The sequence below is a fragment of the Bacillus sp. J41TS8 genome, assembly GCF_018333035.1.
In the GTDB taxonomy this organism is placed as follows: Bacteria; Bacillota; Bacilli; order Bacillales; family Bacillaceae; genus Bacillus; species Bacillus paralicheniformis.
Genome location: NZ_BORF01000003.1, coordinates 230222 through 286534, shown reverse-complemented (window position 1 = coordinate 286534; position 56313 = coordinate 230222). Strand labels below are relative to the sequence as shown.

General features: G+C 46.2%; 59 protein-coding genes, 1 other RNA gene and 2 pseudogenes (2 of these 62 only partly in view). 21 read left to right on the top strand and 41 right to left on the bottom strand.

The window, feature by feature from the left end:
• The 4 genes in view from KI350_RS06695 to KI350_RS06680 are tightly spaced (at most 54 nt apart) and all read right to left on the bottom strand, a layout consistent with a single transcriptional unit that may run on beyond the window.
• Window positions 1–1369, bottom strand: partial view of a rhamnulokinase gene (locus KI350_RS06695; RefSeq protein WP_065644311.1) — the 5' portion only. The gene continues 113 nt to the left of window position 1, outside the view; 1369 of the gene's 1482 nt are visible here — the first part of the coding sequence; the start codon lies at window positions 1367–1369; the stop codon falls past the left edge of the window.
• Window positions 1366–2586, bottom strand: coding sequence for an L-rhamnose isomerase (gene rhaI, locus KI350_RS06690; RefSeq protein ID WP_212930451.1), 1221 nt, complete (start codon window positions 2584–2586; stop codon window positions 1366–1368). Before rhaI ends, KI350_RS06695 begins: the two co-directional genes overlap by 4 nt.
• Window positions 2579–2968 (bottom strand): sensory rhodopsin transducer, encoded by a 390-nt coding sequence (locus KI350_RS06685; RefSeq protein ID WP_065644309.1) that lies wholly within the window; start codon window positions 2966–2968, stop codon window positions 2579–2581. The genes rhaI and KI350_RS06685 overlap by 8 nt, the downstream gene beginning before the upstream one ends.
• A 54-nt stretch (window positions 2969–3022) precedes the next feature.
• Window positions 3023–5092, bottom strand: a complete 2070-nt coding sequence (locus KI350_RS06680; protein WP_065644308.1) for a bifunctional aldolase/short-chain dehydrogenase — start codon at window positions 5090–5092, stop codon at window positions 3023–3025.
• A 349-nt stretch (window positions 5093–5441) separates the two neighbouring features.
• Here KI350_RS06680 and KI350_RS06675 point away from each other — a divergent pair, with 349 nt between their 5' ends.
• A complete protein-coding gene (locus tag KI350_RS06675; RefSeq protein WP_065644307.1) occupies window positions 5442–6641 on the top strand; it encodes an MFS transporter in 1200 nt (399 codons plus the stop codon).
• 19 nt (window positions 6642–6660) lie between these two features.
• On the opposite strand, the gene KI350_RS06670 is transcribed toward KI350_RS06675, so the two are convergent.
• Complete coding sequence (locus KI350_RS06670) at window positions 6661–7887, bottom strand: MFS transporter (RefSeq protein ID WP_065644306.1); 1227 nt, start codon at window positions 7885–7887, stop codon at window positions 6661–6663.
• A gap of 526 nt (window positions 7888–8413) precedes the next feature.
• Here KI350_RS06670 and KI350_RS06665 point away from each other — a divergent pair.
• Window positions 8414–9163 carry a tRNA-dependent cyclodipeptide synthase gene (locus KI350_RS06665; RefSeq protein WP_059231995.1) on the top strand — a complete coding sequence of 250 codons (750 nt, stop codon included), beginning with the start codon at window positions 8414–8416 and terminating at the stop codon, window positions 9161–9163.
• The gene (gene cypX / locus KI350_RS06660; protein ID WP_059231997.1) at window positions 9160–10380 is read left to right on the top strand and encodes a pulcherriminic acid synthase; all 1221 of its coding nucleotides are present in this window, start codon (window positions 9160–9162) and stop codon (window positions 10378–10380) included. Before KI350_RS06665 ends, cypX begins: the two co-directional genes overlap by 4 nt.
• Here the strand turns inward: cypX and KI350_RS06655 are convergent.
• The 3 genes from KI350_RS06655 to KI350_RS06645 all read right to left on the bottom strand — a co-directional run bounded on the left by KI350_RS06655 (window position 10377) and on the right by KI350_RS06645 (window position 12621).
• The gene (locus KI350_RS06655) at window positions 10377–10832 is read right to left on the bottom strand and encodes a radical SAM protein (RefSeq protein WP_059231999.1); all 456 of its coding nucleotides are present in this window, start codon (window positions 10830–10832) and stop codon (window positions 10377–10379) included. The two genes, cypX and KI350_RS06655, sit on opposite strands and share 4 nt — an antisense overlap.
• Window positions 10833–10848: 16 nt before the next feature.
• A complete protein-coding gene (locus KI350_RS06650) occupies window positions 10849–11328 on the bottom strand; it encodes a MarR family transcriptional regulator (RefSeq protein ID WP_154495591.1) in 480 nt (159 codons plus the stop codon).
• 114 nt (window positions 11329–11442) lie between these two features.
• Complete coding sequence (locus tag KI350_RS06645; protein WP_059232001.1) at window positions 11443–12621, bottom strand: amidase; 1179 nt, start codon at window positions 12619–12621, stop codon at window positions 11443–11445.
• A gap of 183 nt (window positions 12622–12804) precedes the next feature.
• Between KI350_RS06645 and KI350_RS06640 the strand changes: the two genes are divergently transcribed.
• Window positions 12805–13854, top strand: a complete 1050-nt coding sequence (locus KI350_RS06640) for an oxidoreductase (protein ID WP_059232003.1) — start codon at window positions 12805–12807, stop codon at window positions 13852–13854.
• 31 nt (window positions 13855–13885) lie between these two features.
• Here the strand turns inward: KI350_RS06640 and KI350_RS06635 are convergent, their stop codons facing one another.
• Together KI350_RS06635 and KI350_RS06630 are read right to left on the bottom strand one after the other, a co-directional pair.
• Entirely contained in the window at window positions 13886–14521 is a 636-nt protein-coding gene (locus KI350_RS06635; protein ID WP_059232005.1) for an FMN-dependent NADH-azoreductase, read from the bottom strand.
• Window positions 14522–14599: 78 nt separating this feature from the next.
• On the bottom strand, window positions 14600–15253 hold the full coding sequence (locus KI350_RS06630) for a helix-turn-helix domain-containing protein (RefSeq protein ID WP_059232007.1): 654 nt from the start codon (window positions 15251–15253) through the stop codon (window positions 14600–14602).
• A gap of 153 nt (window positions 15254–15406) precedes the next feature.
• Here KI350_RS06630 and KI350_RS06625 point away from each other — a divergent pair, with 153 nt between their 5' ends.
• The gene (locus tag KI350_RS06625) at window positions 15407–15994 is read left to right on the top strand and encodes a manganese efflux pump (protein ID WP_059232010.1); all 588 of its coding nucleotides are present in this window, start codon (window positions 15407–15409) and stop codon (window positions 15992–15994) included.
• A gap of 39 nt (window positions 15995–16033) precedes the next feature.
• On the top strand, window positions 16034–16129 hold the full coding sequence (locus KI350_RS22970; protein WP_222426460.1) for a putative holin-like toxin: 96 nt from the start codon (window positions 16034–16036) through the stop codon (window positions 16127–16129).
• 132 nt (window positions 16130–16261) lie between these two features.
• Here KI350_RS22970 and trhO read toward each other — a convergent pair whose 3' ends face one another.
• From trhO to KI350_RS06610, 3 genes are all read right to left on the bottom strand, one after another.
• Window positions 16262–17230, bottom strand: a complete 969-nt coding sequence (gene trhO, locus KI350_RS06620) for an oxygen-dependent tRNA uridine(34) hydroxylase TrhO (RefSeq protein ID WP_059232012.1) — start codon at window positions 17228–17230, stop codon at window positions 16262–16264.
• A 195-nt stretch (window positions 17231–17425) separates the two neighbouring features.
• Entirely contained in the window at window positions 17426–17644 is a 219-nt protein-coding gene (gene rsoA, locus KI350_RS06615) for a sigma-O factor regulator RsoA (RefSeq protein WP_031305046.1), read from the bottom strand.
• Window positions 17607–18200 carry a sigma-70 family RNA polymerase sigma factor gene (locus tag KI350_RS06610; RefSeq protein WP_059232014.1) on the bottom strand — a complete coding sequence of 198 codons (594 nt, stop codon included), beginning with the start codon at window positions 18198–18200 and terminating at the stop codon, window positions 17607–17609. The genes rsoA and KI350_RS06610 overlap by 38 nt, the downstream gene beginning before the upstream one ends.
• 156 nt (window positions 18201–18356) lie before the next feature.
• Between KI350_RS06610 and KI350_RS06605 the strand changes: the two genes are divergently transcribed.
• From KI350_RS06605 to KI350_RS06585, 5 genes are all read left to right on the top strand, one after another.
• Window positions 18357–18506, top strand: coding sequence for a YvrJ family protein (locus KI350_RS06605; protein WP_020452973.1), 150 nt, complete (start codon window positions 18357–18359; stop codon window positions 18504–18506).
• A gap of 93 nt (window positions 18507–18599) precedes the next feature.
• Window positions 18600–19754, top strand: coding sequence for an oxalate decarboxylase family bicupin (locus KI350_RS06600; RefSeq protein ID WP_020452974.1), 1155 nt, complete (start codon window positions 18600–18602; stop codon window positions 19752–19754).
• Window positions 19755–19826: 72 nt separating this feature from the next.
• Window positions 19827–20225, top strand: coding sequence for a YrvL family regulatory protein (locus KI350_RS06595; protein WP_025810753.1), 399 nt, complete (start codon window positions 19827–19829; stop codon window positions 20223–20225).
• Window positions 20226–20289: 64 nt separating this feature from the next.
• On the top strand, window positions 20290–20775 hold the full coding sequence (locus KI350_RS06590) for a DUF6022 family protein (protein WP_039073024.1): 486 nt from the start codon (window positions 20290–20292) through the stop codon (window positions 20773–20775).
• 147 nt (window positions 20776–20922) lie between these two features.
• Entirely contained in the window at window positions 20923–22368 is a 1446-nt protein-coding gene (locus KI350_RS06585) for an alpha/beta fold hydrolase (RefSeq protein WP_026580118.1), read from the top strand.
• A gap of 176 nt (window positions 22369–22544) precedes the next feature.
• On the opposite strand, the gene xynC is transcribed toward KI350_RS06585, so the two are convergent.
• The 3 genes from xynC to KI350_RS06570 form a co-directional block, all read right to left on the bottom strand.
• Complete coding sequence (gene xynC / locus KI350_RS06580; protein ID WP_035400315.1) at window positions 22545–23807, bottom strand: glucuronoarabinoxylan endo-1,4-beta-xylanase XynC; 1263 nt, start codon at window positions 23805–23807, stop codon at window positions 22545–22547.
• Between the two features lie 61 nt (window positions 23808–23868).
• Window positions 23869–25416, bottom strand: coding sequence for a glycoside hydrolase family 43 protein (locus KI350_RS06575; protein WP_020452979.1), 1548 nt, complete (start codon window positions 25414–25416; stop codon window positions 23869–23871).
• A 670-nt stretch (window positions 25417–26086) separates the two neighbouring features.
• Window positions 26087–26248, bottom strand: coding sequence for a hypothetical protein (locus KI350_RS06570; RefSeq protein ID WP_023856310.1), 162 nt, complete (start codon window positions 26246–26248; stop codon window positions 26087–26089).
• Window positions 26249–26450: 202 nt separating this feature from the next.
• On the opposite strand from KI350_RS06570, the gene KI350_RS06565 reads away from it, so the two are divergent.
• From KI350_RS06565 to KI350_RS06550, 4 genes are all read left to right on the top strand, one after another.
• Window positions 26451–26993: a YcxB family protein gene (locus KI350_RS06565; protein WP_020452980.1), complete on the top strand. Its 543-nt coding sequence runs from the start codon at window positions 26451–26453 to the stop codon at window positions 26991–26993.
• Window positions 26994–27165: 172 nt separating this feature from the next.
• Complete coding sequence (locus KI350_RS06560) at window positions 27166–27546, top strand: hypothetical protein (protein ID WP_023856311.1); 381 nt, start codon at window positions 27166–27168, stop codon at window positions 27544–27546.
• A 283-nt stretch (window positions 27547–27829) separates the two neighbouring features.
• Window positions 27830–29548, top strand: coding sequence for a ribonuclease YeeF family protein (locus KI350_RS06555; protein ID WP_020452982.1), 1719 nt, complete (start codon window positions 27830–27832; stop codon window positions 29546–29548).
• Window positions 29549–29553: 5 nt separating this feature from the next.
• Window positions 29554–29838, top strand: coding sequence for a hypothetical protein (locus tag KI350_RS06550; RefSeq protein WP_003185302.1), 285 nt, complete (start codon window positions 29554–29556; stop codon window positions 29836–29838).
• A gap of 28 nt (window positions 29839–29866) precedes the next feature.
• Here the strand turns inward: KI350_RS06550 and KI350_RS06545 are convergent.
• From KI350_RS06545 to KI350_RS06510, 8 genes and pseudogenes are all read right to left on the bottom strand, one after another.
• Window positions 29867–30165: pseudogene (locus KI350_RS06545) on the bottom strand (peptidoglycan-binding domain-containing protein); the annotation flags it as partial.
• 105 nt (window positions 30166–30270) lie between these two features.
• Window positions 30271–30626, bottom strand: a transfer-messenger RNA (tmRNA) gene (gene ssrA, locus KI350_RS06540).
• Between the two features lie 116 nt (window positions 30627–30742).
• A complete protein-coding gene (smpB, locus tag KI350_RS06535; RefSeq protein ID WP_009329604.1) occupies window positions 30743–31216 on the bottom strand; it encodes an SsrA-binding protein SmpB in 474 nt (157 codons plus the stop codon).
• Between the two features lie 115 nt (window positions 31217–31331).
• A complete protein-coding gene (rnr, locus tag KI350_RS06530; protein ID WP_059230941.1) occupies window positions 31332–33635 on the bottom strand; it encodes a ribonuclease R in 2304 nt (767 codons plus the stop codon).
• Window positions 33636–33648: 13 nt separating this feature from the next.
• The gene (locus tag KI350_RS06525; RefSeq protein ID WP_035337713.1) at window positions 33649–34395 is read right to left on the bottom strand and encodes an alpha/beta hydrolase; all 747 of its coding nucleotides are present in this window, start codon (window positions 34393–34395) and stop codon (window positions 33649–33651) included.
• Between the two features lie 140 nt (window positions 34396–34535).
• Window positions 34536–34766, bottom strand: coding sequence for a preprotein translocase subunit SecG (gene secG, locus KI350_RS06520; protein WP_003185418.1), 231 nt, complete (start codon window positions 34764–34766; stop codon window positions 34536–34538).
• Between the two features lie 164 nt (window positions 34767–34930).
• Window positions 34931–35212, bottom strand: coding sequence for an AbrB/MazE/SpoVT family DNA-binding domain-containing protein (locus KI350_RS06515; protein WP_020452985.1), 282 nt, complete (start codon window positions 35210–35212; stop codon window positions 34931–34933).
• Between the two features lie 28 nt (window positions 35213–35240).
• Window positions 35241–35474: a helix-turn-helix domain-containing protein gene (locus KI350_RS06510; RefSeq protein ID WP_164470226.1), complete on the bottom strand. Its 234-nt coding sequence runs from the start codon at window positions 35472–35474 to the stop codon at window positions 35241–35243.
• 152 nt (window positions 35475–35626) lie between these two features.
• Between KI350_RS06510 and KI350_RS06505 the strand changes: the two genes are divergently transcribed.
• Complete coding sequence (locus KI350_RS06505) at window positions 35627–36028, top strand: transcriptional regulator (RefSeq protein WP_026580121.1); 402 nt, start codon at window positions 35627–35629, stop codon at window positions 36026–36028.
• 172 nt (window positions 36029–36200) lie between these two features.
• Complete coding sequence (locus tag KI350_RS06500; RefSeq protein ID WP_023856314.1) at window positions 36201–36599, top strand: helix-turn-helix domain-containing protein; 399 nt, start codon at window positions 36201–36203, stop codon at window positions 36597–36599.
• A 48-nt stretch (window positions 36600–36647) separates the two neighbouring features.
• Here the strand turns inward: KI350_RS06500 and KI350_RS06495 are convergent, their stop codons facing one another.
• Genes KI350_RS06495 through KI350_RS06480 form a run of 4 tightly spaced genes read right to left on the bottom strand, consistent with a single transcriptional unit; the run spans window position 36648 to window position 40087 of the window.
• Window positions 36648–37325, bottom strand: coding sequence for an ABC transporter permease (locus KI350_RS06495; RefSeq protein ID WP_020452989.1), 678 nt, complete (start codon window positions 37323–37325; stop codon window positions 36648–36650).
• A gap of 16 nt (window positions 37326–37341) precedes the next feature.
• Window positions 37342–38259: an osmoprotectant ABC transporter substrate-binding lipoprotein OpuCC gene (gene opuCC / locus KI350_RS06490; protein ID WP_020452990.1), complete on the bottom strand. Its 918-nt coding sequence runs from the start codon at window positions 38257–38259 to the stop codon at window positions 37342–37344.
• Window positions 38260–38272: 13 nt separating this feature from the next.
• Window positions 38273–38926, bottom strand: a complete 654-nt coding sequence (locus KI350_RS06485) for an ABC transporter permease (RefSeq protein ID WP_035337716.1) — start codon at window positions 38924–38926, stop codon at window positions 38273–38275.
• 21 nt (window positions 38927–38947) lie between these two features.
• Window positions 38948–40087 (bottom strand): betaine/proline/choline family ABC transporter ATP-binding protein, encoded by a 1140-nt coding sequence (locus KI350_RS06480; RefSeq protein ID WP_020452992.1) that lies wholly within the window; start codon window positions 40085–40087, stop codon window positions 38948–38950.
• Window positions 40088–40344: 257 nt separating this feature from the next.
• On the opposite strand from KI350_RS06480, the gene KI350_RS06475 reads away from it, so the two are divergent.
• The gene (locus KI350_RS06475) at window positions 40345–40884 is read left to right on the top strand and encodes a GbsR/MarR family transcriptional regulator (RefSeq protein ID WP_020452993.1); all 540 of its coding nucleotides are present in this window, start codon (window positions 40345–40347) and stop codon (window positions 40882–40884) included.
• A 51-nt stretch (window positions 40885–40935) separates the two neighbouring features.
• Here KI350_RS06475 and KI350_RS06470 read toward each other — a convergent pair whose 3' ends face one another.
• Complete coding sequence (locus KI350_RS06470; protein WP_020452994.1) at window positions 40936–41568, bottom strand: NAAT family transporter; 633 nt, start codon at window positions 41566–41568, stop codon at window positions 40936–40938.
• Between the two features lie 160 nt (window positions 41569–41728).
• On the opposite strand from KI350_RS06470, the gene KI350_RS06465 reads away from it, so the two are divergent.
• The gene (locus KI350_RS06465) at window positions 41729–42508 is read left to right on the top strand and encodes a zinc ribbon domain-containing protein (protein WP_026580124.1); all 780 of its coding nucleotides are present in this window, start codon (window positions 41729–41731) and stop codon (window positions 42506–42508) included.
• A 42-nt stretch (window positions 42509–42550) separates the two neighbouring features.
• Here the strand turns inward: KI350_RS06465 and KI350_RS06460 are convergent, their stop codons facing one another.
• The gene (locus KI350_RS06460; RefSeq protein WP_236808609.1) at window positions 42551–44257 is read right to left on the bottom strand and encodes a zinc ribbon domain-containing protein; all 1707 of its coding nucleotides are present in this window, start codon (window positions 44255–44257) and stop codon (window positions 42551–42553) included.
• Between the two features lie 204 nt (window positions 44258–44461).
• On the bottom strand, window positions 44462–45409 hold the full coding sequence (locus KI350_RS06455) for an ABC transporter substrate-binding protein (RefSeq protein ID WP_065644304.1): 948 nt from the start codon (window positions 45407–45409) through the stop codon (window positions 44462–44464).
• A 149-nt stretch (window positions 45410–45558) separates the two neighbouring features.
• Between KI350_RS06455 and KI350_RS06450 the strand changes: the two are divergent.
• Window positions 45559–46011, top strand: a pseudogene (locus tag KI350_RS06450) (methyl-accepting chemotaxis protein); the annotation flags it as partial.
• A 283-nt stretch (window positions 46012–46294) separates the two neighbouring features.
• Here the strand turns inward: KI350_RS06450 and KI350_RS23505 are convergent.
• Entirely contained in the window at window positions 46295–46468 is a 174-nt protein-coding gene (locus KI350_RS23505) for a glycine zipper domain-containing protein (protein ID WP_023856319.1), read from the bottom strand.
• 189 nt (window positions 46469–46657) lie between these two features.
• Between KI350_RS23505 and KI350_RS06445 the strand changes: the two genes are divergently transcribed.
• Window positions 46658–47047, top strand: a complete 390-nt coding sequence (locus tag KI350_RS06445) for a hypothetical protein (protein ID WP_020452999.1) — start codon at window positions 46658–46660, stop codon at window positions 47045–47047.
• 304 nt (window positions 47048–47351) lie between these two features.
• Here KI350_RS06445 and KI350_RS23365 read toward each other — a convergent pair whose 3' ends face one another.
• From KI350_RS23365 to KI350_RS06405, 9 genes are all read right to left on the bottom strand, one after another.
• Window positions 47352–47432, bottom strand: coding sequence for a putative holin-like toxin (locus tag KI350_RS23365; RefSeq protein WP_095292191.1), 81 nt, complete (start codon window positions 47430–47432; stop codon window positions 47352–47354).
• Between the two features lie 197 nt (window positions 47433–47629).
• A complete protein-coding gene (locus KI350_RS06440; RefSeq protein ID WP_020453000.1) occupies window positions 47630–48262 on the bottom strand; it encodes a type 1 glutamine amidotransferase family protein in 633 nt (210 codons plus the stop codon).
• 136 nt (window positions 48263–48398) lie between these two features.
• On the bottom strand, window positions 48399–49691 hold the full coding sequence (gene eno / locus KI350_RS06435) for a phosphopyruvate hydratase (RefSeq protein WP_020453001.1): 1293 nt from the start codon (window positions 49689–49691) through the stop codon (window positions 48399–48401).
• Window positions 49692–49713: 22 nt separating this feature from the next.
• Window positions 49714–51249: a 2,3-bisphosphoglycerate-independent phosphoglycerate mutase gene (gpmI, locus tag KI350_RS06430; protein WP_020453002.1), complete on the bottom strand. Its 1536-nt coding sequence runs from the start codon at window positions 51247–51249 to the stop codon at window positions 49714–49716.
• Window positions 51242–52003: a triose-phosphate isomerase gene (gene tpiA / locus KI350_RS06425; RefSeq protein WP_020453003.1), complete on the bottom strand. Its 762-nt coding sequence runs from the start codon at window positions 52001–52003 to the stop codon at window positions 51242–51244. Before tpiA ends, gpmI begins: the two co-directional genes overlap by 8 nt.
• A gap of 30 nt (window positions 52004–52033) precedes the next feature.
• Window positions 52034–53218, bottom strand: a complete 1185-nt coding sequence (locus KI350_RS06420; protein ID WP_020453004.1) for a phosphoglycerate kinase — start codon at window positions 53216–53218, stop codon at window positions 52034–52036.
• A 174-nt stretch (window positions 53219–53392) separates the two neighbouring features.
• Complete coding sequence (gene gap, locus KI350_RS06415; RefSeq protein ID WP_020453005.1) at window positions 53393–54400, bottom strand: type I glyceraldehyde-3-phosphate dehydrogenase; 1008 nt, start codon at window positions 54398–54400, stop codon at window positions 53393–53395.
• Window positions 54401–54433: 33 nt separating this feature from the next.
• Complete coding sequence (locus tag KI350_RS06410; RefSeq protein ID WP_065644303.1) at window positions 54434–55474, bottom strand: sugar-binding transcriptional regulator; 1041 nt, start codon at window positions 55472–55474, stop codon at window positions 54434–54436.
• 503 nt (window positions 55475–55977) lie between these two features.
• On the bottom strand, window positions 55978–56313 hold the final stretch of the coding sequence (locus KI350_RS06405) for an LLM class flavin-dependent oxidoreductase (protein WP_065644302.1). 672 nt of this gene lie beyond the right edge of the window; 336 of the gene's 1008 nt are visible here — the last part of the coding sequence; its start codon lies beyond the right edge, outside the window; its stop codon occupies window positions 55978–55980.

The following is a 56313-nucleotide window of genomic DNA, read 5'->3' as shown; positions in this document are numbered from 1 at the left end:
TTCGGGCGCTTTGAATATCCCAAAACATGTCGAGCGCGATGGCCTGTACGGCAATGTTGCCGATGGCGCTTGCCTCTGCCGGTCCGGCCCATACATTTCTGGCCAGTACATTCGCCGTGTATTGGCACAGCAGTTCATTTCGAATCCCTCCGCCCGCCATGTGAAGTCCGTCATATTCTTTTCCTGTCAATGTTTCAATCCGTTCAAGCGTGAACCGGTATTTAAATGCAAGACTTTCCAGCACGCAGCGGATCACCTGTCCGGGCGTTTCCGGAACGCGCTGTCCCGTTGCACGGCAGTACTCCCTGATCGCCTCAGGCATATGCACTGGATTAAGAAACATCGGGTCATCCGGGTCAACCGCCGACCTGAATGCTTCCGACTGTCCGGCAAGTTTGACAAGCTCGACGCTCGAATAGCTGATCCCGTCTTTTTCCCAATCCGCCTGACAGCGCTGGAACAGCCACAATCCCATAATGTTTTTTAAAAAGCGGAATGTACCGCCTGCACCGCCCTCATTTGTAAAATTCCAATCGAGCGCCTGTTTTGACATCAGCGGAGTGTCAAGTTCAGTTCCAATCAGCGACCAGGTGCCGCAAATCAAATATGCAAAGTCTTCCGTTTCAGCGGGAACGCCGACAACTGCAGAAGCCGTGTCATGTTCGCCGACGGCAATGACCGGTACGGCAGGCACCGACAATTCGCTGCACACTGATTGTGACAGCCTCCCCGCTTCGCTTCCGGGTTTTGCTATATCCTTTGGAAAAAGATTGGCCGGGAGCCCCAGATGGCTGATGAGCTCCCAATCCCAGTCAGACGTTTTCGGGTTGAACAGCTGAGTTGTCGTCGCATTTGTAAACTCGCTTTTTTTCTCGCCCGTTAAAAAATAGCGCAGCAAATCAGGAATCATTAAAAGCGTTTCCGCGTGTTCCAACAGCGGAGAATTCGCATTTTTCAGCGCCCGGAGCTGAAAGATGGTGTTGAACGGCAAAAACTGAATACCGGTTCTGGAAAACAGCTCTTCTTTTCCGATTTCATTCAGCACCTCCATCATCATTCCGTCCGTATAAGGATCTCGGTAATGATAAGGGTTCCCCAGCAGCTCTCCGTTCCTATCGAGAAAACCGACATCAACCGCCCAGGAATCGATGCCGATGCAGCTGATTCGTCCGCAGCCGTTTTTCGCCTTTAAAATGCCCTGTTTGATTTCATGATACAGCCTGAGAATGTCCCAATAAAGGTGTTTTCCCGCCTGAACGGGCTGATTTGGAAAACGGTGAATTTCCTCCGCTTTGATCAGACCGCCGTCCACATGACCTGCATAAGCTCTGCCGCTCGACGCACCAAGATCAAAAGCGAGAATCGTCACCAGCTTGCACCGCCTTTGCCTCGCGCCAGGAATTTTTCCACATACCCGCTTTCCGCATAAGCCTTGAGCGGATCAGGCGGAACGTTCATTTCCTCCCGCACGGCGTAAAGGAGCGGTTTGACGTCAATTTCAAATGCTTCGCGGATCGCAGCCTCTGCGGCAAGCACGTCATGATCTTCCTGCGCTTTCTTCACATTATCGAAGTTGATCAAAAGCGCTTTTGCAAATTGAGTCTGCACATTCATGACCGAGCGCAGTACAGCCGGGATTTTCGGTTCGAGATTATGGCATTGATCAAGCATATACGAAATATGTTCGGCCGTCTTCCGGACATTCGGGTCGGAATCGCGGCTGGCGTCCAAAATTTGATAAAAAATGAGAAACAGTTCGTACGGGTTGTGCGCGCCCGCGATCAAATCGTCATCAGCGTATTTGCGGCTGTTGAAATGAAAGCCTCCGAGACGTTTTTCGTCAAGCAAATAAGCGACAATGTGCTCGATGTTCGTCCCTTGGGCATGGTGGCCGGTGTCGACGAGCACCTCAGCCTTCGGCCCGAGCTTTTGCGCCAAATTGTAAGCCATCCCCCAATCCGCCAAGTCTGTATGATAAAAAGCCGGCTCAAAAAACTTGTATTCAATCAAGAGCCGCATATCATCGTCAAGCGCTTCGTATACTTCAGCCAGACACTCATACATCCAGTTTTTCCGTTTTCTGATGTCGCCCTGACCGGGATAGTTGGTCCCGTCAGCAAGCCAGAGGCTGATTTCCCTGGAGCCTGTTTGTTTTGCAATATCGACGCATTCGAGCAATTGCTCGGTCGCTTTTTGGCGAATGTCCGCTTTAACGTTTGTGACGCTTCCGAATTTGTAGTCATCGTCCTGGAACAAGTTCGGATTCACGGCGCCGACGGCAAGGCCAAGCTGCTCGACGTGCGCTTTCAGCTTTCCGTAATCATCAACTTGATCCCACGGAATATGGATGGCGACGGAAGGACAGGTTCCGGTTAATTTGTGAACGACTGATGCATCCTCCATTTTTTCAAACGGATCCCTCGGTACGCCCTCTTGCTGAAACACTTTGAAGCGCGTGCCCGAGTCCCCGTATCCCCATGAAGGCGTCTCGATTTTAAGCGCTTTCAATTTTCCCTTTACTTCAGAAAGGCTGATGCCCCTGTCTTTCTGCTGTTCTTCAAATAAAGCGTAAGCCCGGTCATTCATCATGTACACCCATCCCCCTTGTTTTTAACGGATATGCCATGGTTGACATTAACGCAAGTTCCGGCTGGGTTGTGTCCAGCCGGCTGTACTGGACGATCACAGGTACATCGCTTGCGATCTCGATCGCATAAGGAACATTTTCAGGAATGCGTTCTCCTGATCGATGCAAAGAACTTGTGCGAATATGCTTCGTTCTCTTGCCATGAACCGTCTCGGGAATGCCTTCGAGCGGCGGACGGTCTTCGAAGTATACTGTAATCGCAAGGTTTGCGTCTTCTTCATGGCAATTTAAAACACAAATCGCTTCATGGCTCGTCAAGCTTCCGGAACTTTCCGGAGGAATAAAACCGTCCGGTATGATCCAATGGGTCTCGCCCTTCATCTCCCTTTTCCCCCTTTGTTTTCTGAAAGGGCGGCCGAAGCCGCTCCTTTCCAATTACCTTGAAAATGCGGCCGGCACTCCCCCGTCAACCGTCAACATGCATCCCGTCGTTTTTGCCGTTTTTTCTGAAGCGAAATAAGCGATCGCTTCGGCGATGTCGGCGGGATAAATGTTGACGGAAAGAGTCGTACGTTTGCGGTAATGCTCTTCAAGCCGGTCGGGTTCAATCCCGTAGGCGGCGGCTCTTTCTTCGCGCCACTTGGAGTCCCAGATGGCCGAGCCTTGAAGCACCGCATCCGGAAGCACTGAATTCGCGCGGATTCCATACGGTCCGCCTTCTGCGGCGATGCATCTCGCCAAATGAACCTCAAGCGCTTTTGCAGAGCTGTATGCCGAAGCGTTTTTGCCTGCATAAACGGAATTTTTCGAGCCGATAAACACCATGCTGCCGCCTGACTCCTGTCTTTTCATTTGCTTAAAAGCTTCTCTGGCGACGAGAAAATATCCTGTTCCGAGTACATTCATATTCAAATTCCATTCTTCGAGCGTCGTTTCATCAAGCGGGCTGGATGTCGCAAGCCCCGCATTGTTGACGAGGATGTCAATCCCGCCGTATTTCAGAGCGATTTCCTCGAAGGCCGCCTGAACGTCCTCTTCTTTCGTCACATCCATGCGGACGGCGGAAGCTCGTTCAGCCCCGTATTGTTCATTAATCTCTGCGGCTGTTTTTTCTGCGCCTTCCATATTAATATCAGCAACCGCAACATGCGCACCTTCTGAAGCAAGGCGGCGGCAGGTCTCGCTGCCGATTCCGCCCGCTCCCCCCGTCACAAATGCGATCTTGCGGGAAAATTCGGCTTCCGGCGGAGCAAGCGTTAATTTATAAAGCTCAAGCGGCCAATATTCAACATTGTAGGATTCTTCCTCATTGAGAGATACAAAGTTTCCAAGGACTTCCGTTCCCTTCATGACAGCAATCGCCCGCCGGTATAAATCTCGGCTGACCTTTGCCATCGCCAGGCTTTTACCTGCTGCCACCATACCGATTCCCGGGATTAGCATCACGCGCGGCGCCGATTCAAACATCTCGTCTCCTTCACGCCGGTTTCGTTGAAAATAGGCGGCATATGACTCTTTAAACCTAGCAATCTCGGTTTTGATCTGTTCGACCAGCTTCTCTTTGTCCTGTTCAGCGGGATTCCACGGAATATAGGCAGGCGTCCGCTTTGTATGCACAAGGTGATCCGGACAAGCGGCGCCGACCTGTGAAAGCGACGGAGCGCGCCTGCTGTTCGTGAATTCGAGTACATCGTCAGCATCGCACCAGGTGAGCAGCATGCGTTTCTCTCCTCTGACAGCGCCGCGGATAATCGGCAAGATATCGGCTAAAATCCGTTTCCGCTCCTCCGGTGCAAGCGGCTCGACCATCTGTCCGCCAAACGGCTGATGTTCTTCTGAACGGCTTTTAATGTATGCTTCCGCTTCGCGAATCATGGCAATCGTCTGATCATAGCTTTCTTTCGCCGTTTCTCCCCATGTGACGAGTCCATGCTTCTCCATTAAAACAAGCTCTGCATTCGGGTTGTTTTTCACACCTTCTGCTATCATCTTCGATAAAGCGAAGCCCGGTCTGACATAAGGCACCCATACAAAGCGGCTGCCGAATATCTCCTCTGCGATCTCTTTTCCATTATCAGCGCAGCAGATGCTGATGATCGCATCTGGGTGGGTGTGATCGACATGCGGAAACGGCAAAAAAGCATGAAGAAGCGTTTCGATCGACGGCCGCGGGTGCTTTCCGTCCATCATGCAATGAGACAAATATGCCGTCATTTCTTCATCAGTCATACTGCTCCGTTTCATCAGCGGACGAATATCATCGAGCCTCAGCCCGGTAAATTGACCCGCTGACATCGTCGCCAAGTCCGAGCCGCTGCCTTTCACCCACATCACCTCGATGTCCCTGCCCCTGAAATCCTTTTCCGTCGTTTTCATCGATGTGTTTCCCCCGCCCCAGTTGCAGACCGAGCGGTCAGAGCCGATCAGGTTGGAACGGTAGACGAGTTCGTCAAGACCCGGACGCAGCGATGCAGCCTCAGTTTCTGACCATAAATAATCCACCATACGTATCACTCCGTTTTTGTTTGTTTTTGAATACATTTGTTTTAAGAGTAACATATTTTGTTTTGCTTTGTAAGCGCTTTTTTCGGAATGATAGAGCTGTTCCAATCGGTCTATAAATAAAAAACCCCCAACAGCAAGCGTTCGTCGGGGGCAGGAATGTGGAATGTTTTAACCTTTGATTGTGAAAATAAAATGTCAGATTTTAAGAAAGCGCTGGCATCATGTTGATGGCGCTTTTTGTGCCGCCGGCATACCGTTTGGGGAACATATTGACCCGCTACAAACGGTTGAAAATCGGCTTTTAATCTTTTAATATATAAACTCATGTTTTTTAAAAGGAGGGGTCAGGATGAAAAAAACACTGCACGCACCAGTCAAACTGATCATCGCAATTTTTATGATTTGCACATTTTCTATCGGCTTTACAGAGTACGTCGTTATGGGTATATTGACTTCCATTTCAAAGGATCTCTCTGTTCCGATTTCGTCTACCGGCTTATTGGTAACGGCATACGCGGGAAGCGTCTGTCTGACGGGGCCGATCGTCACCATATTATCTGTAAAAATGCCGCGCAAACCGGTATTGCTCGGCTTGATGAGTGTGTTTGTACTGTCGAATGCGCTCAGTTTCCTGGCACCGAACTTCACCGTTTTGTTGATCTCAAGAATCCTATCCGCATCCATTCATGGTGCATTTTTTGCAACGACGATGGTGTTCGTCAGCGAAATGGTACCGCCCGAAAAGCGGGCCGCCGCTGCCGCTTCAATGAACGGCGGCTTGACCATCGCCCTGATGCTCGGCGTTCCGTTCGGTTCTTATTTAGGCGACCTTTTCAACTGGCGGATCGTCTTTCTGATGATCGCCTGCCTCGGATTGATCGGCCTCGCCGGCATTTGGCTGACGGTGCCGCACAGAAAACCGAAAGTCGTCCCTAAATTGATCCATGAATGGGATGTGTTTAAAAATAAACAAGTTCTTTTTTCTTTTGCTATCACGATTTTCGGCTATTCAGGCGTATTCATCGCCTACACGTTTATTGAACCGATGCTGCGGCATTCTGCCGGTTTTGGCAGCCTCGGCATTACAGCCGCCCTTTTCGCCTACGGATTTGGCGGAGTCGTCGGCAATTTCTACGCCGGAAAGGTGCCGTTTCACCTGTTAACCCGCTCCATGATCGGCGTGATGGTCGCGCTCATGGCGATTCTTGCGGCCTTCCCTTTTGTCAGCGGACATCCTGCCGGCGCCATCATCGTGACATTTTTATTCGGAGCTGGCGCGTTCGGAACAGTACCTCTTTTGCAAACAAAGGTCGTGGCTGCGTCTGAACACGGAACAACGATCGCCACCTCTGTCAGCATCGCTGCATTTAACTTGGCCAACGCACTCGGGGCATGGATCGGCGGACTCATTCTTAATGCGTCAGAGTCCTACACATACCTTGCCACAGGCGGTGCGCTTATGACCATGTGCGGGCTGACGCTGACGATGTTCTCCTTTGTGTCTGAGAAAAGACAAGTGAAAGAAGAAATGTGGAGAACGGATCTGTAATCAAAAAAGCTGCCCGGCTTTAAGACCTGGCAGCTTTTTTGTTTGGTTCTTGCAGCGTCTTTGTGTGAGCTGCTTTTCGCATGACCGCGATCATCAAAAGAGCGGCCGCGGCATAGACGATGCCGAAGCAGCCGAAAACGAAAACAGAAGATGACATTCCTAATAACACGCCTGATATAACAGGACCGCAGGCCATTCCCGTATACCTGATAAAATTAAACATGCCCATCGCACTGCCGCGATTCTCCTCAAATTCATTTGCCATCATCGTCGAGAACAGCGGCGGGATCAGCCCCATCGTAACACCGAAAAGAACAAGGGCTGCCGACATGGCGAAAAGTGAAAACGAGTGGGTAAAACCAAAACAGACGACGCTGCCCGCGGCGGTCAGATTGCCGATCAGAAACAGCCGTCCGAGCGACAATCTCTTTTGTATCCATTTAAACAGCACACTGCCGGCAACCGTACTGACGGCTATCGGCAAATACAGCAAGCCGACGATCTGCAGATCAAGGTGATAATGATCAGTCAGCAAAATCGGCAAATATACGATCACTGAAAAATAAAGAAAGAAAAGAAGATAGCTTAATATCAAAACGGCATTTCCCGTCCTGTTTTTGAAAATGTCCTTATAATGCGACAACAGGCTGCCCGCGCTGAGATTGGTCTTTTTCTCCGCATGGCTCTGCGGAAAGCAAAACGCATTTCCGAAAAGCAACAGAACAGACAAGACCGTCAAAAACCAAAAAATCCCCGGATAATTATAGCGCTCCCCGATAAAACCGCCGAGAATAGGCGCCGCTGCCGGTGCAAGGGAAAGTAGCATTTGATAAGTCCCCATCGCACTGCCCCGCTTCGTTCCCTGGAACAGAGATCCGATTGTGGTTGCCGCAATTAATGGAAGCGCAGCCGTCCCCAAAGCTTGCAGCACCCTGAAAAAAAGAAACAGGCCAAAGTCCCGGGCGACGGCGCAGCCGATTGTGGCGATGACCGTTACGATCATGCTCGCCATCATCACAAACCTCGCTCCTTTAAAATCGACAATTGAGCCGACAATGATCTGCATCACAGCGGTAATGAAGATGAACAGCGAGACGGACAGGTTGACCATCGATACAGAAACGTGAAACGAGTCTCTGATTAACGGAATGATGGGTGAATAAATATTTTGATTCAACGATGCGAAAAAGGCGCTGATACACACAAAATACATAATGAAAGAAGCATTCAATTTCATTGGTCTCATGTCAAACCGCCTGCCTTATTTTTGTTTATTCGTTAACAATCCTTCTAATATCGTTTACCGGTTAACAATATTAATTGTAGATGACGCCTTTAACAATGTCAACGAACATTTCTTATTGCAGCTTTAAAGTTTTTTACATATTTTTTACTTATCGGGTTCCTTCACTCGAAAAACGCTTTTAAAAAAGGTTCATTCTGATCAAAATTCCTCAGATTTGCAAAAAACGTTACGAATATTTTCATATTTTGAATTTGAATTGTGTTGACAGTTGGAAAAGTTAGGGATAAAATGACTATTGTTTACTAGTAAACTTTCATGCTGTACCTTGCCTGATTTTGAGCTCAAACTCTTGCTCTGCTTTAACAATTGAACAAATGTGACACCCCTTCATCATGACCCGCACCATCGCTGTATTCTTCTCGATTCATCGTGAAGTTGAGACCAGCCTATTCCCAGCTCGATAAACCGCACGTATCCATCATTGATTGCAAAAGAAGTCATTCTATGTCCGTTAAGGAGGAAATCAATGACAGAGCTTACAATGGAGAGCAAACACCAGCCATTCAAAACTGAAACTCTTACCCGAAACTGCAATGAAATACTAAAACGCAGACGCCATGTTCTCATTGGCATCAGTCCGTTTAACAGCCGATTTTCCGAAGATTACATTCATCGGCTTATCGGCTGGGCCGTCCGTGAATTTCACCATGTATCCGTACTTTTAGCCGGAAAGGAAGCAGCTAACCTTCTCGAAGCACTCGGCACCCCGAATGGAAAGGCCGAACGGAAAGTCAGGAAAGAAGTCTCACGGAACCGGAGATTCGCTGAAAAGGCGTTGCAAGCGCATGGCGGCAATCCCGAGGCCATCCATACATTTTCCGATTTCGCGAACCAGACCGCATACCAGCGTTTGCGGATGGAAGTCGAAGACGCCTTTTTTGACCAGCCGCATTTTCGCAAAGCCTGCCTGGAGATGTCGCATGCGGCGATCCTCGGACGGGCCCGGGGCATTCGGATGGATGTCCGGGAGGTCAGCGCCGCCATGCTGGAGCTGGCTGTTGAATACGTCATCGCTGAACTTCCGTTTTTCATCGCCGCCCCTGATATTTTAGGCGTCGAAGAAACGCTTCTTGCTTATCACCGTCCATGGAAGCTCGGCGAACAGATCTCCCGAAATGAATTTGCCGTCAAAATGCGCCCGAATCAAGGATATCTTATGGTTTCCGAATCAGACGAGAGCGTGGAATCTAAAAGCATGCAGGAGGAACGAGTATGAATCAATCGCTAAAAACATTCAGCGTGTTGTCAGAACAATATCACAAGAATCCGTATCAATATTTCTCATACCTTCGCGAATCTGATCCCGTCCATTATGAAGAATCGCTGAACAGCTATTTTATCAGCCGCTACCAAGATGTGCGCCGCGTGCTCCAGAATCAGAACGTCTTTACAACGAAATCGCTGGCCAAACGGGCCGAGCCCGTCATGCGCGGACCTGTGCTCGCCCAAATGAAAGGCAAAGAGCACACGGCGAAAAGGAGAATCGTTCTGCGCCGTTTTATCGGGGAGTCCCTTGATCACCTCACACCGCTCATTAAAGACAATGCACAAAGGCTATTGGCCCCTCATCTGGAGAAAGGGCGGATCGATCTTGTCAATGATTTCGGCAAAACGTTCGCCGTTTGCGTGACGATGGACATTTTAGGTTTGGACAAGAACGACCACCAAACAGTGAGAAACTGGCACAGCGGCGTCGCCGATTTCATTACCAGTTTGAATCAGGCGCCTGAGGACCGGGAGCATTCCCTCAAATGCAGTGAACAGCTCGCTGAATATTTGAATCCGATTATCGAGGAAAGGCGCAAAAACCCCGGCCATGATTTAATATCCATCCTTTGCACTTCTGAATACGAGGGAGTGGCGATGTCTGACCGGGACATCCGCGCGCTGATTCTCAATATATTGCTTGCCGCCACAGAACCGGCGGACAAGACGCTCGCATTAATGATTTATCATTTGCTTCATCATCCCGATCAAATGAATGACGTGCTGGAAGACCGCACGCTCCTGCCTCAGGCCATCGCAGAGACGCTGCGCTACAAGCCGCCGGTGCAGCTCATTCCGCGCCAGCTTTCACAAGACGCGGTGATCGGCGGAGTCGAGCTCAAAGAAGGGACGACTGTATTTTGCATGATAGGCGCGGCCAATCGCGATCCTGAAGCGTTTGAGAAGCCAGACGAGTTCAACATTCATCGCAGCGACCTGGAAGTCAAAAGCGCATTCAGCGGCGCAGCCAGGCATCTCGCATTCGGTTCAGGCGTCCACAACTGTGTAGGAGCGGGGTTTGCGAAGACGGAAATCGAGCTTGTCGCAAATATCGTTCTGGATCAGCTGAAGAATATCCAGCTGGAGGAAGACTTCGTTTATCGCGAGACAGGCCTTTACACACGCGGACCCGTCTCGCTCAACATCAGGTTTGACGTCAAACATTAATCTTGTGAAAAAGCCTTCTCCTCCCGAGAGGAGGCTTTTTCAATTGCCGCCTCACTGATCTTCGCCAGCTCTTCAAAATCCTCCTTACCCTCGATCGCATGTGAAAGTTCGTGGCATTGAACGATTTTAAAACCATTCATTTTAAACATCGCGATGATTTCAATTCTCCCCCGGTCTCCGTTTGTTTTGACAACATTGACCGTATACCTGACCGCTGCGCTTTGCAGTCGCTCGTCAAACAAAAACTCATGAAAGGGCGACACCGTTATGGTGCGGGCAACCTTTTTCAGCGTCCTCATGTGATCTTTAAACTGCACAAGGTCAATTTGACTGCCGTCGGTTACTTGAACATAATTCTCGCTGAAATAATCGGGAATTTTTTCAGGATTCATTTCACTCAAGATGTCCTGATACATGCTGCTTAAAAACTGTTGGGCTTCACTTTTATTCATTCGCTGCTCCTCTTGATTAAATGTGTTTTGACCATTCGTTTAAAAAGCGGATGACGGTTTCCAGCTCGGATTCGGAAAACCGATCAAACAGCTCGATATAGCGCTGCTTTGCAATTTCGTGCATCCTGTCATGAACGTCGGCCAGTTTCTTCCCCTCGTCTGTTAATGTGTAATACAATTCTTTGTTGTTGTTCGGTTTTTTGTGCGATTCGATCATCCCGTGCTTTGTAAGCACATTGACCGCTTTTGTCACTGCCGCTTTTGATATTTGAAGTTTTGCTGCCAGGAAAGCGTTGTTGACGTCTGCCTCGTTTTCGCTTATAAGCGAGATCATGTGAAGCTGGGTCAGTGTCCAATGCTTCCGGATACTGTCGTCTTCTTGAAAAGCTTCCTTTACGAGCGTCTGCTGTTCATGCTGAGCCCGCTTTTCTCTTTTGAGAATAAAATCCTGAACGGCTTGAAATGCTTGCTCATACGTCTTGTTTTCCACGATCATCATATCCTTTCCATCATCGTTAACCGGTTAACTATTTAATAGTTTACCAGTTAACAATAATTGAAGCAAGCAAAAAGCATATGATGCAGAAAAGATCCGCAGCATATGCTTCCCTTATACTTGAAGAGATAACACGTGCTTTTCAGTCCAAGCCAGAAGCTTCAGGTCCAGTTTGCGGCCGGCGATGAATGAAAGCCCCAAAGGCTCGCCGTTTTTTGCCGGTAGCGGAACGGTGATCTGCGGAAGCCCGCCCAGCCCGGCAATACACGTCAGTTTCATCGTGCGCGCCCTTCTCTCATTTAATTCGTTTTCCGGCAGCCCGCGGAGCGGCGGCGTGCCGGGAGCAGTTGGAATGACGAGCAAGCCGTCTTCCGCGAGCCATTCCGACAGTCTCCTTTTCACCGCTTCTCTTTTCATAAACACATGCTCATAATCGCTTTTCCTAAGACTTGACGTCCATTCAAATCGTTCTGCGATTCCAGGGCCGAACACCGGATTTGTGCAGTCGATCCAAGCTCCATGCTCCTCCCAAATCTCCAGGGCCTGCAGCACCCTGAACATTTCCGCCCATTCTGCGAGGCCGCCGTCAGCGGCAACGCACCAGTCGAATTCGCCGTCTATCAGGCTTAATGCATGAGCGTATACTTGTGTCCGGTCGCTTTCTTCAAGCAGGTTCCACGCCTCTTTTTCAAAATAAATCTGGTTGAAACAGGCCCCTGCCTCCTCCTGTCCGCTAAGCAGGACGCGGCCTGCAGCATGAAGAACGCCGATATCTTTTGACATCCATCCGACGGTGTCAAAGCTTTTCGCCAGCGGTATGACACCATTAACCGGCACCTCGCCGTGCGTCGGCCGAAATCCGAAAATTCCGCAGTAGGAAGAAGGGATTCTGACAGAACCCCCGGTGTCTGTCCCAAGAGCAAAATCGGCCATACCGGAGGCTGCCGCCACGACCGAACCGCTTGAAGATCCTCCAGGAATGTTGTCCTTTGCACAAGGATTGACAGGCGTTCCATAATGGACATTTTCTCCGTCAAGGCTGTACATCAGCTCATCCGTGTGTGCAGCCCCCTTAAGCCTTGCCCCTTCACGCAGCAGCAAGTCAACGGCTTCCGCGTTTTTTTTGGCAGGTTCGTGCGTTCTCAGCCAATCAGGGTTTCCCGCCGCATTTGTATGGCCTTCTACAGCAAACACATCCTTTACCGCAAACGAAAGGTTTTTCAAGCTTCCTTCAGCTGATGCCGGCTCGACAGCCAAATCCCTGTTCATAAAAGCGCCCCAATCATGCTCCATTTTCAAAATCCCCCCTTTTTGTTTTTAACGATAACCGGACGCCTCTTCAAATTGAACAAAATTGTGACAAAATCTTCCGTTCCCCGGTTGAAAAAGGTCTTTAGGTTTGTTCCTATAGGCAAACAGGGTAAAATAAAGGTGTGTTGATTACATATTAAAAACGAACATGGGAGAGGAGAATGAATGGTGAACAAGGTTCGCACAGGAATATTAGGATACGGTTTGTCAGGTTCGGTGTTTCATGCGCCTTTATTATCGGTGTTAGAAGATTATGAGATTCGGAAGGTGATGACTTCGAGGAAAGAACAAGTCAAACAGGACCTCCCCGAAGCGGAAGCCGTCAGTACGATCGAAGACATCACAAATGACCCGGACATTGATCTCGTCATCGTCACCACGCCGAGCGGCCTTCATTACGAAATGGCGAAAGAGTGCATCCGCGCCGGAAAGCATGTCGTCCTAGAAAAACCGATGACGGCAACGGCGGAAGAAGCGGAAAAGCTCATCAATGCCGCGAAGGAAAAAGGCGTGCTTCTCAGCGTCTACCACAACCGAAGATGGGATAACGACTTTTTGACGATCAAACAGCTCATCAAAGAAGGGCGCCTCGGTGAGGTCAACACATTCCACGCCTCCTACGACCGGTTCCGGCCGAATGTCAGACAGCGCTGGAGAGAGCAGAAAGGGCCGGGCTCAGGCGCACTGTACGATTTGGGTTCACACTTGATCGATCAGGCGCTTCATTTGTTCGGCATGCCGAACAGCGTCACTGCTCAAGTGACCGCTCAGAGAGCCAATGCGGAAACAGACGATTACTTCCATGTCGTCCTTCACTATGATCAGCGCCAAGTGATTCTCCACTCAGGTTCGATTGTTCCGGCCAACGGTCCCCGCTACCAAATCCACGGCTCAAAGGGAAGCTTTATTAAATACGGCATCGACGGCCAGGAGGATGCACTCAGAGCGGGTCAAAAACCTGCAGGCGATGAGTGGGGAGCCGATCAACCCGAATATTACGGGGAACTGGCCACAGTTGAAGGCGACGAGGTCATTAAGGAAACAGTGGAAAGCATCCCGGGTTCATACTTAACTTATTACAAGCAGCTTGCTTCAAGTATTCTTGAAGGCGGCAGCCTGCCTGTCACGGCGGAAGAAGGACGCGACGTCATCCGCATCATCGAAGCCGCACAAAAAAGCAGTGAAACGAATCAAACGGTGTTCTTAAACAAATAAAACAAAACCGCGGATCACGTCCGCGGTTTTTTCAAAAGGTCCGGCCCAATTCTTTGGCTCGGGCAATCGCATTTCGTTTAATTTCTTCGGCTTTATCCGGCTCTGCATTATGCCCTTCTATAAATAAACCTTCAAATTCCGGCACTCCGAAAAACTGCATCATGATGCTGATATAGCGGTGCCCCATCTCAAGTTCCGCAGCCGGCCCTTCCGAATAGTAGCCGCCTCTCGCCTGGATGTGCAGGGCTTTTTTATCGGTTAACAGCCCGATCGGTCCTTGCTCGGTATATTTAAACGTCTTTCCCGCTACAGCGACCGCATCAAAGTACGCTTTCATCACCGGCGGAAAAGAGAAATTCCAAAGCGGCGTGACAAACACGTATTTGTCTCCCGCGATAAATTGCTCGCTCAGCTCATTCAAACGGCCGACTTTTGCCTTTTCGTGTTCAGAAAGCTGTTCAAAGCCCGATCCCGACTGCAATTTTCCCCAGCCGCTGAAGACGTCCGCGTCAATTTGCGGAATGTTTTCCCGATAGAGATCAAGGTGTGTCACTTCATCATCCGGGTGCGCTTCTTTGTAAGATTCGATAAATGCTTTCCCCGCCGCCATGCTGTATGATGCCCTTTCGTCATGCGGGTGAGCGGTAATGTAAAGGGTTTTTGTCATCTCTTTTGCTACCTGCCTTTTTATATTGATATTGGTTAGTATGGAACGTTACCGGGCAAATATTCAGGGGAAATCGGATTATGCTGTGTCGTCCCGATGATTCAACCGGTCCAATACAAGGTGAACAGCGATGGCGTCGTCCAGGTAGCCGATCGGAAACGTATAGTCGGGAATAATGTCCGCAGACAGGATAAAATACAGGAGCGCACTCCCCAGAACGGATCGGTCTTTTTCAGAAGTAGCATTGTCACAATAGCGGTGATGCATTTTTTTCAAATGATTGATGAACGGTCCGGCTCCATTCACCTGGCTTACTTTGTTGTCGAATTCCTCACAAATGATGCTGTGTCCTTCCTCTGTCAACGCATATTGCTCATATTTGTTCAATTCCTGTTCAATACGCTGCCTCGTCTCTTGGGGATCGTACAGCTTGGAGGCCCCTAACATTTCCAGCATGGCGTCAAGAGAGCCAAGGACCTCGGTACCGTTTTGTTCTTTTTTGCCATGAACTTGAAAACCCGAGGCTTCAATCAATTTATCAAGTGAAATATCGAGATGTTCGGAAAAAGCTTTTAGATGAACAAGCTTAGGTTGCTGCTTGCCGTTAGCGATCCGCGAGATTGTCGCGGCGTCCATTCCGGAGAGGCTGCTGAGCTTTCGCATTGAAAGCGATCGCTTTTTTAGCAGCTCTTTAATCAGATGTCCGATATGATTTTCTTTCGGCTGTCCCATCTTTCCTCTCCTTTCCACAACGGTTCTTAACTCATGATATGTGAATATGTTGAGAAATTTGCTTTTTTGTTGAGCTTTTTCATGGTACTGGCACATTTTTCTCAACGATACATACTGTAAGAGCAAACTTACTGGAAAAAGGAGCTACTCATCATGACATCATGGATCATCATTGCAGGCTTAACCGTTTCATCAAGCGTTGACAATTTGGGGGTCGGTTTATCATACGGGATTCGGCAAATTCGCATCAGCTTTTTTTCTAATGTGGTCATTTCACTTATATGTTTTCTCTTTAGCGTGTGCGGCATCCACTTCGGACTTTGGATATCAACGGTTTTACCCGGGATTCTCCCTGTTCTGGCAGGTTCTGTTTTATTGGCCGTTATCGGTCTGCGAATCATGCTTTTGGCCGTTCCGCGTCGTAAGCCTTCCCCTTTGAAAGAAAATGGAAGCACTGGCTCGCCTCAACAGACCGTTGGCTTTTTCGAATCGATCCTTCTCGGAATCGCACTGTCAGCAAATGCCCTTACAAATGGAGTCGGGGCTGGCCTCTTCGGCTATTCGCCGCTTCTGATTTCGATTTTGGCAGCCGCCGGAAGTTTTCTGACGGTGTGGGCAGGTGCCGCCTGCGGTTCCAAACTGGCTCATATTCGCTTTGGCCATTTTACGGTCGGGCAGTTTGGCACGCTGATCAGCGGAGCAATATTACTATTGATTGCCGGTTTCGCGTTTTTTAACTAGCGGCAGGAGCAAAAGCGTCAGGTGAAGGGAGGGAAAGGCATGGCAGTAGAAAGCGCACTTCAATTGATGCTTTCGTTCGGTATCCTGATCGTTGCGATATTTTCACTCTGCTTTCATTTCACGAATAAAAAATAGGAACGCCCCGATCTTTCAGATCAAGGCGTTCCAGGATTCAAAACAAAAGCCGACTCCCATGCAGGAGCAATGCCACTTCGAAGATGCTCGCGGCATCTTCGATTTTTTATATGATATTCTTGTTTGCAACTTTTATGACTGCGCTGCATGCCCCTCTTCTTTCAGCTTTTCGAGTCTCTCTTGCACCTCTTCTTCTGAAAGACCGTGCTCTTTGACATACAGGTTGCGCGGATGAACCCGGCACTCGTGCGTGCAGCCCCGCAAATAGCGGTGCTCATTTTCTTCAGAGCAGATGATCTGCTTGTTGCATTCAGGGTTGGCGCAGTTGACATAGCGCTCGCAAGGCTCGTCGGTGAAATAATCCTTGCCGACGATGACGTGCTCTTTCTGGTTGACCGGAACGCTGATTCTTTCATCGAAAACATAGCACTGTCCGTCCCACAGTTCACCTTGAACTTCAGGGTCTTTTCCGTACGTCACAATCCCGCCGTGAAGCTGGGACACGTCTTCAAATCCTTCTTTTTTCAGCCATCCCGAAAATTTTTCGCAGCGGATACCGCCCGTGCAGTAAGTCAATATTTTCTTGCCTTCAAGCTTTTCTTTGTTATCGCGGATCCATTCAGGCAATTCGCGGAACGCTTTAATGTCCGGTCTGACCGCGCCGCGGAAATGTCCCAAATCGTACTCATAGTCGTTCCGTGCGTCGACGACAATCGTATCTTCCCGCTGCATCGCCTCATAAAATTCTTTTGGCTCAAGGTAGTTTCCCGTTAATTCATTCGGATCGATATCATCTTCCAGGCGGAGCGTCACCAGCTCATCGCGATGGCGGACATGCATTTTTTTGAAAGCATGGCCTTCTGATTCATCGATTTTAAATACCATATCTTCAAAGCGGGGATCGTTTTTCATTTCACTCATATAGCGGTCTGTCTGCTCTACGGTTCCTGACACGGTTCCGTTGATTCCTTCACCCGCCACAAGGATGCGCCCTTTCAGGCCCAAATCTTTGCAGAGCTTGAGGTGATCTTCGGCAAATTGCTCGGGGTCTTCGATATGAACATATTTATAATACAACAATACTCGGTATTGATTTTTCATGATATCTTACCACCTATCTGATGCGTGTTTTTATAAGATAAAAATGGAATATAAATCCATTTACATTCCCAAAGCTTCATTCATATTAAAACAAATCATCACCATGATTTCAATGAAGCAGCTTGAACATTCCATTAATCAAATGTTAGAAATTTTAACACTTCCGGCGGCTTTACGCAAGCAAAACAGCTCAGGTTAAAGGACTTTCAGCAATTCTGTTATAAACTCCCAAAATCCAGGTACTTCTTGACATAAAAGCATCTCCGCTTTTTCGCAAATCTTCATCTTCAGCTCCTGTTCAAGATCCTCCCTCTCTTGATAGGATGTGTTGTTTAATTTGCTTTTGATCATCGGCGTGAAATTTTCCAGCAATTTCTCAATCTCTTTTTCGTCGTGCAGACTCACTGTTATCATTCCCCTCTGCTTTAGAATTCAGCAGCTCTCTTATCTTTTCGAGTGCCCTTTTATGAATTCTTGAAATATTTTGCCTTGATTCTCCCAAAGAGTCAGCCATTTCCTGCATGGATACCCCGTGAATGTAAATTTGCGCAAGCACTTTTTTCTGCTTGTCCGTCAATTGCAAAAACGCTTCATAAAGCATCGGGTCTTGCAGATGTTCACTTAAATCCTCTTCCTGTTCCAAGACATCGTCTAACAGGTCCCCTCGGGGCGGCTCGGGCAAAGTCGGACTGTCGTCGATCATCAATGGAAAACGCTCTCGATTTTTCCGGACTCTTTTATCAAAGTCGACGGAGAAAATCCGGATCATCGAGTTGATGTATTTGATCATGCGGATGTTTTTGTAAAACCGCTTAAATTCGCGATCGAGACACTCTGCCTCTTCAGAATCCGGATGTTCCAAAATGTGGTTGAAAAGCCGCTCATACCGGGGGTTGCTCAAAAAATGCTTCACAAGCGGATGCCCTGTGATTTCCTTGATTTTCGCACGCAGTAACGTTTGATCTATCATAAAAACCGCCTCCTATTTATTTAGATGAAAGAAATGAAAAAAAAGTAAACTCATCTCTTCTATTAACATGCAAACATAAGTTCCCATTCAGAGAAAATAGTTCTTTGCTTACATTTTTCAAACTTTCTTCACTTCTTAACATAGGAGGTGGTAAGAATGGACAGTGCATTCATTGAGGAAGCAGCGAAACAAATCGGCAATGTCGGCTTTCCGGCTGTATTGGCAATTTACCTGCTCACGCGTTTTGAAAAGAAAATCGATGAACTGATCGAATTGATCAAAGAAAAAAGTGACACCGATGATTGACATCGGCCTCACTTTTTTCACTTAACATGACAGAAGGGGAAAACGAAAGGCCTTTCAGCTCTCCTTTACATTTTGAGAAAGAGGGGATATCACATGGAAAAAAACAAATCAATTCCACAGCCGATCAGAGGAGAAAAAGGAGCGGAAACGAAAATTCCGCATAACGTTGAGCGCGATCGCCAAAATCCGGACATGCTTGCGCCGCCGGAAACCGACCACGGAACGGTGTCAAACATGAAATTTTCATTTTCCGATGTCCATAACCGACTCGAAAAAGGCGGATATGCACGGGAAGTCACCGTTCGCGAGCTGCCGATTTCAGACAAGCTTGCCTCTGTCAACATGAGGCTGAAACCTGGAGCCATCAGGGAACTTCACTGGCATAAGGAAGCCGAATGGGCATATATGCTGTACGGAAAAGCACGGATTACGTCTGTTGACCAAGACGGCAGAAATTTTATTGAAGATGTGAAAGAAGGAGATCTCTGGTACTTCCCGTCAGGTCTGCCGCATTCAATCCAAGCGCTTGAAGACGGCTGCGAATTCCTGCTCGTCTTCGATGACGGTTCTTTCTCTGAAAACAGCACCTTCCAGGTGACAGATTGGCTGGCCCATACGCCTGATGAGGTAATTGCCGCAAACTTCGGCATTTCAAAAGACGTCGTAGCATCTCTTCCAGATAAAGAAAAGTATATTTTCCAAGAAGTGATCCCTGGATGTCTTGAGAAAGACAAAGTCGAAAGCCCGAACGGAACGGTGCCTCAATCTTTCAGCTACAATTTGCTTGAACAGGAACCGATCGTATCTAGCGGCGGTAAAGTATGGATTGCCGATTCCACGAATTTCAAAGCGTCGAAAACAATCGCTTCTGCGCTGGTGGAAGTCGAACCTGGAGGCATCCGGGAGCTGCACTGGCATCCGAATACAGACGAATGGCAGTATTATATTTCCGGACAAGCGAAAATGACCGTTTTCGCGTCCGACGGGCATGCCAGAACATTTAACTACCAGGCCGGAGATGTCGGCTATGTGCCGTTTGCAATGGGACACTACGTCCAAAATACAGGAGACGAACCGCTTCGCTTCCTCGAAATCTTCAAAGACGACCACTATGCTGACGTTTCGTTAAACCAATGGCTCGCGCTCGTTCCGGAAGAGCTTGTCCGCCAGCACCTCGACGTCGGCAGCGAGTTTACAAACATGCTCTCTAAAGAAAAGCATCCGGTCGTGAAATTTGATAAGAAATAACCAGCCAGGCTTGCAGGAGACATATCCTGCAGGCCTTCGGCTGCTGTGTACATATTTAAAAGGAGTTGTATCATGAAACATTTCGTTATTTGCTGCTTATCGGTAATGTTCGTTTTTTTCGCCCACTTTCTCGGCATTTCGATCCTGTTTCATCTGCCGGGCGCATTTTACCAAACTGTCGGGTCCCTGCTTTTGTTTACGCTTTGTTATACCGCACTGACCTTTGTCCTGGAACCGGCTGAAAAGCTGCTCATCCACAGTATGAAGCTGCTGGGCATCAATCGGCGGATCACGTTTTTTGCAGCCGAAATGCTCACGATCGGATGTTTATGGGCCGCGATTTTTACAGCGGACGAATTGCTGGACGACGTTCTGCTGACCTCTTCGGCGGAAATCATGATTGCCGTTTCGTTTTTTACCATTGATAAAATCCTTTATCCACGGCAGAGGTCCGGTTCGCTCTTATATTGAGAATCCACTGTGCAGGAGAATGTTATATAATGGATTTCAAGTAATCAAAAGGAGGTTTTCGTTCTTGTATAAGGTACGTTTTAGACCCGACATGTCGATCAAAGAAATCGGCGAACAGGTGCAAAGCTATGTCGCCGCCAATTGGAAACAAACGCTTGAAGATCATCGCGAAGCGCTTTTAAAGGTGTTTCCCGAATTGGAAGACGCGACTTACGGCGTCTACTTGGACCACCTGCTGCCTCCTGTATTTGAAAGTCTCGAACAGTCCGGCTTTACAACGATTCAAGATGCGGGAAAAGGTGATTTTTTCATCGGAAAAGGCTTAAACTTTAGACAGTCCATGGAAAAATGGGGAGCTGACGACTGCCGCTCACGGGTGTTTTGGGCTGTCATCTCCGATCAGCAAGAAAAGCCTGCCGGGACGCTGCTCTTTGACTTTTTTCACTCTCACGCCGGGTTTGACGTGCCTCTTTCTCCGAAGATTTACACATTGGAGGAAACAGAGAGAGACAGAATTGTCGCTCACGTGAAACAGATAAAGGAAAACTAGCTGATAGCGACCCACAACATCATAAGCTGCAACCGCTGGGTAACCCGGCGGTTTTTTTAATGCAGCACAAGGAATATTTTTGCAACCAATCAAACCACACATTCGTTATGTATAAGACCACCAACATCTTACATAAGGGAGAAAATCATGAGAACTTTCGAAATATTATTAACACTCCTGTCTTTTGTCATGCTGTTTCAGCAAAAAATGCCGAGAAAACTTGCGGCGGCAGCCGGATTTGCGAGTATTGGCGTGTTGGCGGGACAGCTTTTTTTTGAGGGATACAGATGGCAAATGGTTTTGATCTATCTGATCTCCGCCGCCCTCGCCTTTATCGCGATCTTCGGTAAAAGGCTTCAAATCAAGATGTGGAAGCCGCTGAAATATGGCTTGTATGTTCTAACATTCGCCATGCTGGCAATCTCCGTCTTCCTGTCTGTATACCTGCCCGTCTTCGATTTGCCTAAGCCTGACGGCGCTTATTCTGTCGGGACGAAGACGTTTCATTTGACCGACCGCGACAGAGAAGAAACGCTGACAAAAAATCCGCACGATAAAAGAGAACTGATGATCCAAGTATGGTACCCTGCCCAAGGTTTGCATGGACAGAAACGGGCACCTCTCTTTCCCGAAGACGCAAGCACATTTCACGAATATATCGAGAAGTTCGCAGATGGATTCGGTCTTCCCCCGTTTGCTTTGGACTATTGGCGCTACATCAAAACAAACTCATACGAAAACGTTGCGATCTCATCAGCTGAAGCCCGATATCCAGTCGTCGTAATCAGCCACGGCTTCGGAACAAGCCGGCTGCTGCACGCTTCCCAAGCCGAACATCTGGCAAGCCATGGATTTGTCGCAGTGGCGATCGATCATACGTACAGTACGATGGCAACGGCTTTTCCAGACGGACGGATGACAGGCTTAACAACCGAGCGATATATGAATGGAGTTTCCGAAAACAGCAGCAAGCTCGGGAACATTTGGACGCAGGACGCCGACTTTGTCATCAATCAGTTGGATCAGCTGAATCGCGATGCCTTTAAGGGAAAACTCGATATGGACAACATCGGGATGATGGGTCACTCATTCGGCGGCGCCACGGCGTTTAACGCCGCATATTCAAATCCCAAAATTAAAGCTGGAATCAACATGGACGGTTCACTGTACAATGTCAACGGCAAGCAGGCGATTTCAAAGCCGTTTCTATTCATGGAATCGAGCAGCTTTATGAACATTAAAGACAAGGCGCTCAGCGGAAAAATTTCTGATGAAGAAATCAAAAATTCGGGTTTAACGAAAGAAGAATTCAACAAGATGATTGAGGAACGAAAAAAGGAATACAAAATCATTGATCAAGCGTCAATGGTGTATATTGAAGGAACGGAGCATTACAACTTCACCGACTTGCAGCTTTATTCAAAACTTTTGAAGCAGCTCGGCATGACGGGCGACATCGACGGCGAACGAAGCGCGGATATCGTGAACCGGTACGTTTTGGATTTTTTCAACAAGCATTTAAAAGAAACCGGCGGCGGCTTGATCAGCAAGCCGAATCCGTCATATCCGGAGGTGAAGTTTCCGAAGGAATAAACCGAAAACGACAGAAAGGGTGCCGGCGGCGGCACCCTCTTTGTCTCATTAACAGATACACCCTGGATTGCGAGAACTAAATATTTTTCGTATGCCTTTTCACTAAATGGCCGCTAAGCCCGGCATATCGGAAGTGTGCGGCTTGTAACTCCGCTTCATGCGCGGCGTCGTTAATATTAGCGGAGGTTAGCGACAAATGTTGTCACACTCTGAGCCGGAAGATGCGCCCAAAAATGATTGTCTGTTACATTGAGATTCGTTCCAGGTTGAAGGTTGCTGCTGCTGCTCGTGATCCATCTGGATACTTGAGAAACAGATCCATTCTGCAGAACGAAGTTTTGGTTAACCCCTGAGTTGTTTTTATTAATGGCAACTATAACGACTTTGTTGTCACCTTTATAGGCAGATACGTAAACGTTTGAAGCAGGGCTCTTTGTCGCATCAACCCTGACATAACCGGGACGGACAAACTTCGAGAAATGAGCCATATTGTAACCGCGCTTGCTGATCGTACCGTCTTCTTTCATAGGACCGTATGATCTGCGGATGTACCACCATACATAAGCCTGAAAATCTCCCTCTACCATCGAATTGTGAATATGGTGCGAAACATCCAATGCCTCAGGCCAGCGGTCCGCAGAATTATTGTCACTGTTCGGATAATATACTTCCGTCATCCAAAGATCTTTTCCTGCTCCTTTTTGTTTGAACAGTGGATAAGCGAAATTGTTAAGCTGTGTACCATAAAGATGAGCGCCAAGAATATCCATATTGGCAAGCGCCTTCGGATCATTCAAAATCGGATCCGATATATTTTTTAAGTATTGAAACGACTCAGGCGCGATGACACGGGCATTAATCGAGCCGGCGTTCTCTTTCATAAAGCGAAGTATTTCTTGCGGTGTCCACCACGTCCAGTCGTGTGCGTAATCAGGCTCGTTTTGGACGGAAATCGCATACAGATTCACGCCATTATTTTTCATGAAGGTAACAAAGTCGTTAAGATGCTTCGCGTATGCGGCGTACTTATCGTATCTCAGCCGTTTAGCTGATGTGTCTCCATTCCGATTGAAAGTCTCAACCATATCGCTTGGCGGATTCCAGGGAGAAGCAAAAACGATTGCTCCGTGTTTGATCGCACTCTTTGCCGTCTCCACTTCTCTGTACCAATTGTTTCTATTTTCATCAACATGAATTCTTAAAATTGAAAAGCCTAACTGATTCTGTCCATTGCCAAAGGCGGTTTCTCTTTGAGCTGCTGTAAGATCCCCGATCCAAGCCGGGTGATTCATCCCTCCAAAACCGCGAATCACTTGTTTTTCTGCAGATAGACGAACTGTTGCGTCACTGGCTGCTGAAACTTCAGAAGCGGCAGGCCCGGTTAACATGAGCGACAGCATCGTTACATATGCCAACAATACACAAATTAATTTTTTCATATGCTTTCATCCTCTCATTGTTGTGGTATATGAAAACCCTTCTGAGACCACCTTTTTGCTGTTACCGGTGCTCATTTTGTGTAAACTGCCAGTAATCAAAATTAAACAAGTTGCCTGAACTGTTTCCGGTAAATACAAAATAGACGTTGTGAACACCGGTTGCGCCGCTCACAGTGGTTTCTATTTCTCTCCAAGTCTGCGCTCCGCCTGTGGAAGGTACATTCAGAGTTCCCACAAGCTTACCTGTTACACTGTCGAGACGGACTTCAATTTTACCGCCTGCAGTGGAAGCGACATTGGCTTTAAATGTCCTCGCTCCGCGCGTGCCGAAGTCAGCATTTCCTACAGCAATCCAGTCTCCGTTATGAATGCTTGTTACGTTTTGATTATTTTCCGGTCCGCCGGGTGCTGAGGATTTCTCCGTCAAAATGCGTCCATTCCAGGCAAACGTTTCAGCTTCTACCCGGTTATACGGATTCAAATTGGCAAGCTGAGACACTCCCCTGTAATTTGCCGCCACCTCTTGAATGGACCCGTTTGCAAGATGGACCAGCTTATTGATATGGGGAGAACGGTATCCTTTGCCGGCTCCGAACAAAGCGAAACTGACAGTTTGAGCATGGTACACCACATACCACTCGTTTTTAAAATTGAAAACAGCATGATGGTTGTTTCCGCCAGCCCCGAAGAATGCACCCGGATTTTTCAGGAAATGCCCTCTATACGTAAAGGGCCCCATGGGACTTGAGCTGGTCATGTAGCCGATTTCACCCGGTGGTATATTGGCCGGGTGCACACCGCTGAAATTGATGCAATAGGAATAGTAATATTTTCCGTTATGTTTATGAATTCCCGAGTCTTCAAACATGAAAGGCGCATCAATCACAGACGCGCTTCCAACAACGCTGGTCATATCGTTCCCCAATTTTATGACTCGTGCTGTTTTAGGATTTGCCCATTGCTCCTGCGTTGGATTTGAACCGCCGGGGATGCCTCCACCGGCATACAGATAACCGGTGCCATCGTCATCTACGAACACTGCCGGATCAAATAGCCAAACAACGCCGGACATTCCCGGTGTACTTATTGTAACCAACGCTTTTCCAATCGGATCTGTCCACGGCCCGGTCGGGCTGTCTGCGGTGAGGACCCCGATACCTCCGCCGCCGTTTGCAAAGTAAAGGAAGAATTTATCCTTACCATTTATCTTTTTAACTGCGACTGACGGGGCCCAGGACGCGCCTGCCCATTTCGCAATCCCCCGGCCGCCATTAGCCCCGTTGGCACCTGCCACCGGAATGGCTCCGTGATCTGTCCAGTTCACCATATCCGCTGAAGAGATGACGAACACTTTGTTCAAATTGGCAAATGAATTATCCTTAATCGTTCCGTTGCTGTTATATTCATAATCGTCACTGGACATATAGATGTAGACTCTTCCGTTATAGGTCAGCGCAAAGGGATCCGCTCCTAAATGATGGTCTATAAGCGGGTTAGAATTCCCTACATGTTTTGCAATGGTTGTGCTGGCAGCAAGTACAGATTTCCCAGGTATACAGCTCATGAATAGCACAAGAACCAATAAACATGCACCGCACTTCATTTTCATAACCAACATCCTCCTTTTATCTATAAAATCAGGCGAGTTGCCGATTTTTCCGGCAGAAGCCCCTGTCTTTGGAAAGTGCGATCCGGCTTTGGGGCGATTTCTAATCTTGAAGCAGCTTCTTTCATAGCTCTATTCCTTCGCGAAGCCGGGCCTAGCCCTCTTCCGGAAGAACGCGTTCAGAATCTTGGCCAACCGCAATAACCTGACCGGTGATTTATCTGCCGGCGCTTTGCTCTTCTTTCTCCGCATCCCCTCCTGTAGTTCATATTTAATAACCGTTTTGCATAAGCGTTGATCATACAAACTTTTACATTTAGCGCCTTCAAAAACTTACCATAATTTTTTAAGCATATTAAGTGTCTTTTATCATTTCTTTTTCATAATCTAAAATTGATTCTTATGAACTAATTTCATTTTTCTAAAAGAAAATAGGGTTGTTTTATAGACATCCGTACGTTGCCTAGAGGTGATTCTTAATCGCGGAAAGAAAAAGAGTTTAAGTTGAATCAGCGGAGCATTACAGCTTCCCCGAAGACGGAAAAGCGGAGATATTATAAATCATCATGTTTTGGATTTTTTAAGGAACGGGCGGCGACTTGACAAGCGAGCTGAATCCGGAGGAATGATCGAAAAGCTGAGTGCCGCTGAGGAAAGCGGCAACCTCTTATAATCAGGAGAAAATAAAGAAAAGACTTAAAGCAATCGCAGTCTGAACAAGCGAAATCAAAGCCAAGTGTCCTAACGGAGTCTTGGCTTTTTTGATGTATGTATCATAAATGGCATTAACAGTAAAGAAACAAACGTATCCTATTAGCGATTCAATGATGAGCATGGTAGACCTCCTTTTGGTCAGCTCCTTCGAATGTATATACAATCAAAGTTCGACATAATACCCTCTGATCCTTTTTTAGCGATCCCTAAGTCGATTACACGGTGCCTCTGCTATACCGATTCCAAAGAAAAGCCAATTTCTGAAAATAAATGAAACTTTATGCTAAAATTAAAGGAAAACAGGTTTGAGGTGCAGTAAACTTATGATCCAACACAGTGTCTTTCTTGAGGGAGAATATACATTACAGGATATGAGATACTTCTTTTTTTATTGGCTTAAAAAATACGCATTCCTTTATTTTATTCTTATTTTTCTATTGTTGGTCTGGGTGTTTTCCGTCGATGGGAAGATGCCGATTACCGTTTATCATAGTGAAACACTCGAATTGTTGTTGAATGGACTTCTCATGATTGTACTTTCAATAATATTAACCTCACTTTTAATTGGTTTTTTTTATATCCGGATGCAAATTGTCTATCGGAAAAATGAACGGCTAAAACGTAAAAGAACTTACACTATCAATCCACAAGGAATTCAGATTCAATTTAAGAATTTCGATACGTTGTTTCAATGGTATGAAGTGACAGCAGTAACAGAATATAAACGCCTCATCCTCATGAAAACGTCAAGCAGCCAGATGATTTTGATACCGAAACGCTTTTTCACATTTGAAAATGAACTTCATTCTTTCAGAGAGCTTGTGACTACATATGGGCAGGCCAAAAAATTGAAATTGCAATCTTAAGAAGATGGATTTCTCTTTTTTGTATATCCATTTTCATTTCGTAAAAGGAAGCTTTATTCTTTAGTGATTGTAACCAAATGTATCAGAGGAGAATGCTATTTTTAGAAAACCATTAATAATAAGAATGTCCCTATAATGAATCCAGTCGATAAATAAAAGGCGGTTGATAGTAATGAATAATGCAATACTAAAAAAATTACACCCACATATAGAGGAAGAGGTTACACTTGAAATAAACGGATTTGAATTCACTGGATTTTCAACTATTTGCCCCTATGTCATTGAAGAAGGGAGAGAGTATCCTGTTTTTATTAGCTTCACAATTTTAGATCAGTCAGACCTTCTTGAGTTAGATAAGGAAATCAAAGAATTAGCACGAATTGATGATAGTTATAGATATTATATACGCGGAATACTACATGAAGATTATATTGATGCAGGAATAAAAATTTATGATGACAATGGATATTTTAATGATTATAAATATCTGGCAGGTAAACCCGTAGAGTTATTAGTTGACAGAATAGCAGTTGATTTTCTTGATAATAACTAATGACCAATCGGCAAGAAACCATTCAAAATAAAATAGATTGATGAAAGTCAAAAAAGTTTTAAAACAGTTCTTTAATCTCGAGTTTATAGAATTTGAAAATTATGATCCTGAGTGGTTGCAAGTATTTGACGCACCATTGGAACGATTTATCCTAATTTTCTCCACCCTTCTTCCTTCCTCTTCATTATGATTCATTTTCAGTGAACCACAGGATTTATTGTCCATTCTTTTCTATAAAGTGGTAAACTTTTTTCTGAATAAGTCTTTTGAAAGGGTTTGACGTATGAAAGTCTTTGAAGCGAGTTCTTTAATTGAAGCAGCGAACAAACGTAAGAAAGAATATGAAGCCTTTGAAGAACAACTGCAAACACTGAAAAAAGCGTTTCTGGGCGTTGCTGATTTAGGTGATGACTTTGAGGGAAAAGGCGCGGACAACATCAAAGACTTCTTTAGAGGACAGGCCGAGATCGTTGATAGTTGGCTCAAGCTTGTCGATGCACAGATCGCTTTTTTTAAAGGGGTTTCCGGCGATATTAAAGATCAAAAGCTGTCCAATTCATATGTGGAAGTCTCCTTTCTGGATCATGAGCTGAAAAATGCGGATTTGAAAGCAACGGAAATCGTCTCAGGGCTCAAGCTGGAAATGGATAAGATCATCGCCAGCGTAAGCGATATTGTTGACTTGGATAATTGGACGCTAGATGACTATATTGATAAAATGGGCAAGGCACAAGAAACTCGCCAGAACACGATCGATGCTGTCAACAAGCTTGACGAATCGTTAAAAACCGAATACTCAAATTTAGAAGCTCTTGACAATACAGTGCTCGCTAAGTATTCCGGTCTAATGGAAGCAACAAGCCATGGAAAAAGTGCGGCTCCGATGCATTTTAGTTTGAAGTCGTTTCATTCCAGTGAAATCTACAAGAATACGATGGAAGTTGAAAAACAGGCCACTAATTACATCGACTCCAAAAGCGAACAAGCCGAAGCCCGGCAACTGCAGGAAAAACAAGAAGAAGAAGCAAACAAGCCTTGGTATTTAAAAACGCTTGATGCTGGTGGAACATTTTTAGGAGAAATCAGCGGGTACTATGATTATAAAAGAGCTGCTGAAGGGATTGACCCGATCACAGGCGAGAAATTAACGGATGGCCAGCGAGTCGCCGCCGGAGCGATGGGTGCGGCCGGCTATATCCCGGTTGTCGGCTGGTTAGGCAAAGGTGCAAAAGGGATCAAAGGTGTATACAGCATGTACAAGGCCGAAAAAGCAGTCACAACTGTAGACAAAGCTCTGGCTGCTTACAAAACCCCGAAAACCTTCCACGCTCTGAAAAACTCTGAAAAAGGCCTATATGGACTGGCCGCGGCTAATGGCTTCAGCGAAACCATCACCGGACGGGATATGCTCGGAAATAAGATTTCGGATGAACAGCGACAGGATAGCCTAAATCGTGCAATCGCAATGATAGCACCTTTCGGTATGCAGAAAGCCGGAAAAGTGCTGAGTGTAAACTCACATAACGGTAGGGCCACTAATCTTTACAGAGGTGAAGACTTTCCTTATGAGCCTAAAAGACCAAACGGCATAGGCAAGTCTCATATTTCCCCTGAAACCGGTAATCTTGTACCTGCCAACAAAACTGGTATGTACCAAGGTCGTCAGGTTACTGTAACAGAGCACGTCCTTGGAGGATATAGAAAAGGCGGGAAATCCAACAGCCCATATACAAGTTTTACAATAAATCAAAAAGTTGCAAAGGGATACGGTGAAAATACAATAGAACTCGACATATCTGCTCTCCGTAAAGCCATCAGGTCTGGTGAAGTGAAGGATATTGTAATTTTATCTCCTAAACAAATCGAAAGGTTAATCAAAAATGATACTCGACAGTCTGAATACTGGAAAAACAAAGCTTTAAAATGGACTCAAAGAGACACTGAATACTTTGTAAAAGGTGAAGTTCCAAAACAATTTATCAAAGTACATCCGAAGGAGTGATAAATATGCTTCTATATTATAAAAATGAATGCTTGGGTGAAATAAAAGGCGCTACTGTTGAAGGTGTCTGGATGTATGGAACAATCATTCCTAATGAAAACATGGAAAAGTTCAAAGATTTCTTTAAGGCTGTAGTAAACGAGGATGACCCTTTTGCCATTGAACAGTATAGTGAAGAATGGTTAGATGATGAAAATTGGTTTATTATTGATGAAAAGCAAAAAAAGGTTGGTATATCCCTTCCAGGGATTTACGAAAATGATAATGAAATAAATTGGAGATGGAGATAAGAAGGCCCTTATTAGAGGCCTTTTTGTATTACTTCAGTAGTGATTCAAGTTTTGCTTTCGTTTTCGGTCCGTAAATACCATCCGCAGACAACTCGTACATCAGCTGGAACCGTTTGACCGCGTTCGCCGTTTTCGGCCCGCAGCAGCCATTTCTATGTCGTTATTCTTTACCTCTTTGTATGGATAGAAATAGAGGGCAGCTAAAGCCTCTTGAATCCGCCGAACGGCCGTTCCTTTCATGAGTGGGCTTTTTATCTTAAAGATGCCCGCAGGCAGCGTGTAGGATGATTTTTTGTCGCTCGAGGAAAGCTTTTTTTTTTCCGCTGCAATATGAGGACCGATGACCCGCCATACATGTTCATTAAGCCTTTCAAAGGCTCTTGCACAAACATCAAAACTCCCCCAAAAACAAAAAAACCACCATCATATGTATGGTGGAGACGGTGGGAGTCGAACCCACGTCCAGAAACGTCGATTGCTTCAGCGTCTACGAGCGTAGCCCTGCATATTTAGTTTCGCTCATCTTCGTGCCTGCGGGCAGGCCCTCGGAAAGCTAGTCTGATAAGTCTCTTCCTGCGCTCTCAGACGGGAGCGCAAGCGTAGCCTACTTCGTTATGGGCTCTTAACCGGCACATAGGCGATGCGGGCAAGAGCTCGCTGCGCTAATTAGGCAGCTAGTGCTAAGTTCTGGTTAGATTTGCCAGTTATATTTAGGTGCGTTTTTACGAGATCGCCTCTCGGCTCGCAACTCAAGCTCGATCCGTCCCTGTCGAATCCGTAACGTCCCCTTGGATGAAAAGGAAGTCGGATAACTGGCTGCATCACTATTATAACAAGATCACGCGTCAATTCCAAATGGTAATGTCTGTGATCACGTTCATATAGGATAACATGGGTTCCGGCTTTAGATCAAGCCTTTTTGCCTGTCGCGGAATGCTCTTTCGATTTCACGTTTGGCGTCTTTTCGCTTTAAGTCTTCGCGTTTGTCGAATTTCTTCTTCCCTTTTCCGAGTCCGAGCAGCACTTTCGCAAAACCGTTCTTCAAATAAATCTTGAGCGGTACGAGCGAGTATCCCTGCTCTTTCGTCAAACCGATCAATTTGTTGATCTGCTTGCGGTGCATCAAAAGCTTTCTCGTCCGCAACGGATCATGGTTGTAGCGGTTCCCCTGCTCATACGGGCTGATGTGCATATTGTGAAGGAACACTTCCCCGCGCTCAATTTTGGCGAACGCGTCCTTTAAATTCACCCGTCCGGCGCGAATGGACTTGATTTCCGTACCTTGAAGCACGATGCCTGTTTCGTATGTTTCTTCTATAAAATAATCATGATTTGCTTTTTTATTTTGGGAAACAACCTTCCCTTCTCCCTTTGGCATACGGCAACCTCCTCCCGCCTTCAATCTCACATTCAAAAGGGCGGCGAATACGTATTATTCTATCAAATGAACGTTCGCCTTACAATTTCGCCGCCCTTTTTTTGACGTGTGCCGTCTATTTTTTCTTTTTCTTGCGTTTTTGTTTCGGCGCGTTTTGAAAACCGCGTTTTTTCTTTACTTTTTTCTTTTTCGGCTTGGTGAACCATTCCCCTTTGTCAGCCGATGGAGCATCCTTTTTAGGACCCTTTTTCTGTTTTGGCTCCGGTTTCTGCCGGCGGCGGGAGCCTTTCATGCCGACGATTTCAAAATCGATGTTCCGCTCGTCTTTATTGACGTCAACGACGCGGACCGTAATCTCATCGCCGATCCGGTAGACGTTGCCCGTACGCTCGCCGATCATGGCATAGTGCTGTTCATCATAACGGTAAAAATCGTCTGTCATAAAGCTGACGTGGACAAGCCCTTCGATCGTGTTCGGCAGCTCGACAAACATGCCGAAGTTCGTAACGGAACTGATCACACCGTCAAATTCTTCACCGATCTTATCCAGCATAAATTCGGTTTTTTTCAAATCATCCGTTTCCCGCTCGGCATCTACGGCATTGCGTTCCATATTTGACGTATGCTCGGCGATCTCAGGCAGTTTTTCGGCCCATTTCTCCCTTGTCGCTTCGTCTGTCTTGCCCTGAATCAAATACGTCCTGATCAGCCTGTGGACGATCAAGTCAGGGTAGCGGCGAATCGGTGACGTGAAATGGGTGTAGAATTCAGTCGACAAGCCGAAGTGTCCGAGGCTTTGCGGATCGTATTTCGCCTGCTTCATCGATCTGAGCATAACCGTTGAAATTACGGCTTCTTCAGGACGATCCCTGACTTCTTCAAGCACGCTTTGCAGCGCTTTCGGATGGATGCTTCCGGCCGTCCCTTTGACGACATAGCCGAATGTCGTAACGAACTCAAGAAATCTCTGGAGCTTTTCTTGATCCGGATCTTCGTGAATCCGGTAAATAAACGGAACATTCATCCAATGAAAGTGCTCGGCGACCGTTTCATTGGCGACAAGCATAAATTCTTCGATCAGCTTTTCTGCTGTCGACCGTTCTCTCAAGACGACGTCCTTCGCTTTTCCTTCTTCGTCGACGAGTACCTTCGCTTCCTTAAAGTCAAAGTCGACGGCACCGCGTTCCATCCGCTTGCCGCGCAGAATCGCAGCCAAGTCTTCCATGTCTTTGAACATCGGGACAAGCGCCTCATATTTCTGCTTCAGCTCTTCATCGTCATCGACTAAAATCTTGTTCACGTCAGAATAAGTCATCCGCTCGGTCGTTTTAATGACACTTTGAAAAATTTCGTGTTCGACGACTTGCCCTTGAGGATTAATGAGCATTTCGCACGACAAAGTCAGCCGGTCAACCTTCGGATTTAAGGAGCAGATTCCATTCGACAGCCTGTGCGGGATCATCGGAATCACCCGGTCGACAAGATAGACGCTCGTGCCGCGTTCATATGCTTCCTGGTCAATCGGAGACCCTTCTGTGACATAATGGCTGACATCGGCAATGTGGACGCCGAGTTTATAATGGCCGTTTTTGAGTTTTGTGACGGTAACGGCATCATCCAAGTCTTTGGCATCTGCGCCGTCGATCGTGACGATCGTTTGATCGCGCAGATCCCGTCTGCCTTCAAGATCTTTTTCATCGATTGTATCAGGCGTATTGCCGGCTTGTTCCATCGCCTCAGCCGGAAAGTCTCCCGGGAGGCCATGCTTATGAATGATGGAAAGGATATCGATGCCGGGGTCGTTTTTGTGGCCGAGAATCTCGATAACTTCCCCTTCCGCACTCATCCGGCCTTCAGGATAGCTTGTCAGGCGGACGACGACTTTGTGCCCCTCGACGGCGCCGTTTTTGGCGTGCTTCGGAATAAAGATGTCATTCGTGATTTTTTTATCGTCGGGAATGACGAAGCCGAAGTTTTTCGTCTCTGTATACGTGCCGACAATCTTCTGAATGCTGCGCTCAATGATGCGGATGATGGCCCCTTCTTTTTTTGTACCTCCGGACTCCGTACTCAGGCGGACAAGCACGGTATCTCCGTTCATTGCCGTATTCAACTCAGACGGCGGAATGAAGACATCGTCAAGCGAGGAATCTTCGGGGAGAACAAACGCGAAGCCTTTCGCGTGCGCCGACACCTTCCCTTTGATCAAATTCATTTTTTCGGGCAAACCGTAGCGGTTGCTTCTCGTTCTGACGACAAGCCCTTTTTCTTCAAGGGTTACAAGAGCTTTGACAAGCTCTTTGTATTCGTCCGAATCGGTGATTTCCAGCATCTCTTCCAGTTCCTGAACTGTAAGAGGTTTATACGCTTCTTCTTTCATAAAGGAGAGAAGCTTATCCATAAATTCTTCTTTTTCCACTAACCAGACCTCCTTATGTCTGCCAATCCAGCGTTTCTAAAAATTGATACACATCCTTGTGCAGTGCTTCGCGTTCTTTATCCAATGTGATGGCATGACCGGATTCTTCATACCATTTCAGCTGCTTATCATCCGTTTCAACTTCATTGTAGATGATGTTCGCGCTGTCCGTATTAATCATATGATCGTGGCGCGCCTGCACGACAAATGTAGGCGAATAGATCATGTCCACATGCTCTCTGACATCGGCAATCAAATCCTGCAGTGCTTTCAACGTGTTCATCGGCGTTTTTTTGAATTCTTCCATCTCAGCGTCAATCTGTTCCGCTGTCTTGCCTTCAAATTTCTTATAATTGCGTGCATACTCAAGCACACCCTCGTACATCGTCTCTTCGCTTTTGATATACATCGGCGCGCACATTGGAACAATTCCCTTTATGGGTACAGTGTAACCCAATTTCAATGAAAAAACCCCTCCGAGAGACAGACCGCAAGCGGCGATTTGTTCATACCCTTCCGATTTCAAATATTCATACCCGTTCATGACGTCTTTCCACCAGTCTTCCGGCCCTGTAGAAAGAAGTTCTTCCGGAGGCACGCCGTGGCCTTTATATTGGGGCGCATGGCATGTGTAGCCTTTTTCATTCAAATATCTTCCGAGCATTCTCACGTCCGCCGTGTTGCCGGTAAATCCGTGCAGCAGCAGGACGGCTTTTTTTCCGCCTTTAAATGTGAAAGGTTGTGGTTTGACGATTTTCATGATTCACTGTCTCCTTTTCATATGTATTCTTCCACGTTTAGTCTTGAAACAAACTTTATCAATCGGCCGGTCTCTTCATACAAAGACCTGCAAATAGGAAAAAGGCCTGACTTGAACATCAGACCTCATGCTTCATTGTCTTATACAAAGTAAGCAAGCGCAATCGTTAAGAAAAAGAAAAGCACGGTTAAAACGACCGTCATCCGGTGGAGAATCAAATCAAGTCCTCTTGCTTTCTGCTTTCCGAAAAGCTGCTCGGCTCCGCCGGAAATTGCGCCTGATAATCCGGCGCTTTTGCCGGATTGCAGTAAAACGACAACGATCAGTACGATACTTACAATCACTAATAAGACCGTTAAAAATGCGGCCATAACCTACACCTCCAGACAAACTGGCTGACAATAGTTTTATTTTACATGAAAAGCAAGCGCATGTCACGAGCGTTTCGAACAGCTTTTTTTATTTTTTCCCAGCGCCTGAATAAGGTATACAAAAAAAAGGAGCGGCTATGCTCCCTATCAGGCGGAATATGTAATCATTTTTCTGACAAGGCCGCCATCATATCTTCCAGCAGCATTTCTGCTCCCCTTGGGCTGAGTACGATTTTGCCGCCCGCATACGTTTTATTTTTGGTGGTGATGTCGCCGGTCATCAAGCATGCCATGTTGGCGGCGTATTTTGTCAAAATGATGTTTTCTCCGTCGGTGTATATTTCGAGCGGGTCCTTTTCATTGATATTCAGCACCCTGCGCATTTCGACCGGGAGAACGACTCTGCCGAGCTCATCGATTCTCCGGACAATTCCCGTATTTTTCACGTTTGAAAAGCCTCCTTTTTTCCTTTGTTTATTGACATTTGTCAACATCTTTATAATAAAAGAGATCTTCAAATTTTTTGTTGAAATACTGAATCATCTTTCCGATCACAAGCTGTCCGGGCCTCCTTTCGCCATTTAAAACTCTGCTCAGAGTCGCCGGGGATACGCCGATTTCAATGGCAAGCTGATTTAAGGAGAGATTGTGTTCAATCATATACTGGAGAACAAAATCTCTTTTGATATGAATCTTTTTTACCATGATTACTCCCCTTTCTAATCTCTTATGTTTCTTTTTGTCTATATTGAACATAAACGATTTGTTAACTTTTGTCAATACTTTTATCATCCATATGTTTCCTATAGGCAATATTCGTACTAAAATATTTTATAATAAGAGATTGCGAGGTTTTGGCCATGACGAACTTTGGATACCATTTACGACAATTAAGGGAACGGAAAAAACTGACCGTCAATCAGCTGGCGATGTATTCCGGCGTCAGTTCGGCCGGCATTTCGCGAATTGAAAACGGAAAGCGCGGCGTGCCGAAGCCGGCGACGATCAGAAAACTGGCGGACGCTTTGAAAGTCCCGTATGAGGAACTGATGGCATCCGCAGGCTATATCAGCGCATCTACAGTCCAGGAAGCAAGAAGCAGCTACGATTCCATTTACGACATCGTTACACAGTACGATTTAGAGGATCTTTCTCTGTTTGACAGCGAAAAGTGGAAGGTGCTCTCAAAGAAAGACATCGAAAACCTGGACAAATATTTCGACTTTCTCGTGCAGGAAGCAAGCAGCCGAAACAAAAACTGAATACCTTCTCCGCAGCGCACGCCCCCCTTTTTATCATTTTCGTCTGTTTTCGACCCTGCTGTTATTTTATCCCTTATGTTAACTTTTGTCAATATTTTTCCTGTCTAAGTATTTCCTTTAGTCAACATTTGTATTAAACTGTTTATATCATGAATTTGCGGGGGAGATGGCGATGACAATGTTCGGCGAACGACTCAAAGAGCTGAGGGAACAAAGAAGCCTGTCTGTTAATCAGCTTGCTATGTATGCCGGTGTGAGCGCCGCTGCCATTTCCAGAATCGAAAACGGCCACCGCGGCGTTCCAAAGCCCGCGACGATCAGAAAATTGGCCGATGCTCTGAAAATGCCGTACGAGCAGCTCATGGATATTGCCGGTTATATGAGGGCTGACGAGATTCGCGAACAACCGCGCGGCTATGTCACGATGCAGGACATCGCGGCCAAGCATGGCGTCGAAGATCTGTGGCTGTTTGAGCCCGGAAAATGGGACTGCTTGTCCCGCGAAGACCTGCTCAACCTCGAACAGTACTTTCATTTTTTGGTCAATGAAGCGAAAAAACGCCAATCATAAAAAGCCGAATTTCTCTTTAGCAGAAATTCGGCTTTTTTCGGCTGCCATTTAAGCGGCATCCGGATTCGGCGTCTTGCCTTTATGATGCTTAACGGGGCTCAGCGCACGTTCAAGCCATCCCATGAACAGATCGGCGATGATCGCCATCAGTGCCGTCGGGATCGCGCCTGCCAGAATGATCGCTGTTCCGTTGGTCGCGTTTGACCCCCTGACAATGATGTCCCCGAGGCCGCCAGCGCCGACAAACGTGCCGATGGCCGTGATGCCGATCGCGATGACGAGCGCGGTTCTGAGCCCTGCCATAATGACCGACAAAGCGAGCGGAAGCTCCACCATCCGGAGCACTTGAAATTTCGTCATGCCCATCGCCTTCCCTGATTCAAGGTAGGCGTGCTCAATGCTGACGATTCCCGTATATGTGTTTCGAATAATCGGCAAAAGCGAATACAAAAACAATGATAGAATCACCGTGTTGGCGCCGAGTCCCATGACTAGCATCAAGACGGCGAGCATCGCAAGCGCCGGAATCGTTTGAATGACATTGGTGATGGAAAAGACCCATTTGCTGATCTTCCGGTATCTGGCGATGAAAATACCAACAGGGATGCCGACGACGGCGGCGAATAATACGCCGTATGCCGACATTAAAAAGTGTCGGTAAAATTCCCCCAGCACATAGCTCCCGTTTTGCGCATAATACGTCCAAAGCTGCTGCAGCACTTCCATTTGTCAGCCCCTCCTTTTACTCAAAATAATTGTGCTTCTTTAAAAATTCGGCCGCGACGACAGAAGGCTCTTTCAGTTTTCCATCAACTTCGTAATTGAGCTCCTGCATCGTTTCGGTATCGATTTTTCCGATCAGTTTATTGATGGTCTCTTTAAGCTCTGGATGTTCCTTCAGCACTTTTTCCGGCACGACCGGCGAACAGTCATACGGCGGGAAAAAGCGTTTATCGTCTTTTAACAGCTTTAAATCATAGGCTTTGATCCTGCCGTCCGTTGAATAGGCAAGAACGATATCCATTTTGCCGTTTTTGACGGCGTCATAAACGAGTCCGATCTGCATTGGAAAGGTCGAGCCGAATGAAAATCCGTATTCCTGTTTAAATCCCGGATATCCGTCGCCTTTTCGTTTCAGCCAGGCATTGTCAACGCCAAGCTTCAGTTTATCCGCGTCTTTTTTCAGATCGGATATGGTTTCATAGTTCCCTTTTTCAGCGAGTTCTTTCGTGACTGTAAAAGCGTACGTATTGTCAAATCCGTAAGAATCAAACCATTTGTAGTTGAATTTCTTTTTAAAGTCCTGCTGTACGATGTGAAGCGCTTTTTCCGGGTCTTTCTCCGCTTCCCTTCCTAGCGTACTTGTCAGATCGGTTCCCGAATAGCGCGTCGCTGAAATGTCGATGTCTCCGCCGAGCATGGCCTGGTGCTGCACATAGTTTGAGCCGAGGTTTTTGACAAGCACCGTATTGAGATCTGTATCATGCTCGATCAAAAGCGAGATCATATTGGCAAGAATTTCGGATTCGGTCAGGTTTTGCGCCCCGATTTTGATCGTTTTATCGGAAGCCCCGCCAAGACCCGGCAGCGCACAGCCGCTGATCAAAAGCGAGAAGACCAGCATGACGGCGCCGAGCCGTCTCAATTTTTTTGTTTGCATAAGAGCCAACTCCTTATGATACTTCCTTCATCCCTTTTAATCCTTGGGGCGTGACTTTGTCTTCGGTTTTCGACAGCATATAGTCGATCACAATGGCCAGTATCGTAACCGGCACCGCTCCGGCGATAATGTACTCAGGCTGGTACAGGTTGAGCCCGATAAAAATATAGTCGCCGAGTCCACCGCCGCCGATAAAAGCCGCGAGCGTCGCCCAGCCGATTAAGTAAACGGTGGAAGTCCGGATGCCTGCCATGATCACCGGCACCGACAGCGGCAGTTCGATCAGGCGGATTTGTTCCCATGCAGTCATACCGATTCCCTTTCCTGATTCAAGCAAATTTCGATTGACGCCTTTTACGCCCGTGTAAGTGTTTCTCAGAATCGGTAGGACTGAATAGAAAAACAGCGCGACAATCGCCGGAATCTTTCCCACTCCGAGGAGCGGAATAAAAAACGCCAGAATCGCCAAACTCGGCAGCGTTTGAATGATATTAACAATTCCAATCACGACGCCGGCCCCTTTTTTCATTCTCGTTAAAACGACACCGAGCGGAACCGCGATAATGATGCCGAGCAGCACCGCAAAAATGGATATATATAAGTGCTCCCATGTTTTATAAAGCATTTCCCCGCCGTTGTTCTGGAGAAATTGGACGATCTGATTCATGATTGATGCACCTCCCTACATTTAACGTTGGACAAGGGTTTCTTCATCTCCCCAAATCGAGTCGTACACGATGTCGACAAGGTTTGCCCTTGTGACAATTCCGACAAGGCGCCCTTCTTCATCAAGAACGGGAACATATTTGAATCCTCTTTTCAAAATTTTTCGGACGGTATCTCTGATGAGCGTGCCTTTTTGAACGGAGTAGACATTCTCATTGACAACCTCTCCGACCGTGACGGCTTTTTTCCGGTATTGATCGATGATTTCAACATCGATATATCCTTTTAAGACATTGCGTTCGTCCACAACAAGCAGTGAATCGACGCGGCGCTCCCTCATCACTTGAATCGCTTCAGTCAGGTTTTTTTCACTCGTAATCGTGACCGGATTCGGATTCATCACTTGTTCGACATGCTCGATGTCAGGACGGGACTGAAGAAGCCGTTCTTTTCCGATGAACTCCTCAACGAATTCATCAGCCGGATTCCGCAAAATGTCGTCAGGCGTTCCGACTTGAACAATCTCGCCGGCACGAAGAATCACAATTCTGTCGGCAAGCTTGATCGCTTCATCCATATCGTGGGTCACAAAGACAATCGTTTTGTCCAGCGATTTCTGCAGCTTTTTGAACTCTTCCTGAAGCGAATCACGGGTGATCGGGTCCAGCGCTCCGAACGGTTCATCCATTAAAATGAGGGGCGGCTCTGCCGCAAGCGCCCGCAGCACGCCGATTCTCTGCTGCTGTCCGCCGCTTAGTTCATGAGGATAGCGGTTCAAATATTCCGGCCCCATATCAACGAGCTGAAGCAGTTCCTCCGCCCGCTTCTTCCGTTTTTCTTCCGGCCATTTCAAAAGCCTTGGAACAAGCGTGATATTCTGCTGAATCGTCATATGGGGAAAGAGTCCGATTTGCTGAATGACATAGCCGATTTTCCGGCGCAGCTCCACCGGGTCCTGATCCATTATGTTTTCTCCGTCGATGTAAATGCTTCCTGAAGTCGGTTCAATTAAACGGTTGATCATTTTCATCGTCGTTGTCTTCCCGCAGCCGCTCGGTCCGATAAAGACGATAAATTCACCTTTTGCTATATCAAGATCAATGTTCTTGACCGCTTTTTTTCCGCCTTTATAAACCTTCGATACATTTTCTAGCTTCAGCAAAACGCACACCTCCATCTGTTTTTTAAAAATTTCAACATCTCATTTATTATAAAATACACTTTGTAAAATAAAAAGTTTACAAAGTGTTTAAATTATATATATAAGACATAAAAATATATGTTAACGGCATCAATCTGCTGGTTATTCTTAAAATTACGGCCGATTTCTTTATTTTCCTGCCGTTTTAGTGTTTTCAACCGCTAGCAAAATTATGATATATTGACAATAAAATTGGCTGCCCGAAGGGATGATGTGCTTTGGAGGAAAACGCTTTAAAGGCGATTAAACAAGCGGAAGAACATTTCATAGAAAAAATCGCGGAAAACATGAATACGTACGGTATATCATCAACTGTCGGCCGCGTGCTCGGGATTATCTATATGAACAGAAAGCCGATGACTTTAAATGAACTGTCAGAAGAAACGGGCATGAGCAAAACGAGAATGAGCCAGGTCGTCCGCGAAATGCTCGATTTAAATATAGCCGAAAAAGTTTTTGAAAAAGGCGTCCGCAAAGATTTGTACGATGTCGAACAAGATTATTACCAAACGTTTATTTCATTGTTTACGGCCAACTGGAGCAAAGTCGTCAAAAAGAACAGGATGATCGGGAAGAAAATCAGAAAAGAGCTGTTGGAAGCCCTTGAGGAAGAAGGCCTTTCACCCGAAACCGAAGCTAAAATCAATGAGCTGCTGGCAGAAACAAAACAATGGATCGATTACTGCGAGTGGCTTGACAATCTGATCGCGTTTTTAGAAAGCGAAGAAATCTTCAAGCATGTGCCGAAACCTTCATAAATTGAAAAAAAGCTGCAAAGAATAAAGCAGCTTTTTTTGCTTTTTCTCCAATCATCCCGACAAAACCGGAAACATCCCTTTTAAGCCCGTGCCGATCATGCCGACCGCCACGACCGCCAAAATCAAGCCCATCAGCCGGGTGATCACATTCATTTCCGTCTGCCCCAATTTGTTGCTGATCAGCGTCGAATAATGAAAAGCCGCAAACGTCAGCAGGAGGACGGCGGCGATGCCGATGATCATACCGCCAAAATGAACCAGGCTGCGGCTGCCGGCCGAAAGGCTCATCACCGTTGCAATCGTTCCGGGCCCCGAAATGATCGGAATGCTGAGCGGCGTCACCGAGATATCCTCTTTTTCCTTGCTCTCGCGGTGCTCATCATGATGGAGCGACTGAACATGAGACTGCTTCGCATTCAGCAGATTGTAGGCAATTCCGAAAATAAAAATACCGCCGGCAACTCGCAACGCATGGATGTTGATGTCAAAAAGCCTGAAGATGAACTCTCCGAATATGAGAAACGCGATCAGAATCAGAAACGATAAAATTGCTGCCTTTCTCGCCAATGCGGTGCGTTCTTTTGCTTCATAGCCTTCTGTGAGCGCCAAAAAGATCGGCACATTGCCTATCGGATTTGTGACGGCGAACAATGATACAAAAACATGGATGATAAAAGCAAACACGGTTTACCACTCCTTTCTCAGTAAAAAAATATGGGTAATCGATTTTTACCTCCGACGTTGGCCGCTTAAACTTTCAAAAAACAATGTCATCTTGCGGCACTTTCCTTTATAATAATTTTTTATAGGATAAAATAACTATTTCAAAGGAGATTTTATTTTTATGACATGTTCAAAGTGCGGCCATCAAACAGATGGCGGAAAATTTTGTGAGCAGTGCGGGGCAAGCTTGGCAGGCGGCAGTGCTGACAGCAAGGCTCCCGCTGAAACGCCGCAGGCAGCGAGGTACACGGAGGCGGCGAAACAAGCGTCTTCCATGTATTTTTCCTTTTGTTTAAAGGTATTGAAACGACCGTATACCGAAATGAAAAACGCGGGGGAACAGCACGTCCTCAACAGCATCATCACAATGGTGATCTTTGCGCTTACAGTGCCGCTGATGTTTTACTTCGGCCTCAAAGGCTTTTTTGACTCTCTGGGGGACTATTCCGGATTATTCGGCCGATCCTACGCAATGCCGACATTTTTTGATATCGTCGTCAAGCCCGCTTTTACCTTTGCTATTTATATTTTCTTATTATTTGTTTTTACATACGCAGGTGTGCGCATTCGAGGTGTGCAAGCGACATTTAAGGAAGTGCTCGGACGGTTTGGAACGGTGCTTGTTCCTTTCGTCGCACTTCTGCTCGCCGCATTGCTCTTATCATTCATGCAAACGGGTTTGTTTGTATACATTCTTTTCTTTGCCCTTTGCGGTATCGCCTTTTTAATTCCGCCGGCTGTCATCTTGAGCTACCACGAAAAAGCGGCAGGCGCTGTTGATACGATTTACGCGACGCTGATCGTCTATTTGCTGACATTTATGTCTGTGCGGATCATGGGAGATTTGTTTCTTGAATATTTCGGAAGGATCGGAGGCTCTATATTAGGGCGGCTGTTTTAGTGAAGTAAAAAGCCTTTTTCCTCAAAGGAAAAAGGCTTTTTTTTATTCTATTGACGTCAAGAGCAATTGTCCGTTCTCGATGGAGGCATGATATGTCCAATGGTACGTTTTTAACTGTTTTTTTCCGCCTTTAATGATATTGATTTTCTCCGTTGTCTTAATCGTTGCCTCCCGCCCGTTTTGCTTCCAGCTGTTTACGCTGAAATCTGCAACTTCTTCCTGCGTCCCGCTGCTGTGCAGTTTAGTGACAAGTTTCTTTTGATCGTTGTACAGCGGACTTCCTTCTTTCAAGCTGTCGCGGACAAGGCCGAAATTGTTTGTGTTGATGGCGCCTTGAAGACTGTATAAATACGTTTCAATGGCGGAAGCAACCTTTTGATCAGTGAGCTCTTCATCTGCTGATGCATTGTTCACAGCTCCTTTTGCCGAAGCCCATGCCGATGTGTATTCCTTCGGATTGTCATTTTTGATTTCTTTTTGATGTTCGATATTGATAACGGCTTCAGGATCGCTTTTTTCGACGAACCACTTTTTCTTGCTTTCTGAATAGACCAGTGTGTACGTATAGCCGTTATCGTTTTCTTCCAGTTCAGGGGCACTGTAGTCGTCATAATAAGCCGATTTATGCTTTTCAATCCCTTTAACCTCTGTTTTCCATTGCCCGTCTTCTTTGTACAGCCGAAACGAATCAAGATCAAATACGGTAGATAAGTAGGTGCCTTTATAGTAGGTGCTGCTGCTTTTCAGCCCGTCCGTGACCTCTTTCAGGCTAGTTTGATAAGACGTCGCGGCCAGTGTCATGCCGCTGACATCGCCGCTTGCAAAGGCCTTTGCTGCTTCTTTTGTATGACTGACGACCGTGGTCATCATCTCATCCATAAATTCCTTGTCTGAAGCAAGATTGACTTCGATTTCCCCGCTTTCAATCGGCGCTTTTTCGCTTTTCAGCTTCCCCCACGGAAATTGCGCCTCAACCGCAGCAGTCATTGAACCGTCAGTCAGCACGGGTCCGAATTCAGTTCCTTTGAACGGGTTGATCTTCATCTCCTGATCATTGATCCAGAGCGTTCCTTTCAAGTTTTCATAGCCTTCTCCAAAGACGAGCTTTGCCATGTGCCCGTCAAGGTCCGCATTAACCTTCACATCACCTTGGAGGGCAGTGACCTTTTCCGCTTTTTCAAGGTCGGCGATTCCGCTTTTCAGCTTTGCCTTCACCTCGTAAATACCGGGAACAAACGGGCCGATTTTTTTCTCGAAGTTTTCTTTTTCTGTTGTGATGACCTTCTCACCGTTAACAAACAGGCCGGTATCTTTATAGTTTGTCTTAACCGTTAAATAGACAGGCACCGTGTTCAAGACATAGTGGTCATAGATCCAAAAACGTCTGCCCTTTTTTTCGATCGTCATCAATGGATGGCCGGCACCGCTCTTTAAGGATGAGATCAGCTCTTTTTCTTCATCCGGATGTTCTTTCAAATAATCGAGGAGCGGCTTGACGTTTTTCTCCGTGACAGCCAGATCCACGTCTGATGATTGAAGCAGTTTTGCTGCTTTCTTGGCATCTTTCTGATCGAGGGCAGCTTCAAAATCGGAAATCAGTTTTTCCTTTGAAGTGAGTGCTTCACCGGTTTTATAGCCGGCAAACAATAAAATCAAGCAGGCCGCGATTGCTGCCATGATGATGATTCTTTTTCGTGTCATCGCACGCTGATACCCTGCCGCCGGATCGGAAGCTCGTTCCTCGTCCACCCGCGCGCCGCAATGCTTGCAATACAGCGCATTTTTTGTTCGTTCCCTTCCACATTCCTTGCAAAAAATTCATGACTTTCCTCCTATCAAACTTAAACCTCTTTAGTCATTTTATACTATATTTATCGTAAGAAGGGAGTTAATCTTAAGGCAGCATCAAAAAAAGCCAAACGAATGCGCTGATCCGTTTGACTTTTTTTTTCATTATTTTAAAAAGTATTTTTCGATATCATCAAGCATCAGATTCGCTGCAAGGACGCCCCCGGCTGTATTCCAGACGGCATCGCTCACTTTATGGACGTTTCCTTTTTTGGAGACGCTTAAATTTTTAAAGAGCGGATCGTTGACATAGTCTTTCTCAATGGCGCTTGCTTTGTCATTGCCTGTCTCATACGTGTAATAAAAAAGCACGTCTCCATCCATATCAGGAATTTGCTCCTTTGTCACTTCCATTTGTCCGAGATCGTTGGCTTCCTGGCCTTTAGGCCTTGCAAAACCGAGCTGATCCAAAATCGTTCCGGCAAACGATCCCTTGTGATAGATGCGGGTATCGGCATCTGTAAAGCGGACGAGAGAGACTTTTTGCTTCACTTTATCGCCGAGCTTTTCATGAATGTCTTCAACACGCTTGTCAAAGTCAGCGATGACTTTTTCGCCTTCTGCTTTTTTATTGAGCGCCTCGGCTGTCAGCTTAAAGTTGTCTTTCCATTCCCCTGACAATGTCTCGGCAAATACGGTCGGCGCGATGGCTTTCAGCTTGTCGTATACTTCTTCTTGGCGGATTTTGTTGCCGATGATGAGGTCAGGGTTCAGGCTCGCGATTTTTTCAATATTCGGCGCAGCTTCCGTTCCGACGTTCTCTACGCCTTTCATTTTATCTTTAATATGATCATACCATGGATCTCCCAGCCAGGATTGAACGGCGCCGATAGGTTTAACACCCAGGGCGAGCACTGCTTCTGTCGCTTCATTCGTCAGCACAACGACTTTTTTCGGAGTGCCGTCAATTGTCGCTGTTCCCATTGCGTGCTTTACAGTATAGGAATCTTTGCTGTCGTTCTTCTCCGCAGCTTGTTCTTTCTCTTGATTTCCACAGGCGGCTAATAAAAGGAAAAGCGCAGCGAACAGCGCAAACCATTTAAAACGTTTCATGATATGCTGTATCCCCTTTTCTCAAATGATTTTCATTATCAATTAGATTATATAATGAAACAACCCAAAGTCAATATGAAATTCCTATAAATCTGCTTTGGATGATGCTGAAGACCGTTTTTAAGCTGTTATACAGGTGGGATTATCCAGTGGAAGCGGCGAGAGCTGGTGAATCAGGAAAAGGGTTCGCCGTCGTGGCTGAGGAAGTCCGCAAGCTTGCCGAGGAAACAAAAAATGCTTCGACTGATATTTCAGCTACCATCCACTCAATACAAGACGGGATAACCCATTCAGTCGAATCGATGAAAGACAGCCAGCAAGCTGCACATACAGGCATCGAAAAAGTCAAACAAACGGGGCAGTCCTTTACAAGCATCCATCAATCTATCCATGATGTGACAGCAAATATTCAGCTTACCAAAGATGATATCCAAGCTGTTGAAGAACATACAAAACAAATGCGCGATATCGTCAAACAAGTGCACGATTATTCAGTGAACACAAGCGAAAACCTAAACAATTCATCCGCTTTAACAGAGGAGCAGTCATCGATTACGGCAGAAATCGCCAAAGCATCAGAAGACCTGGCGGTTATAGCGTAGGACCTTCAAGAAAAGATTTCTCAGTTTAAAATGTAGAGCAATTAAATAACACCCTCGCTTAAAAGACGCAAGGGTGTTATTTTTATTTTGAAGATAAGTAAAAAAATCATAAAGTGATACATAATGTCCAACACATTTAAGTCCATTGAATGTAGTATGTATGATTTATTTTTTATGCTTTGTCAAAAAAATAACCAAATAGAACATTTAACAGTACTCTCATCTTGACAGCCAAATAGTTAGAATCCTGTACGTGGCATAGATGTTTAATTAAAAGATCACTCTATTTATTGTTTATCTTTTTGTATCGAATATAAAAAGAAAGATCTATTAACGATCCAAGCATTATTCCTATAGAAAGACCATACGATAAAATATTAAAAACGACTCCAAGGAAAAGCCCTAAACAAAAACCGATTACAAGAAATACCGCGCCATCCCCTTTATAATGTTTCAAATTAAACAGCTCCTTAAATGTATAAGTTAATTATAGCATATTCTCCCAAAAATTCTTTTAATACCATGAAACTCCATTCAACTATTTTTTCTTAATAAAACAATAGTTTTTTAGTTCAAACACTAAGATAATTATTCCGCTTTTACTTTTGAATACTTATAGTGTATATTTTCAAGTGGAGGGATTTAAATGAAAAATTTGGCTTTATCCATTCTCTATCTTTTAGGATTTGTGATGTTAAGCAGCTGGTCGGCTTCATTTGGAGAAATGTTCGGAGTCAATGTTTCAGCTATACCTCAGTTTATTTTAGCGATGCTGTTCACACTTATCATAGGAGGCTATACGGGTCTTCCTTTAATTTATATCAAATTCAAAAGATCTGAAACGTTGTTTTTCACGAATCAAAAGGTCTTCCTCATCACCTTAGGATTGGGTGTGCTGCTTTCCTGCGCGGCTTACAGCCTTCAGCAAACGCTCTCTTCCATTGCGATTGCACTGCTGTCGATCATTGGTTTTTTGATCATTGGCATTAGCGGTTTTCTTCCCGCCTGGCTTCTGAAACCTGTGAAAAGTCTGTGATAACGGGTGGGCTTTTTCTTAGGCTGAAGGGTTGTTGGAGCCCAAGGTTATAAACAGTGCTAGACAAAATGGGGCAGAAAATACCTTTCCGATTCATAAAAACAACAATTTGCTATCACCATTTACAAATTAATGAAAATTCCTTATGATATAGATGTAATCTCAGAAAGCATGTTGTATATATTAAGAAGACCGAAGTGCTCCAACACTTCGGCTTGTACAAAAAGCCGGCCCTTCGAAGGGGCTTGCTCAGATTGATCTAAAATAGACCACTCCCTATCACTTTCCAGGCTCAAGGGGCGGTCTATTTTTCTTTGTTCTTTGACAACATGGCAATCAGCATGCCAAAAGCAATCATTAAAGAGATTGTTTCATATGCTGTCACTTTTATCACCCCCTTTCAGAAGGGGATGAGCAAGACTTCCCTTGAGTGAGCAAAGCTTTTTATACGAGGTAGATTATACCATACCAAGCAGAGTGTTAAATAAAATAAAAAACCCTTTTCCCTCATGAAATTTGCTTATCTACCGAAAAAAATGCTCCTCCAGCGTCTAAAGCATCGTTCTCCTCATGGTCTTTGAGCTACTTATTGATCGAGTTCATTAACGTGAAGAAATATTCAGGTTGGCCGGTCTTATTGAGCTGATACCATGAATCCAATGTATCCGGTGCAAACACGTCTAATTTTTTCAGCACTTCCCTCGCGAATTCAAGAGGAGCCGTTCCTGATGCAGTAACCAGATTCTCATCAGATACCGCTGGGTCCATCTCATAAAATGGTTCTCCTTTATAATGGGGACAGACCATTTTCATATATGCCAGGTCATTGCTTGTATGCTTTCTTGAATTCAAGTATCCGTTATTCGCCAGTCCCGCAGTTGCGCCGCAAATTGCGGCAACCATCGCGCCAAGCTCTAAAGCTTCGCCGGCCTTTTTTAAGATCGGCTGATGAATCTCTTCTCCCCAAGTATTCCCTCCGGGTAAAATTAAAAGATCCGTACTCTCAAGCGTCCACTCATCAAGTGAGATATCCGGTTTGATGCGCAGCCCTCCCATCGTCGTCACCATTTCTTTAGTCACTCCTATTGTCATGACTTTTAAAGGTGCTGCATCTTTTTTGAAATATCTTCCCGAGTTCAGTTCGGCCATTAAATATCCATATTCCCAATCCGACATTGTAGGAAATGCATAAAGATAAACTGTTTTCGACTGCATCCATAACACTCCAATCTCAATTGATACAGCCTATTATAGTCAAAAACCCTGACAGCTCTTGTCAGGGTAAAGAAAAAATTTAGCTTTCACACAAAAAAGAGCTTGGCCGCATCAGCAGCCAAGCTTTTTTTTATGCTTACTTATTCAAGTTGTAGAAAGATTGAATACCGTGGTATTGAGCAGTTTCAGCCAACTGATCTTCGATGCGAAGAAGCTGGTTGTATTTCGCAACACGGTCCGTACGGGACGGAGCACCTGTTTTGATTTGTCCTGCGTTTGTTGCCACAGCGATGTCAGCGATTGTGCTGTCTTCAGTTTCACCAGAACGGTGAGAGATAACAGCAGTGTAGCCTGCGCGTTTCGCCATTTCGATCGCATCGAATGTTTCAGTCAATGTACCGATTTGGTTTACTTTGATCAGGATAGAGTTGCCGACGCCGTTTTTGATGCCTTCAGCAAGTTTTTTCGTGTTTGTAACGAAAAGGTCATCACCGACAAGCTGAACTTTTGAGCCAAGACGCTCAGTCAGAAGTTTGTGGCCTTCCCAGTCGTTTTCGTCAAGTCCGTCTTCGATAGAGATGATTGGGTATTTAGAAACCATTTCTTCGTACCAGTCAACCATTTCAGCAGATGTTTTCACAACGCCTTCGCCGGACAGATGGTATTTGCCGTCTTCTTTGTTGTAGAACTCAGAAGATGCAGCATCCATAGCCAATTTCACTTCTTCGCCAGGTTTGAAGCCGGCTTTTTCAATCGCTTCAACGATTGTTTGAAGCGCTTCTTCGTTAGAACCAAGGTTTGGAGCGAATCCGCCTTCATCACCTACAGCAGTGTTCATTCCTTTAGCAGAAAGAACTGATTTCAAGCTGTGGAAAATTTGTGCTCCCATGCGAAGTGCTTCGCGGAAGTTTTCCGCACCGACAGGCATGATCATGAATTCTTGAATGTCAACGTTGTTGTCCGCATGCTCTCCGCCGTTTACGATGTTCATCATCGGTACTGGGAGAGTTTTAGAGTTGAATCCTCCAAGGTATTGGTATAGAGGAATCTGTAAGAAATCCGCAGCTGCGCGGGCAACGGCCATTGATACGCCAAGGATGGCGTTGGCGCCGAGCTTGCCTTTATTTTCAGTTCCGTCAAGTTCGATCAGCAATTTGTCGATTGATACTTGCTCTGTCACATCAAAGCCGATAAGCTCAGGTGCGATGATTTCGTTTACGTTGTTAACGGCTGTTAAAACTCCTTTTCCAAGGTAGCGGTCTTTGTCGCCGTCGCGAAGCTCAACAGCTTCGTATTCACCAGTGGAAGCTCCGCTTGGAACAAGCGCGCGTCCAAAAGCTCCTGATTCAGTGTATACTTCAACTTCAACCGTCGGGTTACCGCGGGAGTCTAATACTTCACGTGCATAAACATCAACAATGTATGGCATGTTTGTTTCTCTCCTTTAAAGCTTATTTTTGAATTAATGACGATCCTGTCATTTCTTTCGGTTTTTCAACACCCAGCAAGTCTAAAAGAGTTGGCGCCAGATCCCCGAGGATTCCGCCTTCTCTTAATGTCACGCCTTCTTTTGTGACGATGACAGGAACCGGATTTGTCGTATGTGCGGTGTGCGGCTTGCCTTCTTCAGTAATCAGCACGTCTGCGTTACCGTGGTCGGCCGTAATAATCGCGTGGCCGCCTTTTGCAAGAATCGCATCAACGACTTCGCCGAGGCACTCGTCAACCGCTTCGATTGCTTTGACCGTCGGCTCGACTTTTCCTGAATGTCCGACCATGTCAGGGTTGGCAAAGTTGAGGATGATCGCGTTATGGTTTTCAGCCTCAATTTCTTTGACAAGCGCATCTTTTACTTCATATGCGCTCATTTCAGGTTTCAAGTCGTATGTTGCAACTTTAGGCGAGTCGATTAAGATTCGCTCTTCGCCAGGGAATTTCTCTTCGCGTCCGCCGCTCATAAAGAACGTAACGTGCGGATATTTTTCAGTTTCAGCGATGCGAAGCTGCTTCAACCCGTTTTGGGATAAAACTTCGCCGACTGTGTTGTCGAGATTGACCGGTTTGAATGCCACGTATCCGTCAACCGTTTCACTGAAATGTGTCAAGCAGACGAAATGAAGGTTTTTCGGATGCTTGTCTCCGCGGTCGAAATCGCGGAAGTCATCATTGGTGAACGTGTTGGAAATCTGGATCGCCCGGTCAGGTCTGAAGTTGTAGAAAATGACCGCATCGTTGTCCTTGATTGTCGCAACAGGCTCGCCGTTTTCTTTCGTGATGACGGAAGGAATGACGAATTCATCGTAAATTCCGTTTTCATAAGAATCTTTCACGACATCGAGCGGATTTTCATATTTCGGTCCTTCTCCGTATGCCATGGCGCGGTACGCTTTTTCGACGCGGTCCCAGCGCTTGTCTCGGTCCATTGAATAATAGCGGCCTGACAATGTTGCGATCTCGCCGACGCCGATTTCTTCGATTTGCTCCTGAAGCTCTTTGATGTACTTCTCAGCTGTTTGCGGGCCTACATCGCGGCCGTCAAGGAAGCCGTGAATATAGACGTTTTCAACGCCTTCTTTTTTCGCAAGCTTCAAGAGTGCGTACAAATGTTGAATGTGGCTGTGTACTCCGCCGTCAGACAGCAGTCCGAACAAGTGGAGGTTTGTGCCTTTTTCTTTGACGTGTTTCATCGCGTCTAAAAACGTTTCGTTCCGCTCAAATTCGCCTTCACGGATTGCGACGTTGACGCGCGTCAGGCTTTGATAGACGATCCGTCCGGCGCCAATGTTCAAGTGGCCGACTTCAGAGTTTCCCATTTGTCCTTCGGGAAGTCCGACCGCTTCGCCTGAAGCTGTCAGCGTCTGATGCGGATACTTGTTCCAATAGCGGTCAAAGTTCGGTTTCTTCGCTTGGGCTACGGCGTTTCCGACTGTTTCGTCCCTTAGTCCAAACCCATCCAAAATGATGAGTGCGGCCAATTTATTACTCATATTGACCTGCCTCCAGTAATTGCACGAAAGACTGCGGCTCAAGGCTTGCTCCGCCGACAAGAGCGCCGTCGATATCGGATTCGGCCATATATTCTTTAATGTTCGCAGGTTTTACGCTTCCACCGTACTGAATGCGGACGCTGTCTGCTGCAGCTTGTCCGAATTCTGATGCAACGGTTTTGCGGATGTGCGCGCATACTTCGTTTGCATCTTGTGCAGTTGAAGATTTGCCGGTTCCAATCGCCCAGATCGGCTCATAAGCGATCACGGAAGCAGCTACCTGTTCAGTTGTTAAACCTGCAAGTGCTTTTTTCACTTGGTCTGCAACAAGCTCGTTTGTTTTGTTTGCTTCGCGCTCTTCAAGCGTTTCACCTACGCAGATGATCGGCACGATGCCATATTTGAATGCAGCATGCGCTTTTTTGTTGACCGTTTCATCCGTTTCAGCAAACATTTCGCGGCGCTCGGAGTGGCCGATGACGCAGTATTCAACTCCGAGGTCTTTCAAAGCCGCAGGGCTGATTTCACCCGTGAAAGCACCGCTTTCTTCAAAGTGCATGTTTTGCGCGCCGACTTTCAGATCTGTACCTTTAACAGCTGATGCAAGCTTTTCAAGGAACAGTGCAGGCGCACAGACAACAGCTTCTGCTTTATCTGCTGCGGGAATGGAAGATTTCACTTCTTCAACGAAGCTGACAGCTTCTGAAAGCACTTTATTCATCTTCCAGTTACCGGCTATAATTGGTTTTCTCATATGCTCCACTCCTTATGCTGTATATTTTGCTTACTTGTCGTTCAATGCTTTGACGCCAGGAAGTTCTTTTCCTTCCATAAACTCAAGGGAAGCTCCGCCGCCTGTTGAAATGTGGCTCATTTTGTCAGCAAGGCCGAACTTTTCTACAGCAGCTGCAGAGTCTCCGCCGCCGATGACAGAGTATGTATCTTTTGCCTCTGCTAAAGCTTCAGCGACAGCTTTTGTTCCTTTAGCGAACGCATCGAGTTCGAATACACCCATCGGTCCGTTCCAAACAACAAGCTTGCTGTTTTTAATGACGTCAGCATATGTTTTTCTTGTTTCCTCCCCGATGTCAAGGGCTTCCCAGTCGCTAGGGATTTCGCTGACCGGCACGACTTTCGTGTTGGCGTCGTTTGAGAAATCGTCAGCAACAAGCACGTCTGTAGGCATGTAGAAGTTCACGCCTTTTTCTTTGGCGCGGTCCATGAAAGATTTAGCCAATTCAATTTTATCTTCTTCAAGCAGGGATTTTCCTACTTCATGGCCCAGCGCTTTAACGAACGTGTAAGCAAGACCGCCGCCGATGATCAGGTTGTCTACTTTCTCAAGAAGACTTTCGATCACGCCGATTTTGTCTTTTACTTTTGCGCCGCCGATGATCGCTGTAAACGGACGTTCAGGGTTAGACAGTGCTTTGCCCAGCACTTCAAGCTCTTTTTCCATGAGGAAGCCTGCAACAGCAGGAAGGTGTTCAGCGATACCTGCTGTTGAAGCATGGGCACGGTGAGCCGCTCCGAATGCGTCATTGACATAAACGTCAGCCAGGTCGGCAAACGCTTTAGACAGCTCAGGATCATTCTTTTCCTCTCCCGGATAGAAGCGGACATTTTCCAATACGAGAATATCTCCGTCTTTCATTTCGGAAATTTGCGCTTTTACGGCGTCGCCGTAAGCTTCATCCGCTTTTTTCACTTCTTTGCCGATCAGTTCGCCGAGGCGTGCGGCTACCGGCGTTAAGCGAAGCTCTTCTGAAACCTGGCCTTTCGGACGGCCCAAGTGGCTTGCAAGAAGAACTTTCGCTCCCTGCTCTGTTAAGTATTGAATCGTCGGAAGTGCGGCGCGGATTCTCGTATCATCCGTCACTTTTCCGTCCTTCATCGGAACGTTAAAGTCAACACGGCAGAAAACAACACGGCCTTTTACATCAATGTCTTTTACTGATTTTTTGTTCATGGCTTTTAGGAGATCCTCCTTTTAATGTTTTACAAGCCTGAAAACGGAAATCCCCGGGCGGCTTAATTGGCGCCGATATGGAAAAAGGGAAAGGGAGTGTGTGTCCCCTTCCCTTGTCCGCTTTCATTATAGCGCTTCTCTCATCAAGAACCAAGTCTGATTCTGGTTTCCGGATTAAAGACCTTGTTTTGCGATGTAAGCGGCAAGGTCAACTACACGGTGAGAATATCCGCTTTCGTTGTCATACCAAGAAATAACTTTAACCATGCTGCCTTCCATAACCATTGTAGAAAGAGCATCGATTGTAGAAGAGTTTGCATTGCCGTTGTAGTCTTTAGAAACAAGCGGCTCTTCGCTGTAGCCAAGAACGCCTTGAAGTTCGCCTTCTGCTGCTTCTTTAAACGCTGCGTTTACTTCTTCTGCTGTTACTTCTTTGTCAAGTTCAGCAACCAGGTCAACAAGTGATACGTTTGGTGTTGGAACACGCATTGCTCCGCCGTTCAGTTTTCCTTTCAATTCAGGAAGTACAAGAGAAACGGCTTTCGCTGCACCAGTTGTTGTAGGAATGATGCTTTCAGCTGCCGCACGCGCACGACGGTAGTCTTTGTGCGGAAGATCCAGGATTTGCTGATCGTTTGTGTAAGAGTGAACAGTTGTCATCATACCGCGTTTGATGCCGAATTTGTCGTTCAGAACTTTTGCAAACGGCGCAAGGCAGTTTGTTGTGCAAGATGCGTTAGAGATTACATCGTGGTTAGCCGCATCGTATTTATCTTCGTTAACACCCATAACGATTGTAATATCTTCTTCACTCGCAGGAGCTGAAATGATAACTTTTTTCGCGCCGGCTTCCAAATGTTTCGCCGCGTCTGCGCGTTTTGTGAAGAAACCAGTAGATTCAACTACGATTTCAACGCCTTGTTTGCCCCAGCTAAGTTTAGAAGGATCGCGCTCTGCTGTAACTTGGATTGTTTGACCGTTAACAACTAGGTTGTTTCCGTCAACAGAAACCTCTGCGTCCAATTTTCCGTGTACTGAATCATATTGTAATAGGTGAGCAAGCATGTTAGCGTCTGTCAAATCGTTAACTGCTACAACCTCAACTTCAGGATTATTTAATGCTGCGCGGAATACATTGCGTCCAATACGACCAAAACCATTAATACCGACTTTTACTGCCATGATGATTTCCTCCTTTAAGTAAATAAGAGATATTTAATTTATATTGAGGGAAGAAGCTTCCCTTAATAACTGTTTCGCGGCTCCTTCATCAGTGATCAAAACCGTGTTGCGCGGCTTTTTGAAGTACGCCTCTATCGCGTCCGCTTTTGACGAGCCTCCCGCCACCGCAATGATGTTCGGGATTGAATCAAGATCTTCGAGCTGGATGCCTACGCTGTGCACTTTGTGAATGACTTCTCCGTGGCGGTCGAAATAGTAGCCGAACGCTTCTGCAACTGCCTCATTTTCTTCTATTTTCTTCAAATCTTCCTTCGGTGTATTTCTTCGTTCTGCCATTGTTTTAGCATCCCCGATTCCATGGATCACCATACTGGACGATTGAATTGTCTGAAGCACTTCTTTAATAGAAGGTTCCTCAATGATAGAAGAATATGCTTCTTTGCTCAGCTGACCCGGCACAAATAACAGCCTGTATGTACCGGAAGCTTTCTCGGCCATATGGGCGCAAATCGTATTGGCCTGATTCCTGACGTTTTCGCCGAGCCCGCCTCTTGCCGGAACAAAAAGCAGCTTGCGGTTTTTCGAGTCAGGCGTCATCATTTCTGCCACGGCCTCAAGCGTCGTACCTCCGGTTACGGCGACGATATTTTCCCCCGTAAACCTGCTTTTCATGCATGCGACGGCCGCTCTCCCCATCTCTTTTTTGACCCATGGGGACTGGTCGCTGTCTCCCGATACAATGATGACTTCGTCGAGATTCAACCTCTCTTTTAATGTATTTTCCAAATGGGTTAAACCTAAAACGTCCTTCATCGTATCTTCGAGAACTTTCAGCAGGTTGGATCCTTCAAGTGTCAATATCATGCCGGTTGTTTTAATCTCTAGTAGGTTTTGTTCTTTTAAAAACTGAACCTCCGCCCTTAAAATCCGCTCGCTGATGCCGAGGCTGGCGGCAAGGCTTCTTCTGCCGATCGGTTCAGTCAGCCTTATGTACTGCAAAATTTTGTACCTTTTCTGCATGACATCGAGAAGATCCGGCAATAATTTTTTTTGAGCCTGTATTAGTTGATTCATGCCAAAATGTTCCTTTCATCTCGTCCTGGACAGATAATGTCCCATAGTGACTGAAAACGTCCCACCTCAGCCAAAAAAAATTGCTCCTGCTTACATTCCTTATTGTAACAGGGTTAAAATGTTTATTCAACTGTTAAGAATCAATTCATCGACAAGATTCGCGCGAATGTTCACACATCTGTTTTAATTATTGTCCCTGTTGATTTCTATACTATACATATTTCATGAAAACGTGCCTCAATGAAAAAACCCTTTTCTTAAAAACGGTTATCTGATGAACGCCATTACGTATTACGGCCCGGAAATATTTAAAATGATGGGCTTCGAACAAAATGAATCTGGCTGTCGAACGTTCTGGGACGTATGAATGGGGTGTAGGCGGATGCTCGCGTACAGGATGATGCCGTCCCTCATCTACGTCTATTTTCAAAAATAAATATATTGCTAAAGTACTCATAAAAAAAGCAACGGGCGGTTTTTCCGTTCCGTTGCTTTTGTGCCGTTTAGCCGTTTTTCCAGACATCTGCAATGATTTCAAACGAGCGAAGTCTGTCAGCATGGTCAAACGTTTCTGAATTGATCATGATCTCGTCCGCCTGAGTCGTACGGATGAATTCTTCAAGCTTTTCTTTCACACTGTCCGGGCCGCCGATGATCGTTGAGCTGAGCTGCTCATTTACCATCGCTTTTTCACGCGGCGTCCAAATCTGATCCATATCATCTACAGGCGGCTTAAGCTGTGTCGGGGCCCCGCGGACAAGGTCTAAAAACTTCTGATAATGCGATGTTGCAAGGCGCTGCGCTTGCGCGTCCGCATCGGCTGCGATCACGGTCACCCC

What these genes read in the sequence shown, in the direction of transcription:
- KI350_RS06420 (WP_020453004.1), bottom strand. Translation starts at nt 53,218, where the DNA reads ATGAACAAAAAATCAGTAAAAGACATTGATGTAAAAGGCCGTGTTGTT.
- KI350_RS06650 (WP_154495591.1), bottom strand. Translation starts at nt 11,328, where the DNA reads ATGATCGTGGAAAACAAGACGTATGAGCAAGCATTTCAAGCCGTTCAG.
- KI350_RS06485 (WP_035337716.1), bottom strand. Translation starts at nt 38,926, where the DNA reads ATGAATCAGATCGTCCAATTTCTCCAGAACAACGGCGGGGAAATGCTT.
- KI350_RS06585 (WP_026580118.1), top strand. Translation starts at nt 20,923, where the DNA reads ATGAGAACTTTCGAAATATTATTAACACTCCTGTCTTTTGTCATGCTG.
- trhO (WP_059232012.1), bottom strand. Translation starts at nt 17,230, where the DNA reads ATGAAAAATCAATACCGAGTATTGTTGTATTATAAATATGTTCATATC.
- KI350_RS06410 (WP_065644303.1), bottom strand. Translation starts at nt 55,474, where the DNA reads ATGAATCAACTAATACAGGCTCAAAAAAAATTATTGCCGGATCTTCTC.
- KI350_RS06500 (WP_023856314.1), top strand. Translation starts at nt 36,201, where the DNA reads ATGACAATGTTCGGCGAACGACTCAAAGAGCTGAGGGAACAAAGAAGC.
- tpiA (WP_020453003.1), bottom strand. Translation starts at nt 52,003, where the DNA reads ATGAGAAAACCAATTATAGCCGGTAACTGGAAGATGAATAAAGTGCTT.
- KI350_RS06465 (WP_026580124.1), top strand. Translation starts at nt 41,729, where the DNA reads ATGACATGTTCAAAGTGCGGCCATCAAACAGATGGCGGAAAATTTTGT.
- opuCC (WP_020452990.1), bottom strand. Translation starts at nt 38,259, where the DNA reads ATGCAAACAAAAAAATTGAGACGGCTCGGCGCCGTCATGCTGGTCTTC.
- KI350_RS06505 (WP_026580121.1), top strand. Translation starts at nt 35,627, where the DNA reads ATGACGAACTTTGGATACCATTTACGACAATTAAGGGAACGGAAAAAA.
- KI350_RS06525 (WP_035337713.1), bottom strand. Translation starts at nt 34,395, where the DNA reads ATGAAAATCGTCAAACCACAACCTTTCACATTTAAAGGCGGAAAAAAA.
- KI350_RS22970 (WP_222426460.1), top strand. Translation starts at nt 16,034, where the DNA reads ATGGCAGTAGAAAGCGCACTTCAATTGATGCTTTCGTTCGGTATCCTG.
- KI350_RS06605 (WP_020452973.1), top strand. Translation starts at nt 18,357, where the DNA reads ATGGACAGTGCATTCATTGAGGAAGCAGCGAAACAAATCGGCAATGTC.
- KI350_RS06455 (WP_065644304.1), bottom strand. Translation starts at nt 45,409, where the DNA reads ATGAAACGTTTTAAATGGTTTGCGCTGTTCGCTGCGCTTTTCCTTTTA.
- KI350_RS06670 (WP_065644306.1), bottom strand. Translation starts at nt 7,887, where the DNA reads ATGAGACCAATGAAATTGAATGCTTCTTTCATTATGTATTTTGTGTGT.
- KI350_RS06555 (WP_020452982.1), top strand. Translation starts at nt 27,830, where the DNA reads ATGAAAGTCTTTGAAGCGAGTTCTTTAATTGAAGCAGCGAACAAACGT.
- KI350_RS06550 (WP_003185302.1), top strand. Translation starts at nt 29,554, where the DNA reads ATGCTTCTATATTATAAAAATGAATGCTTGGGTGAAATAAAAGGCGCT.
- KI350_RS06680 (WP_065644308.1), bottom strand. Translation starts at nt 5,092, where the DNA reads ATGGTGGATTATTTATGGTCAGAAACTGAGGCTGCATCGCTGCGTCCG.
- KI350_RS06655 (WP_059231999.1), bottom strand. Translation starts at nt 10,832, where the DNA reads ATGAATAAAAGTGAAGCCCAACAGTTTTTAAGCAGCATGTATCAGGAC.
- cypX (WP_059231997.1), top strand. Translation starts at nt 9,160, where the DNA reads ATGAATCAATCGCTAAAAACATTCAGCGTGTTGTCAGAACAATATCAC.
- KI350_RS06560 (WP_023856311.1), top strand. Translation starts at nt 27,166, where the DNA reads ATGAATAATGCAATACTAAAAAAATTACACCCACATATAGAGGAAGAG.
- KI350_RS06635 (WP_059232005.1), bottom strand. Translation starts at nt 14,521, where the DNA reads ATGACAAAAACCCTTTACATTACCGCTCACCCGCATGACGAAAGGGCA.
- eno (WP_020453001.1), bottom strand. Translation starts at nt 49,691, where the DNA reads ATGCCATACATTGTTGATGTTTATGCACGTGAAGTATTAGACTCCCGC.
- KI350_RS06640 (WP_059232003.1), top strand. Translation starts at nt 12,805, where the DNA reads ATGGTGAACAAGGTTCGCACAGGAATATTAGGATACGGTTTGTCAGGT.
- KI350_RS06440 (WP_020453000.1), bottom strand. Translation starts at nt 48,262, where the DNA reads ATGCAGTCGAAAACAGTTTATCTTTATGCATTTCCTACAATGTCGGAT.
- KI350_RS06665 (WP_059231995.1), top strand. Translation starts at nt 8,414, where the DNA reads ATGACAGAGCTTACAATGGAGAGCAAACACCAGCCATTCAAAACTGAA.
- KI350_RS06495 (WP_020452989.1), bottom strand. Translation starts at nt 37,325, where the DNA reads ATGGAAGTGCTGCAGCAGCTTTGGACGTATTATGCGCAAAACGGGAGC.
- secG (WP_003185418.1), bottom strand. Translation starts at nt 34,766, where the DNA reads ATGGCCGCATTTTTAACGGTCTTATTAGTGATTGTAAGTATCGTACTG.
- KI350_RS06570 (WP_023856310.1), bottom strand. Translation starts at nt 26,248, where the DNA reads ATGCTCATCATTGAATCGCTAATAGGATACGTTTGTTTCTTTACTGTT.
- KI350_RS06600 (WP_020452974.1), top strand. Translation starts at nt 18,600, where the DNA reads ATGGAAAAAAACAAATCAATTCCACAGCCGATCAGAGGAGAAAAAGGA.
- KI350_RS06610 (WP_059232014.1), bottom strand. Translation starts at nt 18,200, where the DNA reads ATGATAGATCAAACGTTACTGCGTGCGAAAATCAAGGAAATCACAGGG.
- smpB (WP_009329604.1), bottom strand. Translation starts at nt 31,216, where the DNA reads ATGCCAAAGGGAGAAGGGAAGGTTGTTTCCCAAAATAAAAAAGCAAAT.
- rsoA (WP_031305046.1), bottom strand. Translation starts at nt 17,644, where the DNA reads ATGATAACAGTGAGTCTGCACGACGAAAAAGAGATTGAGAAATTGCTG.
- gap (WP_020453005.1), bottom strand. Translation starts at nt 54,400, where the DNA reads ATGGCAGTAAAAGTCGGTATTAATGGTTTTGGTCGTATTGGACGCAAT.
- KI350_RS06675 (WP_065644307.1), top strand. Translation starts at nt 5,442, where the DNA reads ATGAAAAAAACACTGCACGCACCAGTCAAACTGATCATCGCAATTTTT.
- KI350_RS06565 (WP_020452980.1), top strand. Translation starts at nt 26,451, where the DNA reads ATGATCCAACACAGTGTCTTTCTTGAGGGAGAATATACATTACAGGAT.
- KI350_RS06625 (WP_059232010.1), top strand. Translation starts at nt 15,407, where the DNA reads ATGACATCATGGATCATCATTGCAGGCTTAACCGTTTCATCAAGCGTT.
- xynC (WP_035400315.1), bottom strand. Translation starts at nt 23,807, where the DNA reads ATGAAAAAATTAATTTGTGTATTGTTGGCATATGTAACGATGCTGTCG.
- KI350_RS06445 (WP_020452999.1), top strand. Translation starts at nt 46,658, where the DNA reads ATGAAAAATTTGGCTTTATCCATTCTCTATCTTTTAGGATTTGTGATG.
- gpmI (WP_020453002.1), bottom strand. Translation starts at nt 51,249, where the DNA reads ATGAGTAATAAATTGGCCGCACTCATCATTTTGGATGGGTTTGGACTA.
- KI350_RS06685 (WP_065644309.1), bottom strand. Translation starts at nt 2,968, where the DNA reads ATGAAGGGCGAGACCCATTGGATCATACCGGACGGTTTTATTCCTCCG.
- KI350_RS06575 (WP_020452979.1), bottom strand. Translation starts at nt 25,416, where the DNA reads ATGAAAATGAAGTGCGGTGCATGTTTATTGGTTCTTGTGCTATTCATG.
- KI350_RS06595 (WP_025810753.1), top strand. Translation starts at nt 19,827, where the DNA reads ATGAAACATTTCGTTATTTGCTGCTTATCGGTAATGTTCGTTTTTTTC.
- rhaI (WP_212930451.1), bottom strand. Translation starts at nt 2,586, where the DNA reads ATGAATGACCGGGCTTACGCTTTATTTGAAGAACAGCAGAAAGACAGG.
- KI350_RS06645 (WP_059232001.1), bottom strand. Translation starts at nt 12,621, where the DNA reads ATGGAGCATGATTGGGGCGCTTTTATGAACAGGGATTTGGCTGTCGAG.
- KI350_RS06630 (WP_059232007.1), bottom strand. Translation starts at nt 15,253, where the DNA reads ATGGGACAGCCGAAAGAAAATCATATCGGACATCTGATTAAAGAGCTG.